Here is a 57,671-nt window from a genome sequence, read left to right as displayed (position 1 = left end):
TCGGACGAGCACCATGGTCACCACGACTGCGAGCGCGGTGAGCGGCCAGCCCATCCCGATCCGAGCGACGGCCAGCCAACCGGTGTCGCCGCTGTCGTAGAGCGACGATTGTGCGAGATAGCGTCCCGCGAACACGAGTGCCCAGAATGCCGTGGCGACGTCATAGGCGATCAAAGTCCCGCGGTCGTGACGCCACTGCGTTCCGGTGCCGTTGACGTAATTCCAGGCCACGCCGATCAGCGGCCATCGAAGCAGGATCGAAGCGACCAGGACACCCGCGTACACCAGCGATGTCCAGATGCCGAACAGAAAGTACCCTTTCGCGTCGCCGACGCGATGGGCGATGAACGCGCAGATCGCCACGCCGAGAAAGCCGGAGATCGCCGGTGCGAGTCCGTCGTGACGGAACAGACGGACGGCCGCGACCGATACCGCCGTAGCGAGCGCCGCGATGATCGCAGCCGTCAGGCCGAATGCGGCGTTGACGGCCACGAATACAATGACGGGGATCGTCGACGAGATCAGGCCGGATACTCCGCCGAGCTGCTCGAGAACCGTCGGCGTCGGCCGTTCGCCCACCTGAGCTGCGTCGATATCCGACGCGGCGTCGGTACTGTCAGTCTTCTCCGTCGCCATGCAATTCGTAATCGGGGTTGTAGATCACCTTGGTGCCATTGTGTTCGCCGAGACGCCCACTCACGGTGATCTTCCGACCCGGCTCGATACCCGGTATGCGGTTACGGCCCATCCATTTCAGAAAGACGACGTCGCTTCCGTCGAAGAACTCCGCCTTGACCCCACTCTTGGCGGTGCGTGAACAGGTCTCGACCGCGCGCAACTCGCCATGCATCGTGACCTCGTCACCGCGCGAACACTCCACCGCGCGCTGGGCGCCGGTGGCCGCCGACTCCGCCGCGATCTTCTCCGCGTCGGCTTCTCCGAGATCTTCGGTGAGCCGCCTGGTCAGTCGCTTGAGATAACCGGCTGTGGGCATCACAACCTCCAAATAGCGATGTGGGCACGATCAGTGTTTCGGGCGCGGCTTATCGGGCTGAACCAACCGAGCCGCACTCGGTCAGCCTAGACCCCTGCGCTCAGCAGTTACAACGCACGGCATCATCGGTTCATGCCCTCGGCTGACACCGCGCCCCCACCAGCACCGACCGCGTTGATCGTCATGCCCGGCACAGGTTCGGACGACGACTACGTTCGACGAGCATTCGGGGCGGCTGCACGACTTCTCGACGTCGAGCTCATCGCTGTGAAACCGACCGCCGACCTCATCCCCGGATTCATCCGCGCACTCGACGCCGCGGCGCGCGAGCATGCGGTCGTCCTGGTCGGCGGCGTGTCCATCGGCGCGGTGACCGCACTGCGGTGGGCGCTGGACCGACAGTCCGCACACACCGGAACCTGTGCCGGCGTCCTGGCTGCGCTACCGCCGTGGAGCGGCGAACCGTCGGGATCGCTTGCCGCGGCGAGCGCCCGCCTGACCGCCGACTCCATCGAACGCGACGGACTCGACGCAACGATCGCGACGATGGTCTCGACGAGTCCCGAGTGGCTCGGCGTCGAGCTGAGTCGGTCGTGGCGCGCGCAGTCCCGCGACCTCGTCGCACAACTGCGCGCTGCGGCGGAGTGCGTGGCACCGACCCCGGACGACATCTCCGAACTCACTGTGCCACTTGCGATTACCGCTGCGGTCGACGATCCGCTACATCCCCGCGCAATCGCCGAGGACTGGTCGGCCGCTGCACCGCGCGCGGAGGTCGTCGACGTCGGATTGACCCAGTGGGGCATCGACCCCTCGGTGCTCGGGACGTCGTGCGCGCGCGCCTGGCTGCGCCTGAGTGCGGCGCCGGAGTCGGAGCCTGCCCGGCACCTATGAGAGGGAGGTCAGCGGCGTCGTCGAAAACGCTGCATGGCCGAGCCCGCCGAGCGGGGCTGATCGTCGGATGAGTCGACATCCCCACCGGCCGTGAACTCGGCGTCGGCGGTGGCAACACCCGTGTCCGTGCCACTCGTCTGCTGTGCCGTCAGATCGTCACCCGAGCCTGCAATGGCTCCGTCGGGTACGACGACGCCGGGCGGGACATCGCCACCCTCGGCCGACGCGCCCTCGAACATTTGCTGTTGTGCTGCGGCGACCTGCTCGGCCAACACCGGCGGCAGCACAAGCGGCAGCATCTCGCGGGGAGGTGCGGGCTCGGTGCCTCGACGCACCACCGACTCCGCGAGCACGGCACGGGACAGCTGGGACAGTTCGGACGCGGTGTCGTTCGGACCGCTCGCCACCAGCCGAACCATCCAGCGCGGGCCGTCGACTCCGATGAAACGATGACTGCCGCCCGGAACCTCTGCGACGATTTCGCGGCCCCAATGACCGTCTTCGATGCTCGTGGTCGCTCCGTCGTTCTTCAGTGAGTCGACGAGTTCACCTACCACCTCGCGCCACAGTCCCGGCGACTTCGGCGCCGCGAAAGCAGCGACGGTGATCCGGCCGTAGGGAGTCACCAGGTAGACGGCCTCTGGTTGATGGTCGGCGGTCATCTCGACGGTCACCTGGCCGCCTTCGACAACGGGCACCAGCACGGCGCCGAGGTCGAGGTGCGATTTCTCGAGATCCTCTGCCGGGGTGTCGAGTTCGGTGATGTCGTAGGGTCCGCGCGCCTGCCCGATGAGCAGCTGCTGGTCGGCAGTGTCCGACGCCGACTCGGGGTCTCGTGCCATCACGTGGGGTTCTCCTCGTTCGCGTTGTCGCCTGCGGTATCCGAGCCGTTGGCCGGGTCGACGATGCCCGGATCGACGGATCCCCCATCCGTCAGTATGGCGTGTCCGCCGCTCGATCCGTAGCCGCCCTCGCCGCGAGCTGTCTCGTCGAGCTCGTCGACCTCGGTGAAGTCGACCAGTTCGATCCGCTGGATCAGCAACTGCGCGATGCGATCCCCGCGCACGATGCTGATCGTCTCCGACGGATCGAGGTTGATCAGACACACCTTGATCTCCCCGCGGTACCCGGCGTCGATGGTTCCGGGCGCGTTGACGATCGACAATCCGGCGCGTGCGGCGAGTCCCGACCGTGGGTGGATCAGCCCGACCGTTCCGAATGGCAGCGCGACGGCGATCCCCGTTCCGACGAGCTGTCGACGGCCTGGCGGCAGTTCGACATCGATGGTGGAACAGAGGTCGACACCCGCATCGCCGGCATGAGCCCGAGTCGGCAGTGGAATGTCGGGATCGAGTCGCTTCACCGGGATCTGACCGATCGGTGCGGCGCCAGGGGTGGATTCTACGGTCACGAACGCAGACTACGCTGAGCTTTGTGAGTTCATCCGAACGCCCCGAGGAGACCGGGGCCCAGTCGCCAGGACCGACTGATCCGGCAGCAGACCGCTACAGCGAACGGCTGCGTGTGCCCCTGTGGTGGTGGCCTGCCGCGGCAGTGGTGACCGCGGTCGCCGGATACGAGATAGAGCTCTCGGCGCATCGCTCGTCGTGGAGTTTCGTCGGATACATCGCCGTCGGGCTGCTGTGTGCATTCCTGCTGTGGTCGATGGGCCGTACCCAGATCAGGGTCAGCGCAGACGGAGTCTTGCATGCGGGCAAGGCGCAATTGCCGAATTCTGTCATCGCGCGCGGGGCGAGTATCCCTGCGTCGGCCAAGAGCGCGGCGCTCGGTCGGCAGCTCGATCCGGCTGCGTTCCTCATGCACCACGCGTGGATCAAGACAATGGTGTTGTTGGTGTTGGACGATCCCGATGACCCGACGCCCTACTGGCTGGTGTCAACGCGCCATCCCGACAAGGTGCTCGCCGCACTGGGTATTCCCGATGCCAGCACGACGCACGCGGTGAGTCCTGAGCACTCGGACCGCGACCAGAGCTGAGGCGACCAGAGCTGGGGCCCGCGGTAGTCCGAGACTCACGAGCAGACGCAAGCGGCGCAGCGGTGCCGGATACCGGCACGCTGCGCGCCGCTCAGGCGCAGTCGACGCAGATGAGCGAGCTGCCATTCTCCCGAGCCAATCGGCTGCGGTGGTATACGAGGAAGCAGCTGCTGCAGGTGAATTCGTCGGCCTGCTTGGGGATCACACGGACGGAGAGCTCTTCTCCGGAGAGATCAGCGCCGGGCAGCTCGAATGACTCGGCCGTGTCGGTCTCATCGACATCAACCGCAGACGACTGGGCTTCGCTGCGACGAGCCTTCAACTCTTCGAGCGAATCCTCATTCAGGTCTTCGGTCTCCGTACGCCGTGGCGCGTCGTAATCAGTAGCCATTGTGTGCCTTACTTGGTTGGAGTTGGAGCCGTGGAGGACTGGCTTGTGGCCGGTCGACCAATTGAGCACGATGCCTGTCGGGGGGTTGGATTTCACCGACGTCACAACAACTCGTGGCGCCTGCAATTCGTTACCCCCAACCAAACAGATTTATGTGATGTGCATCACATATTCCGTAGGCTGGTCCGTCCCTGTCTAGGACGGGGCGCCCGAACTGTAGTGCATCGCTTGTCTGCGGTCAACATCACGCGTACGCCGATTCATTCCCGAGCGTCGGTCGGCTCAGACGGACACGCGGAGTGAACCGGGACTCATCACACAGGGACCGACTCGCACGCACGGTGCTTGACCCACACCCGCGCACGAACCCTCTACAGTGAACCTCGTCCTGCTCGCTGGGCTCCCGGCGTCGGCAGGCGCAGGTATGCGTGGATGCGAGAAGGAGCAGGGTTCAACGGTGGTCTCGAGGATTACGGTCGGTTATCCCACCGATGACAAGGGACGCCCTTATCGACGTCGGCGTGCGCGGCCCGCCATCATCGTCGCGGTCATTCTGCTCGTCGTAGGTGTGATCGCATGGGCTGTCGCACTTTCCAAATCGACAGCCGACGCAACGCCCACGAGTTGCAACCAGCCCACACCGGCCAGTTCATCGGTGGCGGCACCCCCGGTCGCCAATGCCCCCGCGGCCGCGTCGGCGAAGACACCGAAACTGACCGTCGTCAGTCGTGACGACATGCTGAAGGTCGCACCCGCCGCGCTGTCGACATTCCAGGTGCGCGTGCTGAACGCGTCGACTCAGCGCGGCGAAGCCCAGACCGTCTCAGACGATCTGACCGCGCAGGGATTCAATCCCGTTCCCGACGGCGCATATGCCGACGACGCCCTCTACCCCAACCACGACCTCGACTGCGTGGCGCAGATCCGCTTCGGGCCCGCGGGAAAGGCTGCCGCAGCGTCGGTCTGGGTCGCGATCCCGTGCGCAGAACTGGTCGACGACGGGCGCACCGGAACCTCAGTCGACGTCGCGCTCGGCGAGTACTACAAGGCACGTGAGCAGTCGCAGGACACGCAGGCCGCGCTCGAGGCCCTTCGCTCGGCGGACCCGCACAACCCCAAGACCGGGGCCGACCCGGGAGTGGTGCGGGCGGTTCACGCCCAAACCTGTTGATCGACAGGCTGATCGATCATTCAGGAGATCGGCGACAGCGCGCCGATCTCATCGAGCAACGCGAAGAACTCATCAGCGATACCCGGCGCGACGGCGACCGTTGCATCGCCGTCGGCTGAGCGCGAATCCGGTGGCGGAGTCCGCACAATCGCACCCGCCTCTGCTGCGACGAGGCCACCGGCCGCCCAGTCCCAGGGACTCAATCCGTGCTCGATATGCGCATCAACCGCGCCGGAGGCGACCATGCACAGGTCGAGCGCCGCGGCACCTACTCGACGTAGATCCCGAACCCGGGGAAGAAGCCGGGACATCAGCTCGCCCTGCACGCGTCGGCGCTCGACGTCGTAGCCGAAGCCGGTCGCGACCAGTGCGAGGTCGACGCGCGAGATCGGGTTGGCACGAAGCCTCGTACGCACACCGTCGCGCACTTCATGTGCGCCACCCGACAGCGTCGCGGTGTAGACGACGTCGCGCGCGACGTCGACGACAGCACCGGCAACCGACCTGCCGTCGACCTGGGCGGCCACGGAGACCGCATACGCGGGGATGCCGTAGAGGAAGTTGACGGTCCCATCGATGGGATCGATCACCCAGCGCACACCGGACGGAACCTCGACGGTGCCGCCCTCCTCTTCACCGAGGACGGCATCGTCTGGACGCAGGCGCTTGAGCAGCCCGCGGATGAGTTCCTCGGATTCGGTGTCGGCGAGCGTCACAGGGTCGGTCGGCGTCGATTTCGTCGACACGGCCGACGGGGCAACGTCATTGCCTGTTCCCGGTGCCGTTCCGGTGTGACCGAACAGCTCCGGCCGCCGCCTGCGGACATGGCGAGCCGCTTCGGTGGCCACCTCGAATGCCACCTCACCGAGCCGCTCCACATCGACGCCGGCGATAGTCGGAGCCGTATCGACCTTCTCGCGGGGGATGTTCACCAGACCATCATGTCAGTTGACCTTCGCCCGACCCTCTCGGTGACCTCTACTCGACCTGTGGGCGGCACGCAGTCAGCCGACGGTTACGTGATCGTCACCGTGCGACACGTTTTCCGACAAGGTCCGCCCGTTGCACGTCACGCCTCGATAGCCTGAATATCGCACGGTCGCGGACACTGCGATCACCGAGAGAGGAAGCCGCCATGACCGACTCATCCACCTCTGCGAACGATTCCGCCGGACCCCGCGCGTTCGGCGTCGACGTCGGGGGGTCGGGGATCAAGGGCGGAATCGTGGACCTCACGACTGGCAAGCTGGTCGGCGAACGCTACAAGGTGCTCACCCCCAAACCCGCGACACCCGAAGCGGTCTCGCGGGGCGTTGCCGAGGTCGTCGGCCACTTCAACTGGGATGGGCCCGTTGGCATCACACTTCCCGGAGTCATCACCGACGGAACCATGCGCACCGCGGCGAACATCGACAAGGGCTGGATCGGCACGAATACCTACGAGCTCTTCGCCAAGGATCTCGGGGGGCGTGCTCTGTCGGTCGTCAACGACGCGGACGCAGCCGGAATGGCCGAGGACGCGCACGGCGCCGGACGTGGCGTCGACGGGGTGGTCATGCTCCTGACGTTCGGCACCGGCATCGGATCGGCGATCCTGGTGAATGGCACGCTCGTACCGAACACCGAGCTCGGCCACCTCATCGTCGGAAAGAAGGAAGCCGAGCATCAGGCATCCTCGCGCGTGAAGGAAGAAAAGGGCTGGTCGTACGAGAAATGGTCCAAGAAGGTCAGCAAGGTCCTCGATGAGTACGAGGCGCTGTTCTGGCCGTCGTTGTTCATCGCGGGCGGCGGCATCAGCCGCAAGGCCGACAAGTGGATTCCGTACCTCACGAACGAGACCAAAGTGGTTCCGGCGGCCCTGCAGAACACGGCCGGAATCGTGGGGGCCGCGATGGCCGTCGATCAGGGTCTCAAGCCCTGATTCCGCCGACGTCTGAGCGATCTCGTAGCGCGCGCCGTCTGCGATCCCCGGGCGTCGTCGACGGCGCGCTACCGAGACTGCGACAACCGGCCTGACCTGGCATTTGTCACATTCGGGGTGATGTTGTCGTTACAATGGCTTCCACCGGTGACGATGCACCGAGAAACCAGCCCGATCCGCAGCGGTTCTCCGCTGTGAATCAGCGTGTCAGATTGTGTTCGGAAAGGTTGTACGTGGCAGCCACCCAGACCCGCCAGAGCGACGCCGAAGCCGAGGATTCGACGACGACGTCGGCCCCGGCTGCAGATAAGCCAACGGCAAAGAAGACCGCCAAGAAGGCGGCCAAGAAGGCCACAGCTCGCAAGGCCCCCGCCAAGAAGGCGGCCAAGAAAGCCGCTCCGAAGAAGGCAGCCAAGAAGGCCGCGAGTCCTGCCGACGGGGCAGAAGAAGCCAACGAAGCAGAAGAACTCGACGGCGGCTCGATCGACGACATCGACGGCCCCGACGCGGACCTCGACGAAGACGTCGAGATCGACGACGAGGATCTCGAGGTCGACGACGAGGAAGCCGAAGATTCGGCCGACGACGACGACGCCGACGAGGAGTCCGAGACTCCCGCGAAGACGACCGCCGGAGCCACTCCCCCGGTCGCGCCGCCCGCCGACAAGGCGTCGAAGGACGCCGACGCGAAGACCGCAGGAGACTTCGTCTGGGACGAGGAAGAGTCAGAGGCTCTTCGTCAGGCCCGCAAAGACGCTGAGCTCACCGCGTCCGCCGACTCGGTTCGTGCCTACCTCAAGCAGATCGGCAAGGTCGCCCTCCTCAACGCAGAAGAGGAAGTCGAACTCGCCAAGCGCATCGAAGCAGGCCTGTACGCCACCGAACGCCTGCGTCGGATCATGGAGTCGGGCGAGAAGATCTCGACCGCACAGAAGCGCGATCTGAACTGGATCTCCCGCGACGGCAACCGCGCCAAGAACCACCTTCTCGAGGCCAACCTGCGCCTCGTCGTCTCTCTCGCCAAGCGCTACACCGGCCGCGGCATGGCATTCCTGGACCTGATCCAGGAGGGCAACCTCGGTCTGATCCGCGCTGTCGAGAAGTTCGACTACACCAAGGGTTACAAGTTCTCGACGTATGCCACCTGGTGGATCCGTCAGGCGATCACCCGCGCGATGGCCGATCAGGCCCGCACCATCCGTATCCCGGTGCACATGGTCGAGGTCATCAACAAGCTCGGCCGCATTCAGCGTGAGCTGCTCCAGGACCTCGGCCGTGAGCCGACTCCCGAAGAGCTCGCGAAGGAAATGGACATCACGCCCGAGAAGGTGCTGGAGATCCAGCAGTACGCTCGTGAGCCCATCTCGTTGGACCAGACGATCGGCGACGAGGGCGACAGCCAGCTCGGCGACTTCATCGAGGACTCCGAGGCCGTGGTCGCGGTCGACGCGGTCAGTTTCACGCTACTCCAGGATCAGCTGCAGTCGGTGCTCGAGACGCTGTCCGAGCGCGAAGCGGGCGTCGTCCGACTCCGCTTCGGACTCACCGACGGTCAGCCGCGCACACTCGACGAGATCGGCCAGGTCTACGGCGTGACGCGTGAGCGCATCCGTCAGATCGAGTCGAAGACCATGTCGAAGCTTCGGCACCCGAGCCGCTCGCAGGTTCTGCGCGACTACCTCGACTGACCGTCGTTAGGACCGCGCTCTAGGTACCTGATTCGTCGAACGGCGCGAACGTGCCGTCCGCTTGCCGCAGGTATGGCGTGACGTCGACCACCGCAGCCAGCGGTAGCGGGCCGTACAGGTGCGGGAACAGCATCGATTTCGGATCGTCTGCGACGCCGGGCTCCCAACGGATCTCGGCGTCGAGTCGTGTCGGCTCGATGTGCAACGCAAGCAGGTCGTACTCACCGGAATAGAACCGATTGGCCGGCAGATGCACCTGCTGCGGAGTCGAGAGGTGGATGAACCCGACGTCGGCGAGCGACGACGGCCGCAGCTCCGATTCGTGTCGGGCCGCCTCCCAGTCCGCACTCGACATCAGATGAATGAGGCGTTCGACGGTCCGCCCGTCGGTTGGTGACGTCACTGCAGCACCATAGTCATCAGAGGTCTCAGAACCATCGAAATGTGAGCTAGATCGCCTCTCGCGTAACGGGATCGTGTAGTTGTGTTGCACCTCGGGGAACCGATGTAAACGGTGAGTGACGACACACCCGGGAAACCGGCGGAACAATACGAGCCCCCGAAACGTCTGACACAGTGAGGTTGACGCATCGTCCGGATGCGTTGGCTCTGAAGGGAAGGCGACCACACCGGCGCCGGACCGGGACGGAGGAATATGTCTGACATCGCCACCACAACCCCGATCTCCATACCGCTCACCGCTGCCGATCGCTGTGATCGCTGTGGCGCAGCCGCAAAGGTTCGTGCCGTCCTACCCAAGGGCGGCGAGCTTCTCTTCTGCCGCCACCACTTCAACGAGCACGAGGCCCGACTCGTCGAGCTCAGTGCCACCGTCGAAGAGTCTGCGGGAGAGCTGGTCTAGAGACCGATACACGTAGCGAACGCCCCGACCACTCGGATGTGGCCGGGGCGTTCTGCTATTCAGATCTCGTGCGCCCGCGTCACCGCCACGCGCGCAGTGCCTTGATGCGCTCGCGGAGTTGGTCGGCCGTGGCCATCGCCGTCGGCGGGCCGCCGAGTTTGCTGCGTAGTTCGTTGTGCACCATGCCGTGCGGCTTACCGGTGCGATGGTGGTGCATCGCGACCAGCCCGTTGAGTTCTTTTCGTAGCGCGTGGAGGTTCTCGCCCGTCGCCTGCTGCGCCGGCACCTTGTCTGCCGCCGGAACGATCTGCGTCACCGCCGATCGCTGCGCAACCTGGTCGGCCTGCTTCTTGCGCAGCAGTGCGCGCACCTGGTCGGCGTCGAGCAGTCCTGGAAGCCCCAAGTAGTCCGATTCTTCGTCGCTGCCCGCAAACGTCGCGGTACCGAACGACGAACCGTCGAAGATCACCTGGTCGAGCTCGGCGTCGGCATGCAGTGATTGGAAGCTCTTTTCCTCCTCTCCCGCCTCGTCCTTCTGCTTGTTGGCATCGATCAGCAGCGCGTCGTCGAGGCCGTCGCTGTCGCGATGAGGTTTGCCGAGCACGTGGTCGCGCTCTGCTTCCATCTGGCTCGCCAGATTCAGGAGCACCGGGACGGAGGGCAAGAACACGCTCGCGGTCTCGCCCGGGCGCCTCGAGCGCACGAAACGCCCGATTGCCTGTGCAAAGAACAGCGGCGTCGACGCACTCGTCGCGTACACACCGACCGCCAGACGCGGAACGTCGACGCCCTCGGACACCATGCGGACCGCGATCATCCATTCGTCGTCGGATTCGGCGAACTGCGAGATGCGCGACGTCGACTTCGGGTCGTCGGAGAGGACGAGGACCGGTTTGCGGCCGGTGATCGACTCGAGGAGTTCTGCGTAGTCGCGGGCAACGGTCTGATCGGTGGCGATGACCAGTCCGCCTGCGTCGGGAACACCAGCCGCACGTAACTGGCCGAGCCGCGTGTGCGCGGCCTGGAGCACGGACGGAATCCAGTCACCGTGCGCGTCGAGCGCGGTTCGCCAGGCTCGTGCGGTCTGCTCGGCGGACAGTGGCTCTCCCAGTCGGGCGGTGTACTCCTCCCCCGCCGACGTACGCCAACTCGCCTGTCCCGAGTACGCGAGGAACACGACGGGCCGCACGACGCCGTCGGAGAGCGCGTCGGCGTAGCCGTAGGTGTGGTCGGCCCGCGATCGCAGCACGCCACCCTCTTCCGGCTCGTACGTGACGAACGGAATGGGTGAGTCGTCGGAGCGGAACGGTGTTCCTGTCAGCGACAACCTCCGCACGGCGTCGGAAAACGCCTCACGGATCGCGTCGCCCCACGATTTCGCGTCGCCACCGTGATGGATCTCATCGAGGATCACGAGTGTTCGACGATTCTCGGTGCGCACCCGGTGCCGCGATGGGTGCGCGGCCACCTGCGCGTAGGTCAGCGCGACACCGTTGTAGTCGGAGCTGGTCTGACCGTCGGAGTTGCGAAACCGGGAGTCCAGAGCGATGCCGACGCGCGCGGCGGCCTGCGCCCACTGATGCTTGAGATGTTCGGTCGGGGTGACGACGGTGACCTGTTCGACCGTGCGGTCGTCGAGCAGTTCCCGCGCGACCCGAAGTCCGAACGTCGTCTTTCCCGCACCCGGCGTTGCGACCGCGAGAAAGTCTGTCGGCCTGGTCGCGAGGTACTTCGTGAGCGCTCGTCGCTGCCAGGCGCGTAGCGGCGGACCGGCGGGCGTTGCGGGCGATTGGGCAGAAGTCACGTAATCAAAGCTCCCGACGGCGCGAAGGCAAGAAACAACCCCTCGGCCAGATGGACCGTGCCGGAACACATTCACTCATCCGAGGGGACTCCTCGATCTTAGCGGCTTGCGCCGACACCGCTTTCGCCAGACACGGGTGATCGACGCGAGCGCCGCAATGGGGTCGGTGACACGCGGCAAGGGGTGTGTCGCACGCAACCTGCGCCGATCAGGGATGCTGGACCCATAGCCACGACACGCCGCAACCCTGTTCCGATGACCGACGACGCCACCCCGTCGCCGGTTCTCGGAGAACGCGCGCGCAGACCTCCGCGCCGGCCGGCACCCGTGTCGATGGACCTTCCGATGGGAAACGACGGTCGGCCGTTCGATTCCCCAACACTCGACACTCCTGGCCTCGATGCCGCTGGGGCCCCGCGTCGCTCTCCGCCGATACGCGACACCGACGACGCCGCGTCGGAAGGAACCGACGATCCGCAAGCGCACCAGCCGTCTGCTCCCGGACCGCCTGTGCTGCCGAACATCCATCGGGTTGTCTGGCGCACGATCAAGAAGGCATGGGACGACGGAATCGTCGGTTGGGCCGCGCAGGCCGCGTTCTGGCAGGCGTTGTCGCTGCCTCCGCTGCTTCTCGGACTCCTCGGCAGCGTCGGCTATGTCGCCGGGTGGTTCGGTCCCGACACCGTCGAAGTGATCTCGTCGCGGATCATCAGCTTCGCGGAACGCACGTTCTCGACGAGCGTTGTCAACGATCTCATCACCCCGACCGTCGACAACGTCCTCGGTCGCGGACGCGTCGGGGTAATTTCGGTTGGCTTCATCCTGTCGCTGTGGGCCGGGTCGTCGGCCGTGTCGTGTTTCGTCGCGTCGATCGTTCGGGCACACGACCAGCACGAGGTGCGCAATCCCGTGTGGCAGCGAATCTTCGCGCTCCTGCTGTACGTGTGCTTCCTTCTCGTGTCGGTGTTCCTGCTGCCACTGGTAGCACTCGGCCCGAACTACCTGCACGAGATCGTGCCCGACTCGTGGGACCGAGGAGTGAGCGCGCTGATCGACTACGGATACTTCCCGTTCGTCGCGCTGCTGCTCCTCGGGGTCCTCACGACGCTCTATCACCTGGCGCTGCCGAATCCGTTGCCCTGGCATCGGCTCGTCGGCGGCGCGGTGGTCGCCGGGATCTTCTTCTGGATCGCCAGCTACGTATTGCGTATCTACCTCGCCGCGATCACACGCGCCGGATACACCTACGGCGCACTGGCGACGCCGATCGCCTTTTTGCTGTTCACATTCTTCCTCGGCTTCGCGATCGTGATCGGCGCCGAGTTCAATGCCGCGGTGCAATCACTGTGGCCGGCCAAACCCCCTGCCACCGCGCACGTCCGACACTGGGTACACGAGCAGACCTCCGACATCACCGGCCACATCAAGTCGATTCCCGAGCGACTGGCCACCGGGCCGATCCGCAAGTCCCCTCAGCAGCCCGACGACGCAATGCGCGACTCGGACTCCGATGCCGACACGGACGTCCACACGTATGACACGCAGCCCCGGGGCACGCAGACTCCCCGGGACCGGTCCTCACCTCAACGGCAACCGCCGCCCGGCAAACGTCGTTAGCGGGCGGCGGTGGCTGCAGCAGGAAGCGTCACTCCTTGCGCATCCGGTTGTAGATCTTCTTGCACTTGGGGCAGACGGGCGATCCCGGCTTGGCCGAGCGCGTCACCGGGAACGTCTCGCCGCACAGCGCCACCACGTGATTGCCCATGACAGCGCTCTCGGCGATCTTGTTTTTCTTGACGTAGTGGAAGAACTTGGGTCTGTCGTCGTCTCCCCGATCCGTCGCGTCGGCGTCGGGCCGCTCGTCGGTCTTGGTGTCCGACCATTCGTCGAGGTCGGGACGCTCGATAGTTTCGGTAGCCATGCGCTCTATTGTGCTCCTCACTGCCCGATTCCGACACGGTGACCCACGACGCGCGACGACCAGTGCCACCGGCGCGGCCTCGGACACGCCCGAGCGCGTCACACGACGGTCGCCCCGTCGGTGCAATCAGGAACTGAAAGTGGAACAGTGGAGACATGGGATTCGACGGAACGAAGCGCAGTCATGGTGGGTGCTGAGGGGCCACGCCGCGATCATGTGTCGCCAGAGGCCTTTCTCATCACCGACGCGCAGGACTCCCTCGACGAGCAGCACAGGGCGCGCGTACGCAAATATCTGACGCTGATGTCGTTTCGTGTTCCCGCGCTGATCATCGCGGGCATCGTCTACAGCATGACCGGATCGGGCTGGTGGGCGCTCGGCATCGTCGCACTGTCGATACCGCTCCCCTGGGTCGCGGTCCTGATCGCCAACGACCGACCACCTCGCAAGCGAGGAGAGGTGGCCCATTACAAATACGGCCCCGACCACCACGTCGTCGGCCCACAGGCTCTCGGCGGCGAGTCGAACGTCATCGACTCCACCGTCTCCGAAGACCGACATCGAAACTGAGCGCAGTTACGCCGGTTTGAGTGGACCCAGTTGCGTCTACTGGACCAGATCTCAGCCGATTCTCAGTCGCCCCGTCCTACTAGATCGAGCGTTCATGCAGGTCAGGTGTCAGTAGCCCGAATCAGCCCCCGGGGAACTTTCACGGAGTGCATGTCGTTGCACCCTATGAACGCACTCGATTAGGAGGCCAGATGTCACGCTCCACCGTCACACGCTCCACATCCACCGTCGCTTCTGGCGACACCACCCCTTCACGTCCGGCGATGACGGAACAAGATCTCGACGCACAGTCACCTGCGGCAGATCTGGTCCGCGTCTACCTCAACGGCATCGGCCGCACGGCGCTGCTCAACGCGGAGCAGGAGGTCGAGCTCGCCAAGCAGATCGAAGCGGGCCTCTACGCCAAGCACGTTCTGGCGACCCGCAAGCGGCTGTCCGCAGCCAAGAAGCGTGATCTCTCGATCGTCGTTCACGAAGGCGAGGTCGCACGATCGCACCTACTCGAGGCCAACCTCCGCCTCGTCGTCTCGCTCGCCAAGCGCTACACCGGCCGCGGAATGCCACTCCTCGACCTCATCCAGGAGGGCAATCTCGGCCTGATCCGCGCGATGGAGAAGTTCGACTACGCAAAGGGCTTCAAGTTCTCGACGTACGCGACCTGGTGGATTCGCCAGGCCATCACGCGAGGCATGGCAGACCAGAGCCGCACCATCCGTCTTCCTGTCCACCTCGTCGAGCAGGTCAACAAGCTGGCCCGCATCAAGCGTGAGCTGCATCAGCAACTCGGCCGCGAGGCCACCGACGATGAGCTCGCCAACGAATCGGGTATCCCGGCGGAGAAGATCGCAGATCTGCTCGACCACAGCCGCGACCCGGTGAGCCTCGACATGCCGGTGGGCAGCGACGAGGAGGCACCGCTCGGCGACTTCATCGAAGACGCCGAGGCGACCTCTGCGGAGAGCGCCGTCATCGCCGGACTCATGCACACCGACGTCCGCGCGGTGCTCGCCACGCTCGACGAGCGTGAGCAGCAGGTGATCCGGATGCGCTACGGCCTCGACGACGGACAGCCACGCACACTCGATCAGATCGGCCGCATGTTCGGGCTCTCGCGCGAACGCGTCCGTCAGATCGAGCGTGAGGTGATGGGCAAGCTCCGCCAGGGCGAGCGCGCCGAGCGCCTGCGCGCCTACGCGAGCTGACTCGCTACCGCTAACTCAATCGTCTCGGTCCGGTGTCCGCCTTGGTGGGCACCGGGCCGATTCGTATGCGGGCGTTGAGGATTGCTGCGCCCTCCGGCGAACACAGCACGGGGTCGACAAAGATCTCGCGGATCTCCGGGATGTCGTCGGCCATCGTCGAGATGCGGATGAGCAGGTCGACCAGCGCTTCTCGATCGACCGGGGCCTCTCCCCGATAGCCGTAGAGGAGCGGGGCCGATCGTGGCTCGTCGATCAGTTCGTCGGCGTCGAGGGCGGTGATCGGGATCGCGCGATACCCGTGGTCGCCGAGGAGCTCGAACGTCCTGCCCGACAAGCCGAACGAGATCAGTGGCCCGAACGACGGGTCATCGCGCATGCGCACCATGGTGCCGACGCCCTTGGGCGCCATCTTCTGCACGTGGAGCACCTTGTCACCGGTCAGCTCCGAGATCTCGGCGAACGCGGTCACCACCGCGGTGGCGTCGGGAAGGTCGAGTCGTGCGCCCTCACGGTCGAGTCGGCCGCGCCACGACGGAGACGTTGCTTTGACGGCCACAGGAAATCCCAGGTCACGCGCCGCGGCGGACGCCTCGTGCATCGTCGAGACCTCGCGGAAGGGAACCACCCGGACTCCGTACCACTCCAGCAGGCGCGCCGAGTCGACGTCGCCGAGGACCGTCACCTCATCGGCGCCTGCGGCCGTCGAGCCACTTGACTCATCCGACTCAGCCTCGGAAGGCCCGCACATGGCTTCGCGCACCCATGTCCGCGCAGCCTCGGGGTCGATGCCGTCGGGCCTTTCGACGGAAACCTCCGGTCGCGCGCACCATCGCGCGTACTGCCACGCGCGTGCCAGAGCGGCCGCTGCCCGTTCCGGAGAGGAATACGACGGAATCGAGCCGCGGGCAGGTAACCCCGACGGCCCGGGCTTCATCAGGCCCGGTGGGATGCCCTCGACGGCGAGGAAGGTGGTCACGATCGGTTTGTCGGCATCGGCATCCGGTGTGTTCGCGCCCGCGATCAGTGCGCGGGCATGCCAGCCGAGGTCGACGGCGACAGGTGGCACGAAGACGACGATCACGCTGTCGACCCCCGGATCGGCCATCGCCTGCGCGACGGCGCCCTCGAAATCATCCTCCGAGGCTCCTGCGCCGAGGTCGATGGTCGACTCCACTTCCAGACCACCCGAGCGCGCGGTGTCAGCGGCGAGGCTGCCGAGCACCGACGAGTTGCCGATGATGCGGGTCCTGGGGCCGCGAGGTAGGGGTTGGTACGCGAAAAGGGATGCGCAGTCGAACAATTCTGGAATGGTATCGACCTGGATGACGCCTGCTTGCTCGAGCATCATCTGCGCGATGCGATCGTCGAGGCTCGCCGCAGCGGTCCGTGCGGCACGCACCGGGCTCATCGCCCCCTTACCGGACTTCACCGCGACGATCGGCTTCGATCGCGACACCCTGCGGGCAATGCGCGAGAACTTGCGCGGGTTACCGAAACTCTCCAGGTACAGCAGCACGACGTCGGTGGCGGTATCGGAATCCCAGTACTGCAGCAGGTCATTGCCCGAGACGTCGGCGCGGTTGCCCGCCGAGACGAATGTCGACAGTCCGATCTGTCGATGTGCGGCCGTGTCGAGGATCGCGATGCCGAGCGCACCGGACTGACAGAAGAATCCGACGCGGCCCAGCGGCGGGATACGGGGCGCGAGCGTGGCATTCAGCGCGATCGACGGGTCATTGTTCGCGACGCCGAGGGCGTTGGGCCCCACCAGGCGCATGCCGTGCTCGCGGACCTGCTGAACGAGGCGATGTTCACTCTCCAGGCCCGCCTCACCGCTCTCCCCGAAGCCGGACGACACGATCACCAGGGCACGCACACCCTTGACCATGCAGTCGTCGAGCACCTCGTCGACGCTCGCCGCGGGCACCGCGACCACGGCAAGATCGACCGGGTCGGGGATGTCGCGCACCGTCGGGTACGCGCGGATTCCCCTCACCGATGGCGGCCGCACGCGGGGCGCACGCGCCGGGCCGCGATGACGTCGCTGTGGTGGGCGCGTGACCCCGGCACGCGCCACGTCGTGGGCCGATTCGCCCTGCTCGTCGTCGGGTTCACCGTCACGGTCGGGACCATTCACCGGGAACACCGGTCCGGTGAATCCGGCCGCAATGATGTTGGCCAGCAGCGCGTTTCCCACCTTCTTGGGATCGGTCGACGCACCGATCACGGCGACGGACGCCGGTCGCAACAAGTTGGCGACGCTGCGCGCCTCGGACGCACGCTCACGGTCGTTGCGCACCGAAAGCATCGCCTCGGTGGGATCGATCGTGAACTCGACATGGACCGTCGAGCCGTCGAATGCGCGCGAGATCTGGTAGCCGGCGTCACGGAAGACGGCGACCATGTTGGGATTCTCGCTGAGCACCTCGGCCTCGAAGCGGGTGAATCCGTTCTCGGCAGCGGCTCCGGCGAGATGTTCGAGGAGAATGGGTCCGAGTCCTCGGCCCTGGTGTTCGTCGGCGACGACGAAGGCGACCTCTGCGGATTCGGGCTTACCGTCGGCGGCGAGTCCCTCATAGATGCCGATCGCGATGATCTCCCCGCCGAGCACTGCGACGATCGCAACCCGGTTGTGGTGGTCGACTGTGGTCATGCGTGCGACCTCCCGTGGCGGAAGAGTCGGCGTCGGACCGAAGTAGCGCATGTACCTGGTGCGTTCGGACAAACCCGAGTGGAATCGGACGACGCGGTCGGCGTCGTCGGGGACGATCGGACGCAGATGCACCACGCCGCCGTCGGACGCGAGGACGTCGGCGATCCAGTGGCGGGGGTAATCCCACGGACCGCGCGGGCGCTCGCCCTGTGCGTGGTCGTCCCGGTGACCTGCCTGAACGGTTGAATCAGTCGACGGGCTTTCAGTCGCTGGCGTATCAGTTTTCCCGGTCGAATCAGTCACGGGGGAATCAGTCACGGGGGTCCTCCGGGTCGAGTCCGTGTAGCGGATACACCGCACGGCGAGTGGCCATGATGGCGCGATCGGTTTGTCGTTGGGCGCTCTCGTCGATGCCGGGCGGCGGTTGTTGGCCCGTGTCGCCATCCCACTCGACGAAGTCGACGTCGCCGCCGTCGCCCATGACATGCACGGGCGCCTGCGAGTACTCCGAGTGCACCTGCGTGGCGATCTGTTCTGCTGTGGCACACCATGATTCGTTGATCGGTGTCGACACATCGACGTCACGATCGAGCACAACGCCGAGTAGATGCGACCAACTGCGCGGCACGACATTCACCACGCCGTAGCCTCCTCCGCCGACAGCTATCCACCTGCCGTCGCAATACTTCTCGGCGAGGTCGCGCATCGCGATCATTGCCGCACGCTGCCCGTCGACGGTCAATGAGAGATCGGTCAACGGATCGGCGCGATGACTGTCGGCGCCGCACTGGCTGATGATGATCTGTGGCTTGAACTCGGCGATCAACGACGGAACGACAGCGTGGAATGCGCGAAGCCACAACCGATCCTGGGTGTCGGGCATCAGCGCGAGGTTGACCGCGGAGCCCTCGGCGGCATCCTGCCCGACCTCGGTCTGCCAGCCGGTTCCCGGCCACAGCGTCGCGGGATGCTGGTGCAGCGACACCGTCATCACGCGCGGGTCGGATGCGAACGCCACCTGCACGCCATCACCGTGGTGTGCGTCGATGTCGATGTAGGCGATGCGGTCGAAACCGTTCTCGAGCAGCCAGTGGATCGCGACGGCGCAGTCGTTGTAGATGCAGAATCCCGCCGCACGCGACCGCATGGCATGGTGCATTCCGCCACCGATGTTGACCGCCCGACGCACCGCTCCGGAACCGACCGCCTGCGCTGCCGCCAGCGTTCCACCGACCAGCAGCCGCGCCGCCTCGTGCATTCCGTCGAACACGGGATTGTCGGAGTCGCCGAGTCCGAACAGGCGCTCGAGAAGCGGACCGGACAACGACGCCGTTCCCGATCCGACGGCACGCACCGCGTCGATGTAGTCCTGACTGTGGACGACGGTCAGAGCATCATCGCCGATCGCGAGCGGTTCGGAGACGTCGACATCGTCGAGCACTCCGAGGCTCTGTGCGAGGGTCATCGTCAGCGCCAAGCGCACGGGATTCATCGGGTGGGTGTGTGCCCAGCGATACGAGAGGAACTCCTCGCTCCAGATCACCGCCGCGCTCATCGATGTCTCCACGCACTACGCACACAACCAAGGCTAGTGCCTCACCGCGCGGGCCGGACGCGTTCGGCATGTGACGAGGCAGTCTCGGAAGCAGGTCAAGGTACTCTTGTAAAGACGGAAGGGACTGGCTCAAGTGAACGATCTGGTTGACACCACCGAGATGTACCTCCGGACGATCTACGACCTCGAAGAAGAGGGAATCGTCCCACTGCGCGCACGCATCGCCGAACGACTCGAGCAGAGCGGACCAACCGTGTCTCAGACGGTCGCGCGTATGGAACGCGACGGATTGTTGCGCGTCGCGGGCGACAGGCACCTCGAACTGACCGACAAGGGTCGTGCCCTCGCGGTCGCCGTGATGCGCAAGCACCGTCTCGCCGAGCGGCTGCTCGTCGATGTCATCGGCATGCCCTGGGACCAGGTCCACGAGGAAGCGTGCCGCTGGGAGCATGTCATGAGCGAGAACGTGGAGCGCCGGCTCCTCACCGTGCTCGACAACCCGACGACCTCGCCATACGGCAATCCGATTCCCGGCCTGGCAGAACTCGGCGTCGAGACGACGACGTCCACAGGCGAGGCCGCTCGCCTGTCCGATCTCCCGCAGGGCGAGGCGGTCGCGGTGATCGTCCGTCGACTCTCCGAGCACGCCCAGTCCGATACCGAGCTGATCGCTGCGCTGCGCGACGCGGGCGTCGTCCCGAACGCACGCGTGACAGTGACCTGCACCCCGCAGAAGGTGGAGATCAGCACGCCCGGTCACGCCGGACTGACTCTGTCTCCCGAGATGGCCCACTCGCTCTTCGTCGAAAAGGTCTGACCGACACCGTTATCCGACGCCACTCGTCAACTCGCATCACGCAGTGTGGCGCCGGGGAGCGTCACACCGAGTTGCGCTGCCGCGTCGTACGAGTCACCGATGAGGTGCCAGAGGTTGTCCGGGCGTAGCCCGTTACGTAGCGAGTGGTCGAGGAGCTGCGCGAGTTTCCATGTGCGGTCGGCCTCGCGCGCGACGTCGAGCGCCACGCCCGCAAAGCTCCCCTCACCTGCGATGTAGTGCAGATGCGCGAGGAGCGTCGCGGCACTGGCTCGTCCGGTACCCGTCAACCGTCGGGTCAGTTCACGCCACAACACCTCGGCGCCTGCACGAAGATCGGTGACCGCGAATCCCAGCGCAGCATCGCGAACCCGAACGTCGCAGATCGCACGTTCGAGTTCGGCAACCCTCTCGCACGAGAAGCGGTCGGACTCCATCACGACCGCCTCGTAGATCGCTGCCATGAGTTCGTGCGGTGGCTCGTCGTCGACGCTGCCTGCGTCAGCCCCGGCGTGGCAGGAGCCGTCGTCGCAATGAGGCGCCGGGGCCAGCATCGATGCGATCTCAGCGCGGCTTGCCAGGAGCAACCGCCCCGAATGAACTGCATCGGACACAGCGGTCGGCGAGGTCCGCGGATCCGTGAGCACCCCGCGTTGCAGCGACGACCGTGACGTGAGTGCAGTGCTGTGCTCCCAGATCTGCATCCAGTGCTCGCCCTCGGCGAAGCGATTACACACGTAGCCGCGACCGATACCGCCGCACAGCCGCATCCGCCGATCCACTATCGACAGAATCTCCGTGTAGGTCCGGGAATCGAGGTCGAAGCGATCGTCACCGATCACGGCGATGAGGTCGGCACTGCCGTAGCCCCGCAGTATTCGCGCCAGATTGTCGACTTCGTTGAGCATCGGCCGCGCAGGGGTGTCGTCGGCGCCAAGGTCGAGATCGAGCCGTACGGACGCCTGGACCGTGCGCGCGTCCGGTGCGAGCGCCAGGAGCACAAGTGAGCGCTCCGGGATGAAGCCGAAGAAGCCAGGGATAGCGGTGAGCAGCGCCGAGACGGTCCGGATTGGCCCGCGGGGCGATTCTTTTCGAAGTGACATGTCGAACATCTTGGGTTCATCTGCGGACGACAGAACCCGCCAACTGCCCAGATGCCCCACCTTGTGCACATCCTCGGACGGATGCACAGATTCACGAACCGAATGCCGCTCGTAGCGCCCTCTCGAAGAGGGCATCGAGCTGACCACTGGCCTCGGTGCTGATGTCACCCGCTGACGGCCATCGGTACTGGCAGTACACGCGCACTGTGCCCCGCTGTCCGATATAGGTCATCGTGCGCGTCAGGAGCGGCGCCTGGTCGCCGCCGGTCTCGACCGTCCGCAGGACGGCCGCGGTGTCGACACCTGCCGGGTGTGCGGGAGCGTCGGACACCTTTGTCTGCACCGTGCTCATCGCCGTCGTGGCGTTTCCGGTGGTCGCTCGGGGACACGCTCGCGCCTGGTCGACCACCGTGCTCAACGTGTCATCGACTCCGACGACGGCGGAGGTGAAGGACGCACGGTCGGCTTCGACGATCCCCAGGTAAACAACCGCGCCATCGGAGCCGACCGCGGCGGGCTGGCAGGCAGGCGGATCGTAGGGCGAGTTCGCGGGTCGGCCGATGAGGTCACCGATGGCATATGCGACCGAGTTCTGCGGAACGCGGGTCGCACCCGACACAGGGAAATCGGCAGCGGTCACCGACCGCGAGGAGAGGTCGGAGGTGTTCTCCGTCGGATCGCCTGCGATCGAACACGACGCCACGAGAAAAGCCGCGGCCAACCCCATCACCAGACCGACGCTGCGTGCACCCACGACTTCCGACTGTGCCACCGCACGGCCAAGGCACCGGTCACGACACTCCGACCGTCTCCAGATCACCTCGGGGAATCGGGAGCCCGGCGCAGTTGTTGGAACAGCACAGAACCCAGTTGTTGGAACAACACAGAACCACTGTGAGAACAACACAGATCTGTCCCGCGCACATTCTTCAGCGACACCGATTGGTCACGAGCGGTGTGGATGCGGGACAATTCGACGAACAGGTAGGACAGGCACGTGCCGATCTTCAAGAGGAGGGACGACATGGATTCCAATCCGGACGAGGGCCGTCAGCTCTTCGAGCTCGCCTTCCCCGCTCCCCAGGTCTCCGACGCCACGGGGACGGGCCCCGTACTCATTCACGCACTCGACGGCTTCGCCGATGCGGGACATGCCGTGGCGCTCGCCGCGCAGAACCTTCGCGACTCGCTCGAGTCCGAGGTGGTCGCGACCTTCGACAACGACGAGCTGATGGACTATCGCTCGCGCCGACCGACGATCACCTTCAGCGGCGAGACCTTCACCGACGTGGAGATGCCAACCCTGACGCTGCACGCGATCCGCGACAACGCAGGTAAGCCGTTCCTGCTGCTCTCCGGCTCAGAGCCGGACCTGCGGTGGGAACAGTTCACCGAGGCCATTCGACGCCTCGCCGACCACTTCCGGGTGACCGACGTGATCGGTCTCAACGCCATCCCGATGGCCGTTCCGCACACCCGCCCGTCGTCGTTGACCGCACACGGCAACGAGCCCGAATCGTTGGGCGATCTGCCCACGTGGGGTTCGCAGATGAAGCTCCCCGCGAGTGCGTCGATGCTCCTTGAGCTGCGCCTGGGCCAGGGCGGACGACGTACCTCGGGACTGTCGGTACACGTGCCGCACTACCTCTCCCAGACCGATTACCCGGCAGCGTCAGCGCGTCTGCTCGAGGCGGTTTCGGGACTGACCGGACTCGAATTGCCCACCGGCGCACTCGAATCCGCAGCAGCTGCGGTCCGCGAGCAGGTCGACGCCGAGGTGTCGGGCAACGGTGAGATCGAATCCGTCGTCGCGGCGCTCGAGGCGCAGTACGACAGCTTCACCGAGGCACAGACGCAGCGCGCATCTCTGCTCGCCGCCGACGAACCGCTGCCCAGCGGCGACGAGCTCGGCGCTGAACTCGAGCGGTTCCTGGCGGAGCAATCGCGTGGCGACGTCGATCCGGACGGCACCGGAGACCTCCACGATGGGGATGGCAACGGCGGTTCGTCATCGCCGAACTGATCGACGAGTCCGTTTCCGGGTCAGCAACGACGCTGACCCCCGTCGCCGACGACGACATCGCATTCGACACGTTCACCCGATGGTGGGCCGACCGCGGCATCGACCTGTACCCGCACCAGGAGGAGTCGCTGCTCGAGTTGATCTCGGGTAACAACGTCATCCTGGCCACACCGACCGGGTCGGGGAAGTCACTCGTGGCGTCCGGCGCCATCTACTTCGCCCGATGTCGGGGCCAGCGCGCGTTCTACACCGCGCCGATCAAGGCATTGGTCAGCGAGAAGTTCTTCGATCTGTGCGCTCAGTTCGGGGCCGACCAGGTCGGCCTGATGACCGGCGATGCCTCGGTCAACTCCAATGCTCCGATCATCTGCGCGACCGCCGAGATCGTCGCGAACCTCGCACTTCGCGACGGTCCGAACAGCGATATCGGCGTCCTCGTCTCCGACGAGTTCCACTTCTACGGCGAGTCCGATCGCGGCTGGGCGTGGGAAGTCCCGCTGATCGAGCTTCCACATACGCAGTTCCTCCTGATGTCGGCGACGCTCGGCGACATCAGCTTCTTCGTCGACGATCTGTCGCGACGCACCGGCCGCACCACCACCGCGGTCACCGGAACCCATCGACCGGTTCCCCTCGAATACACGTATGCGATGACACCCATCCACGAGACGATCGAGGGACTCATCGACGCGGGTCGGGCACCGATCTACGTCGTGCATTTCACCCAGGCAGCGGCCGTCGAGCGCGCGCAAGCGCTCCTGTCGGCACGAATCACCACCAAGGAGGAGAAGACTCAGATCGCCGAGGCCATCGGCGACTTCCGCTTCTCCACCGGATTCGGCTCCACCCTGTCGAAGCTGCTCCGCGCGGGCATCGGCGTGCACCACGCGGGCATGCTGCCGCGCTACCGACGTCTCGTCGAACGCCTTGCACAGCAAGGACTCCTCAAGGTCATCGCGGGTACCGACACCCTCGGGGTCGGTATCAACGTGCCCATCCGTACCGTCCTGTTCGCAGGTCTGAGCAAATACGACGGCACGCGTGTACGTCGTCTGCGCGCACGCGAGTTCCACCAGATCGCCGGCCGCGCAGGGCGAGCAGGCTTCGACACCGTCGGCTACGTCGTCGCGCAGGCACCCGAGCACGACGTCGAGAACGCCCGCGCAGTCGCCAAGGCGGGCGACGACCCGAAGAAACTGCGAAAGCTGGTGCGCAAGAAGCCACCCGAGGGTTTCGTCTCCTGGGGCGAGAAGACGTTCCTGCAACTCGTCGACGCACCGGACGAGCCGTTGCGCTCGCACTTCCGCATGACGACCGCGATGTTGCTCGAAGTCCTCGGCAGGCCGGGAGATTGCTTCGCGGCGACGCGACATCTGTTGGAGGACAACCATCTTCCCCGCAATCGACAACTGGGACAGATCCGCCACACCATTCGTCTCTACCGTGACCTGCGCGACGCGGGCATCGTCGTGCAACTACCCGAACCCGACGACGAGGGCCGATACGTCGCGCTGAGCGTCGACATGCCCGAGAACTTCGCACTCACCAACCCGCTGTCAGCGTTCGCGCTCGCCGCATTCGAGCTACTCGATCCGGATTCGTCGACCTATGCGCTCGACGTCGTCTCGATTCTCGAATCCACTCTCGACGATCCCCGTCCGGTGCTGATGGCGCAGCGCAAAGAAGCGCGTGACGCAGCGATCGCCGAGATGAAAGCCGACGGCGTCGAGTACGAGGAGCGCATGGCGCGTCTCGAGGAGATCACCTGGCCGCAACCGCTCGCGGAGGAGATCGACTACGCCTTTGGTGTCTACCGACGGACCCACCCGTGGATTGCCGGGTTTCCGCCGTCGCCGAAGTCGGTTCTCCGACTCATGCTCGAGCGAGCGATGACGTTCACCGAACTGATTTCTGCCTACGGTCTCGCTCGCTGCGAAGGAGTGGTACTGCGGTACCTATCCGACTGTTATCGCGTGTTGCGCCAGGGTGTTCCGACGACCGTGCTGACCGACGAGATCGTCGAACTCACCGAACGCGTCGGCGACATGGTCCGCGACGTCGACTCCAGCCTCCTCGACGAGTGGGAAGAATTGGCCCGCACCGCCGCCGCCGACGCGCTCGCCGAGGAACACTGAGGCACCGGCCGAATCACTCTCACACGGCGACCGCTTTCTCCACGCGCACCGCGCCCGTCTGTTCGACAAGTCCAGCGATGATGGCCGCCAGGCGCCGATACGACTCACCCCTACCCGACGATTCGCGATAGACCAGCCCGATTCGACGCCCGGGCCGCGGCGTCGTGAATGTCGCGGTCGCGAGGTCGCCACCCGCCGTTTCGGCGGCAACAGCGGTACCCGGGATCAGCGTGACGCCCAGACCACCTTCGACGCACTGCACCGCAGTCGCCAACGACGCCGCTCTGGTGTGCCCGATGTCGGCGCGCACGCCCGCGAGTCGGCACACCTCGAGCGCCTGGTCGCGCAGGCAGTGACCCTCATCGAGCAGCAGGAGCGGAAGGTCGGCGAGCGAACTCGGGTCGACGCGCTTGCGTCCGGCCAGCGGATGATCGGACGGCAGCGCCAGCACGAAATCCTCGGCGTACATCGGTATCTCGGCAAGGCCGGGTACGTCGGCGGGTAGCGCGAGACATGCGGCGTCGAGTGACCCCTCACGTAACTGCGCCACCAGTCGTGCCGTCTGGTCCTCGACGACCCGCAAAGCGAGAGAGGGCAATTCGGCCGCAAGCCCGCGCAGCACGGTCGGCAGAACGTACGGCGCGACCGTCGGGATCAGGCCGAGTCGCAGAGTACCGGCAAGCGGATCGTCGGAACCCGCGGCCGCGGAGAGGAATTCGTCGACGGCATCGGTCACCGCGATCGCTTTGGGTAGGAGTGCCTCGCCTTCCGGAGTCAAGAAGACACGCCGGGTTGTACGTTCGATGAGTTGCCTACCCAGCCCGGCCTCCAGTCCGGCGAGCGCCTGCGACAGCGATGGCTGACTGACACCGAGTTCCGTTGCCGCCGAGCCGAAATGACGCTTTCGTGCCAGCGCGACGAATGCCCGCAGACCGGCGACCGACGGCTGATAACTTCTATCACTCATGCCTATCAGTCTAGTGCTAATCATCACGTTTCGTTTTCGGTGGTCTTTGGGCAGAATTGAGGAGCAACTGCAGATACGTGAGTTCGCGCGCCACCCACGAACGCCATCGACACGAAGGAGCAAAAGACACATGGCTCTTCTGACCATCGGAGATCAATTCCCCGCCTACAACCTGACGGCAGTCATCGGAGGCGACCTGAGCAAGGTGGACGCCCAGCAGCCCGATGACTACTTCACCCAGGTGTCGAGCGACGATCACCCCGGCAAGTGGCGCATTGTCTTCTTCTGGCCCAAGGACTTCACGTTCGTGTGCCCGACCGAGATCGCCGCCTTCGGAAAGCTGAACGACGAGTTCGCCGATCGCGACGCCCAGGTTCTCGGCGCGTCCGTCGACAACGAGTTCGTCCACTTCCAGTGGCGTGCACAGCATGAGGATCTCAAGACCCTCCCCTTCCCGATGCTGAGTGACCTCAAGCGTGAGCTGGCAACTGCAGCAGGCGTTCTCAACGCCGATGGTGTTGCCGATCGCGCGACGTTCATCGTCGATCCCAACAACGAGATCCAGTTCGTCTCGGTGACCGCAGGCTCCGTCGGTCGCAACGTCGACGAGGTGCTCCGCGTTCTCGACGCACTTCAGTCCGACGAGCTGTGCGCCTGCAATTGGAAGAAGGGCGACCCGACCATCGACGCCGGCGAGCTCCTCACCGCAAGCGTCTGAGAGGAATTCGTATGAGCATCGACAATCTCAAAGAAGCTCTCCCCGAGTACGCCAAGGACCTCAAGCTGAACCTGGGTTCGCTGGCTCGCTCGACCGAGCTCTCCGAGCAGCAGCTCTGGGGCACCTTCCTCGCGTCGGCCGCGGCATCGCGCAACGCGAAGGTGCTGGCCGAGGTGTCCGAGGAAGCGGCGGACAACCTGTCGGCCGACGCCTACAACGCGGCGCTTGGCGCGGCGTCGATCATGGGCATGAACAATGTCGCGTACCGCGCCAAGAGTTTTCTCGGCGACGACTACGGGCAGGTGCGCTTGGGTCTGCGGATGAACATCATCGGCAACCCCGGCGTCGACAAGACCGATTTCGAGCTGTGGAGCCTGGCCGTGTCGACCATCAACGGTTGTCACGACTGCACCGCCGCACACGCGAAGGTCGTCCGTGACGCCGGCCTCACCAAGGAACAGGTCTGGGAGGCCGTCAAGGTCGCCGCGACCGTTTCCGGTGTCGCGCAGGCCATCGCCACCACCGAGGTGCTGGCCAACGCCTGATCACCAACGGACACGAATGCCCCGGTCTCGTCAGAGGCCGGGGCATTCTGGTGTTCGGTCAGCGTCCGACGGTCCTGAACGTAGGAGCGGTGGCGGCATCGAGGCGTGCGAGCTTCTCGGCACTGCCGGTGCCTTCGACCGGCTGGTACACGACGACGCGCTGCCCTCGCGCACCGGCCACTTCGAGTGTGTCCCAATGCAGCTCGACGACGCCGACGTCGGCAAAATGCATCCGCTTCGACCCACTCGACTTGACCTGCACGTCGTTACGCGCCCAGATCTCCGCGAACAGCGGGCTGTGCAGTGAGAGTTCGCCGACGAGGTCGCGGAGGTGGGGGTGGTCGATATCCGCGCCGGTCAGCGAGCGCAGATTGGCGACGGTCTCGGCGGCAACATCCTCGAAGTCGAGGTAGATCGGTCGCGCCTGGGGATCGAGGAACAGCTTGCGCAGCATGTTGTCGCCGACCTCGAGCCCGAGGGCACCGTGGAGCACGACACCGGCGTCGTTGATGGCGAGCAGGTCCATGAACCGATTCATCACGATCGCCGGCTGCTGCCACTGCCCCATCAGTACTCGAATCGGTTCGACCACGTCGTGATCGGCGAAGTCGACATCGATGCGTACGTCGGCGAGCGCGGCGAGGTGATCGCGCTCTGAGTCGTCGAGCCCGAGGACATCGGCGAGCGAGGCCACGACTGCTGCGGACGGATTCCTGTCACGTCCGCGCTCGAGCCGCACGAGGTATTCGACGCTGATGCCGGCGAGACTCGCGACCTCTTCGCGCCGAAGTCCCGGCGTGCGACGTGGTCCGACGGTGCGCAGACCGAGCGACGTCGGGTTGACCCGTTCGCGCCGGGCGCGGAGGAACTCACCGAGAGCGGTCATGAAAAAAGTCTAGGCGGGCACCGACGATCAGCCAGGTAGTGCGAGGACCCCTCACCACGCGGCCTGGTCGGGTCGTCGTCCACGGTCGACGCTCGGAACATGACACAACACGAGAGCACTGCATTTTCAACCACCACCCTCGAGGGCCGCATCGCGGTGGTGACCGGCGGCGGAACGGGCATCGGCGCCGCGACTGCCCGCACGCTCGCGGCCCGCGGGGCCCGTGTCGCGCTCCTGGGCCGCCGAATCGACAGGATCGCACCGGTCGCCGAGCAGATCGACGGACTGGCCGTCAGGACAGACGTGAGTGATCCGGCAGCGATCGAAGCGGCTTTCGACGAGGTGACCGCGAACCTCGGTACACCGGATCTCGTCGTCGCCAACGCCGGTGCGATGCTCGCTGCCCCTTTCGCCCACGCCGACCGCACCGAGTGGCGTCGCATGCTCGACGTCAACGTGATGGGTGTGCTTGACACCGCACGTGCAGCCGTCCCGGGACTGCGAACGGCAGCGGTCGACGGACGGCCCGCCGACCTGGTCCTGATCAGTTCGATCGGCGCGCACCTGGTCTTGCCGACCTACGCGGTCTACATGGCGACGAAGGCCGCGGTCAGCCACCTCTCGCGCATCCTCCGAGCCGAGCTCGGACCCGACGGAATCCGGGTGCGGGCCGTCGAACCGGGTATGACGGAATCAGACCTAGGCCACGACATGAGTTATCCGGGCTCGAAGGAGTCCCTCGCCGACTTCGCGGTGCACACTCCTCCGATATCCGCGGCCGCGATCGCAGAGGCCGTGGCGTGGTCGGTGTCGTTACCGGCGGCGGTCAACGCCGCGTCTGTCGAGGTCTTGCCGACGACGCAGGGATGACTACTTCCGGGGTGGCGAAGCCGCTCAGCCCAACGCGGCGCCGATGCGGTCAGCGAGTTCGGCCACCTCGGAGGTTTGCATGACGAACGACGGCGACACCTGCAGCGCGCCCTGGCCCGCGGCGCGAGTGCTCACGCCGTGCTTACGCAGGGCACCGACCGCTGCGGGCGCCTGCGCCGGGTCGGCGAGTTGGACGGCCGTCACCGCACCGAGTCCGGTGCGCACCTCGGACACCGCGGCGAGGTCGGCGAGCGGGGCGAGTTTGTCTGCCAGGTCGCCCTCGAGCCTCGACGCCTCGGCCAGGAGGCCCTCCCGCTCGATGATGTCGAGGTTGGCCATCGCAGCTGCCGCGGCTCCCGCGTGTCCGCCGTAGGTGTAGCCGTGACGCCACCAGACACCACCGGCGTAGAACGGTTCGGCGACACGCGGCGCGATGAACACCGCGCCCATCGGAACGTACCCCGACGTCAGACCCTTGGCTGTGGTCATCATGTCGGGTTGGAGGTCGAAGCGTGTTGAAGCGAACCAGCTCTCGCCTCCGATACGGCCGAAGCCGGTCACCACTTCGTCGGCGACGAACAGCACGTCATTGTCGCGGCAGATCTGTCGGACCTCGGCCAGATACCCCTCGGGCGGAAGGTAGATGCCGCCTGCACCGATGATCGGCTCGCAGAAGAACGCGGCGACCTTGTCGGCGCCGACGCGTTCGATCAGACCCAGCAGGCTCTTGGCGTCGTCCCACTCGACGGTTTGCGCGTCGGGCATCAGGGTGCCGTAGCCGTCGTGGTTACCGGGGATGCCCGCGAGCGAGGTGCCCGCGACATGCATGCCGTGGTAGGCCTTGGTCCGGCCGACGATGATCGTCTTCTCCGGCTTGCCGATCTCCACCCAGTAGCGCCGTGCGAGTTTCGCCGCGGTCTCGATCGAGTCGCTTCCGCCCGAGGTGAAGAAGATCTTGCTCCCGGGAACCGGCGCGATGGTCGCAAGCCGGTCGGCAAGCGCGTCGGTGACGTCTGCGGTGAGATCTCCGAATCCCGAATAGTGCGCGAGAGTGGAGAGCTGATCTGCCACCGCCTGCGCGACCTCGGTGCGTCCGTGACCGATGTTGGTGAACCACAGACCAGCGGTGGCGTCGAGATACTCGTTGCCATCACGGTCCCACACGCGGGTGCCCTCACCCCGCGTGATCACAAATGGGCCGCTTGCGCTGACCGACCCCATATCGGCGAATCCGTGCCACAGTGAACCTGACATGTGCTCAATGATGCCCGGCGGCATCACGGTCAGAGCACTCAGGGTCGTCAGTCCGTTCACTGGTGAGAGGTCGGACTGCGTCGCGCCATGTATCGACACATATCCTTGAACGATCATGTCCGTCTCCCCCGAATCACAGCCCGGCGACTCCACCGCCGCGGCGACGCAGCCTTCTTCGACGGATCAACGCTCGCTTCGACGTCGACTCACCGACCTGCCGATCGTCGACCAACACCGCCTCCGACGCCGCGTCGACAAGCTCGGTGCGTCGCCGAACGCCGATGCGGTGGCGGCACTCTCGCGCGACATCGACGCCGCCTTACGACGCATCGAGCGTCGTCGAGCATCCGTTCCGGTGCTCGAGTTCCCACCGGAGCTGCCGGTCTCGGAGGCCCGCGACGAAATCGCTGCCGCGATCGCCGCTCACCAGGTCGTGGTGATCGCGGGCGAAACCGGATCGGGCAAGACCACCCAGCTTCCCAAGATCTGCCTGGAACTCGGCCGAGGCGTGCGCGGCGCCATCGGTCACACCCAGCCGAGGCGTATCGCCGCGAGTTCGGTGGCACGGCGTATCGCCGACGAGACGAACACCGAGATCGGCGATGCCGTGGGGTACTCGGTGAGGTTCTCCGACCGCTCCGGCGCCGACACCCTCGTCAAGGTGATGACCGACGGCATCCTCCTGCGCGAGATCGCCACCGATCCGATGCTGCGCGCCTACGACACGCTGATCATCGACGAGGCGCATGAACGAAGCCTGAACATCGATTTCATCCTCGGGTACCTGCACCGACTGCTCCCCCGTCGCCCCGACCTCAAGCTCATCATCACGTCGGCGACGATCGAACCCGACAGGTTCGCGCGGCATTTCACCACGCCCGACGCCGAGGTACCCGTCCTCGAGGTGTCGGGGCGGGCGTATCCCGTCGACGTCCGCTACCGCCCCCTCGTCTCCTCCGACGGCCCCGACACGGGTGACGAACGCGGTGGCGGCGAGCACGCTGACCTCGACCAGATCCAGGGCATTGACGCCGCCATCGACGAGTTGTGGGGACGCAGCAACGCCGGTGGCGACATCCTGGTATTTCTGCCCACCGAGCGTGACATCCGTGAGGCGGTGGACTCGCTGTCCCGACGAGTCGCGGCAGGCGCCGAAGTGGTTCCGCTGTACGCACGATTGTCGATCGCCGAACAACAGAAGGTGTTCACACCGTCACGCGGCAATCGAATCGTGTTGTCCACCAACGTCGCCGAGACGTCGCTGACGGTCCCTGGCATCCGCTACGTGATCGACACGGGTACCGCACGTATCTCGCGATACTCGGCGCGCACCAAGATCCATCGACTCCCGGTCGAACCGATCTCGCAGGCGAGCGCCCGCCAGCGCGCCGGGCGCTGCGGACGAGTCGCCCCCGGCATCTGCATCCGCCTGTACAGCGAGGCCGACTTCGACGCCCGCCCCGCCTTCACCGACCCCGAGATTCTCCGCACCGACCTCGCGTCGGTCATCTTGCAGATGGCATCGCTGCGGCTCGGCGACATCGCCGACTTCCCCTTCGTCCAACCTCCCGACGCACGCGGTATCCGCGACGGCATCGGGGTTCTCACCGAGCTCGGCGCAATCACGACGACCGACAAGACCGACACCACGCCGCGGTTGACACCTGTCGGACGCACGATGTCGCGTATCCCGGTCGAGCCGAGGGTCGCGCGCATGCTGATCGCCGCGCACGAATCCGGTTGTCTCGACGACGTTCTGGTCATCGCCGCCGCACTGTCGATTCCCGACGTTCGTGAGCGGCCCGGCGATCACCGCGAGGCTGCCGACGCCGCGCACAAACGGTTCGTCGTGCCAGGGTCCGACTTCATGGGCTACCTCGCACTGTGGCGCTCCCTGCAGGAGAAGCGACAGGAGCTGTCCGGCAACCAGTTCCGCCGCACCTGCGAGCGCGAGTTCCTCCACTACCTCCGCATCCGCGAATGGCAGGATCTGCACCGACAGCTACGGCGCATCGTCGACGATCTCGGCTGGTCGACGAAAGAATCTGGGACGTCGAAGAATTCTGCTGAGCCCGCGGAGTCACACCACACCGATGCGATCCACCAGGCGATACTGTCCGGGCTCCTGAGCAACATCGCCGCCCGCAACGCCGAGGGTCGGGAGTACACCGGCGCACGCAACACGACGCTGATGATCTTTCCCGGCTCGTCACTCTCCAAGAAGCCGCCCGCATTCCTGATGGCTGCCGAGATCCTGGAAACGTCACGACTTTTCGCGCACACCGTCGCGGGAATCGACCCGCTGTGGGCCGAGCGACTCGCAGGCGACCTGGTCAAACGCACATACAGCGAGCCGCACTGGTCGTCGAAGCGCGGTGCCACGATGGCATACGAACGTGCGACGCTCTACGGCGTCCCGTTGGTGGCCCGACGCCGCGTCGACTACGGCCCCATCGACCCCGCAGCCGCGCGTGACATGTTCATCCGGCACGCGCTCGTCGAAGGCGACTGGAAGACCAATCATCCGTTCTTCGAACGCAATCGGGCACTCCTGTCCGACGCCGCCGAAGTCGAACACCGCGCTCGACGCCGCGACGTGGTGATCACCGAAGACCAACTGTTCGACTTCTACGACCATCGCATCGGCGCCGAGGTCACCTCGGCACGCCACTTCGACACCTGGTGGAAGAAGGCGCGCCGAGCCGACCAGGCGCTGCTCGACCTCACCCCGAAGGACGTCGCCGCCGACGTCCACGTCGCCGATGCCGACTATCCCGGCGAGTGGCAACAGGGCGATACCCGCTACCGCCTGCGATACCGGTTCGAGCCCGGCGCGCCCGATGACGGTGTGTCCGTGCTCATTCCGCGTCCACTGTTGCGACACGTACGTCCTGCTGGTTTTGACTGGCTGGTCCCGGGAATGCGTAGCGAACTCGCCACCGAGTTGATCAAGACACTGCCCAAGACCATCCGCAAAACGATGGCCCCCGCCGGACGATTCGCCGATCTCGCGCTGTCTCGCCTCACCCCACGCCGAGAGCCACTCACCACCGGCCTCGCGCGTGAACTGTCGACGATCACCGGGCAGACGATTGCGGCCGACGACTTCGCTCCCGAGCGACTCCCCGCCTACCTTCGGATGAACTTCGTCGTGATCGACGAGCGAGAGGAGTCGGTCGCCACCGGCAAATCCCTCGCCGACCTCCGCCGACGTATCGAGGGTGACGCGCCTGCGCCGACGCCGCGTCGGGTGTACCCGACGTGGACGGCCGACGGAATCGGAACACTTGCCGAGTCGAGCGTCGATACGGTTGCCGGACAACAGATCACACGCTATCCATCACTCGAGGTCGTCGCTGGAGAGCGCAACCGTGGGGTGGCACGGACGCTCGCGACGTCGGACGCACAGCGACGTGTGCAACTGCACGGTGCCGTCATAGAACTGCTCGACCATGCGATCGCGCCGCTCTCGCGCAAGATCAGCGCCGGGCTCGACCCGGCCGATCGACTGGCCATGAGTCAGAGTCCCTACGCGTCGCCCGACGCGCTGTATTCCGACTGCACCCGCAGGGCGATTCGCGACATCGCGCCCGCAGCAGTCGATCTGGGCTCGATCCGCACGCCGTCGGCCTTCGACGAACTCGTCTCGACACTGCGACCGCGCGTATCGGCAGCGGCGCCGGAGTACTTCGCACTCGCCGTCGAGGTCTTGCGCGAGGTGGCTCCCCTACGTGCCGAGATCGACCGCCATTCGGGTCAAACAGCATGCGACGACGTCGCCGAACAGTTCAACAACCTGGTCTTCGACGGATTCGTCCTGGCCACGGCGCGCGAACACCTGCAGCACGTTCCGCGATACCTGACCGCCGCACGGCAGCGTCTCGAGCAACTTCCTGCCGCGGCCCTTCGCGACCGCGATGGAATGGCCGCCATCGACAGAGTCACCGAGCGGTGGAACCAGCGCCTGACACAGCTCCCCGAATCGCGCCGAGACGCCGTCAGCGAGGAAGCGCAGTGGATTGTCGAGGAACTTCGGGTCAGCCTCTTCGCCCAGAAGCTCGGGACCGCCTATCCCATTTCGGAGAAACGCGCGCTACGAGCTCTTGACCGACTCGGTTGACACCGGACGCGGTGGAGTCGTCGCTGAGTCGACGGCGGGCGGGGTGTCGAGGTCGTCTGCGCCTTCGTGGGAACCGGTGAGGTTGCCCTGGAGGTCGTCGATCTCGCGTTGAAAGTCTTCGAGCGAATCGAACGAGCGATAGACCGAGGCGAAACGTAGATATGCCACCTCGTCGAGGTCGCGCAGCGGGCCGAGAATGGCCAGACCGACCTCGTTGCTGGGGATCTCAGCCGAACCCGACGACCTGACAGCGTCTTCGACCTGCTGAGCCAACTGTGCGAGATCGTCTTCGTTCACGTGACGTCCCTGGCATGCGCGGCGCACCCCGCGCATCACCTTTTCTCTGCTGAACGGCTCGGTCACTCCGTTTCGCTTCACGACTGCCAGAACAGCACTCTCGACCGTGGAGAAACGTCGCCCACATTCGCTGCACGCGCGACGTCGGCGGATTGCCTGCCCCTCATCGGCGACACGCGAATCGACGACCTTGGTGTCTTCGTTCTTGCAAAACGGGCAGCGCATGTAGTCCTCGTGCGAATCTCGGGACGCAGCGGCTCCGTCGGTCTGGCGTGGTCCGATCGTCTGACGACCGGCGGAAGCGAGACCGCAGCGGTGACCGTGTCGGTTTCCGACTGGACCCTGTGACATCGAGAATACCGCCAGCGCTTAGCGGTACGCGGGTGTGACAAGCGGTTGGCCAACGCGCAGCCCGCTCGACGGCAGATCGTTGAGGTCGATGATCTCGTCGATCACGGTTTGACGCGGCATATCGGGCGCGACCCGCGCCGCGATCGAGCTCAGCGATTCGCCGGAACGCACATGGACCACCTGCGTAGAGGTCGAAGCCGGCATGCTCGCCCGCTGGTAGTCGGCACCGATGGTCCCGACCACCCACACGGTCAGTGCCAAACCGATTCCCGCGAGCACCGCCAATATCGCAGCCCGTCGTCGACGGGCCGCCACCAGCTCGCCGACGCCACCGGCGCATCGCGTGCCTGCGGGACGCGTAGAGGTGCCGTGATCGAACGTGATCCGATGTCGACGCTGCGGCGAGACGTCTGCGCCGGCTGCCCGTCGGACCTCACTTGTTCGAACACGTCCCGCCACACGCAGCTCTTCGCTACGGACGGCATTCGACGGCGCGCGTCCACTGACCACCGTGGCGCGGTGAACCCGGGAACGAGGCGTTTGTTCAGGTCGAGGGGGTGCAGATCGGGCGGTCGGCGGTGTTGCCACGGATGCACTCGACGTGCTGGGAACCGAGCGGGTCACCGGGTTTGTCATCAGGCTGGTCATCGCTACCTCCAATGGTCGATCAAGCGTTCGATGAACTGATGTTCGAGTTCTACCAGAGGGGTCCGACAAAGTCCTGCGACACGTCGAACAAATGTTTGATGTTGTCCGTGGCCTCCGCTACTGTCGGCGCCAGACGATGGAAGAAAGACGCACCCACCCCGCTTCACAACAGCAGCCAGTTCACAACAGCAGCCGCTTCAAGATCAGGAAGGACGGAACCGATGACAGAGAAGTCACGACGCAGCCCGTCGTCGCCCAAGGGCAACGGTCGCAGCGTCGAGGGAAAGAAGAGCGAAGGCGGCGAGGAGGCACCGATCCATCCGGCCGTCGCCGAGGCCACACTCACCGGTCGCCAGCGTGACGTCCTCGATGTGATCCGAAAGTCGGTACGCGAGCGTGGATATCCGCCGAGCATTCGAGAGATCGGCGACGCCGTCGGCCTCACCTCCACCTCATCGGTCGCTCACCAGTTGCGCACCCTCGAGCGCAAGGGCCTGCTGAAACGGGACGCCAACCGTCCGCGAGCGGTCAACGTCTCCGAGGCTCCCGACGCACCGCACTCCGATGCCATCAACGGAGATCTCCCGACGCCCACGTTCGTTCCGGTACTCGGCCGTATCGCGGCGGGCGGTCCGATTCTCGCGGAGGAGGCGGTCGAAGACGTCTTTCCGCTCCCGCGTGAGCTCGTCGGTGAGGGCTCGTTGTTCCTGCTCCGCGTCGTCGGCGAATCGATGATCGACGCCGCGATCTGCGACGGCGACTGGGTCGTCGTACGTCAGCAGAACGTCGCCGACAACGGCGACATCGTCGCAGCGATGATCGACGGCGAGGCGACGGTGAAGACCTTCAAACGCAAAGACGGCCACGTCTGGCTGATGCCGCACAACCCGCTCTTCGATCCGATCCCCGGAGACGACGCCGCCATCCTCGGCAAGGTCGTGACGGTCATGCGTCGGGTGTGATGCACTGAACCTGGCCCCGCAGGTCACTGACCAGCGGGGCCTATATCAGTGGTCGAGTTTTTCGGCAGCGGCACGTCGGGCGAGTGCCGGACTCGAGGTCGCAAGCGCGGCAGCTGCCGCGGTCCGGCACTGCTCCATGGTTACCGTCGACAGCTTCGCCCCGACTGCTGCTGTCGCGGCCGGAGCCGCCGACAGCGAGGTGACTCCCAGTCCGACGAGCACACACGCGAGCGACGGGTCGGCCGCGGCCTCACCACAGACGCCGACGGGCTTGCCCTGCTGGGCGCCGGCCGTCGCGACCTGAGAGATGAGTGCGAGCACCGCGGGTTGCCACGGGTCGGTCAGTTCGGCGAGTTCTGCCGACATCCGGTCGGCCGCCATCGTGTACTGCGTGAGGTCGTTGGTTCCGATCGACACGAAGTCGACCTCAGCCAGAATCGCCGGCGCCAGGATCGCCGCAGCCGGGATCTCGATCATCACTCCAGCCGTCAGACCACGCTGACGGACGAGATCGGCGAACTGTGCGGCCTCCGCGGCCGTGGCGATCATCGGTGCCATGACCCACGGCGTCGTACCGGATTCTTCTGCCGCGCGCGCGATCGCGTCGAGCTGAGTTCGCACGATTTCGGGGTGGTCATCGCCGATTCGGTTACCGCGTACGCCGAGTGCGGGGTTCGCCTCGTCCGGGTGCTCGATGAAGGCCAGCGGCTTGTCCGAACCGGCGTCGAGCGTTCTGATGACGACTTTCTGGCCCGCGAACGCTTCGAACACGTCGCGGTACAGACGTGTCTGCTCGTCGACATCGGGTTCCTCTGCCCGGTCGAGAAATGCCAACTCGGTGCGGAACAGCCCGATCCCCTCGACCGGCGCATCGGCCGCGCGACGCGCCGACACACCATCGGCGACATTCGCCAGGATGGCGACGTCGGTGCCGTCAGCAGTCCGGCCAGGGCCACGCCACGCAGCAACAAGCGCTGCCTCCGCAACACTGCGCTCGACGAGTTCGCGCGCCTCGGACTCCTCCGGTTCGACGGTGATCGACCCCGCACCGCCGTCGAGCAAAACCATTGTGCCGCTGGTGATCTCACTCAATCGAGCCACGGCGACCACGCACGGGATGCCCAATTGACGCGCGATGATGGCGGTATGACTGGTCGGTCCGCCGAGACGCGTGGCCAGCCCGACGATCACAGCGGGATCGAGCCCCGCGGTATCCGCGGGAGCGAGGTCGTCCGCGAAGAGGATCGACGGTTGGCTCGGCGTCGGAATTCCCGGCTCCGGCCGGCCGAGCAACTCGGCGACCACCCGGTCACGCACGTCGTTGAGGTCGGTGATCCGCTCTGCCATCAACCCGCCGAGTTTGGCGAACATCTCGGAGAACTGCGCCGTGGCCGCGACTGCGGCAGCAGGTGCCGACGCCCCCTTCGAGACACGGGACTTTGCCGCACCGATCCATCCCCGATCCTCGGCCAACCCGGCGGTCGCGGCAAGAACCTCGGCCGCAGCTCCCGACGCGTGTGATGCGCGATCACGCAGTCTGCCCGCGACGACTGCCGCGGCGGCGACGAGACGTTCCGACTCCGTGTCCCGCTCGCCCTCGGCGAGGACGCGATCAGTGCCGAGTGACGTCTCGTCGTACTCGACGCGCCCACCCGGCCACAACACCGGCCCGTAGGCAAACCCCGCGACGACGGGTGTTCCCGTCAACTCTCCCTGACCGTTCATGGTGACCCGATTCTCCGTTACCAGGTGATTCTCCATTGCGTCTGCTGCCTTCCGGGTCGATCGGCCGGGTGCGGTGATCTGTGAGGAATACCCGGCGTCGTGAATTTCTGTGATCAAAGTTACTCGAAACGCTTGACTTGTCAACACACACGGGCGTAAACACAGATATATCAACATCGAATCCCACACAGAACCAATCACGCGGTGATCCACAGAACACAGATCCGCAGAAGCCAGATCCACAGAACACAGACCCCACAGATGGTTCGCCGGAAGGTGAGCCACACACCACAGATCGGAGTCGACAGGTGTACGCCGAAGAGCGACAGCGAGCAATAGCCGATCAGGTGCGCGCGCACGGTCGCGCATCCGTGACAGCTCTCGCCGACAGGTTCGACGTGACGAGTGAAACCGTGCGCCGCGACCTCGCAGTGCTCGAGCGCAGCGGTAGCGTGCAGCGCGTCCACGGCGGAGCAGTCAAGGCCGGGACGGTCGAGGTAGTCAACGAGCTGGGACTCGCCCAACGCGAGTCCTCCCACACCGCAGAGAAGGCAGCGATCGCCCGCGGTGCGATTCGGTTTCTGCCCTCGGACGGTGGATCGGTCATCTTCGATGCCGGAACCACCACCTACCAGGCCGCCAAGCTGCTGCCCGCCGATCGCAGGCTCACGGTGATCTCGACGAGCCTCCAGCTCGGGCAGGCCCTCACCGCACACGAACGGGCCACCCTGCTCATGGTCGGCGGTCGGGTCCGTGGGCTCACGCAGGCTGCGGTCGGCGCCGAGACCGTCGCAGCACTCGGAAAGATGCGGGCATCTGTTGCCTTCGTCGGCACGAATGGGATCAGTGAGGGCCACGGCCTGTCCACCCCCGACGCGGAAGAAGCCTCGGTCAAGTCGGCCATCGTGGCTGCCGCGCAGCGCGTCGTGGTGCTGGCCGACTCGTCGAAGATGGGTCGCGAGGACTTCAGCTCGTTCGCTCCGCTCGACGAGGTGGACGTCCTGATCACCGACGACGGCATCGACCCCGAGTTCTCGGCGGCGCTCTCGGCACACGGCATCGAGGTCGTGATCGCATGATCCTCACAGTCACAGCCAACCCGAGTCTCGACCGCACCCTGGAGATCACAGGACCGTTGATGCGGGGCGAGGTGCAACGCAGTACCTCCACCCGGGTCGAGCCCGGCGGCAAGGGCGTCAACGTGTCCCGCGTCGTCGCGGAAGCCGGCATCCCCACCGTCGCGGTACTACCCGCGCACGCCGACGACCCGCTGCTCACGGCCCTCGACGCCGTCGCACTGCCGTACCGCACGGTCGACATCGACGGTCAGATCCGAACCAATATCACGGTGGCCGAGAACGACGGGACGACCACGAAGATCAATGCGCCCGGTCACACCCTCACGCCTGCAGAACTCGACGAACTGACAGCGCTCGTACTCGAGGGCGTCGAGGACGCGTCGTGGGTGGCGCTGTGTGGCTCGATTCCGCCGGGAGTTCCCGACGACTGGTATCGCCGCATCTCCGACCGCCTCGTCGACAGCGGACGCCGCGTGGCGATCGACACGTCGGGCGCACCCCTGGGCGCGGCGATGTCGGGTCCCGTCGACCTGATCAAACCCAACGACGAAGAACTCGCCGAGGTCAGTGGTATCGACCCTGCCGAACTGGCCGCTGCCGTCGCCTCGGGCGACTACCTGCCGGTCGTGACGGCATCGCGAACGCTGATCGCCACCACGCAGGGAGCGGTACTCGCGACCCTCGGTGCGGCGGGTGCGGTACTCACGACCGCTGAGGGTAGCTGGCTGGCCACTCCCCCGCCGATCGTGCCGCGCAGCACCGTCGGAGCAGGCGACGCATCGCTGGCCGGGTACCTCATCGCGTACACGGCGGGCGCCTCCGAACCCGATCGTCTCCGCACGGCAGTCGCCTACGGCTCGGCGGCCGCCGGGCTGGCAGGGACGCAGCCGCCACTTCCGGCACAGGTCGACGTCGACTCGGTCGATGTCGTCGAACTCTCAGGAGCCGCCCCGATCACGTGACCCCCACAGCCTCCAGTTCCTGTACACGAATCGCCACGACGCTCACCGACCAGAACCGGAACACTCGCTCTCCGGACCACACAGAAATCGAAGGAAAACCCATGTCCGACAACATCATCACCGCAGCGACGGTGCATCTCGATGTCGACGCAGGCAGTGATCCCGCCGCCGTCATCACCTATCTCGCCGAGAATCTCGGCGAGGCCGGGCGCACGACCGATCCGTCCGAACTGAGCCGCGCCGCACTGGCCCGCGAGGCGAAGTCGGCAACCGGGCTACCCGGTGGGATCGCGATTCCTCACGCACGCGCCGCATCGGTCACCACCGCCAGCCTTGCCTTCGCGCGGCTGTCGAACAAGGTCGACTTCGGCGCACCCGACGGCCCGGCCGACCTGGTGTTCCTCATCGCGGCACCCGAGGGCGCTGCCTCCGACCACATGAAGCTGCTGAGCTCGCTCGCGCGAGCGCTCGTGCGTCCCGACTTCGTCGCCGCCCTCCGCGAGGCGCCGAGTGACGAGCGCGTCGTCGAACTGGTGGATGAAGCCATCAACCCTGCGCCGGCAGGCTCCACGTCGACATCCGCCGCGCCTGCTGCGGGCGCGGCCGCCGCTGCCGCAGTCCCGGCAGCAGGCACGAAGACCGCGAAGACACTAGGTGGTTCCGATTCGCAGAAGCGCCCCTCGATCGTCGCGATCACCGCGTGCCCCACCGGCATCGCACACACCTACATGGCAGCGGACGCGCTCAAGTACGCCGCGGAGCGGGCAGGCGTCGACTTCCATGTCGAGCCGCAGGGCTCGTCGGGCACCACGCCGTTCACCCCCGACGTCATCGCAGGCGCCGACGCCGTCATCTTCGCCACCGACGTCGGTGTGAAGGGCAAGAGTCGCTTCAGCGGAAAGCCGGTCATCGAGTCCGGGGTCAAGCGCGCGATCAACGAACCCGACAAGATGATCGCAGAGGCTGTGGAGGCGTCGCGTAGTCCGCATGCCGCACGCGTCGACGGGTCGGCGGACGACGGTGCCGGTGCAGCGGAGGGATCGGCGTCGAGCCTGTCATTCGGCAAAAAGATCCAACAGGCACTCATGACCGGTGTCAGCTACATGATCCCGTTCGTCGCGGCAGGCGGACTGCTGATCGCGTTGGGCTTCCTGCTCGCCGGGTACCAGATCGCCAACAAGACACTCGATTCATCCAAGACGCTGTCCGACGGCGCCTACATCGCGCTGCACAACAGCCTCTGGGATCTGCCCGCTGGCGGTCTCGGCCAGTACCTCGGCGGTGTCAGTTTCGCGATCGGCGCGCTCGCCATGAGCATGCTGGTACCTGTCCTCGCGGGTTACATCTCGTTCGCGATAGCCGACCGTCCCGGTATCGCACCCGGCTTCGTCGCAGGCCTGGTCTCGGTTGCCGTGGGCGCGAGCTTCATCGGTGGTCTGATCGGCGGCCTCATCGCGGGCGCCGTGTGCCTGGCGATCTCGCGACTTCCGTTGCCGCAGTGGGCACGCGGGCTACAGCCGGTCATCATCATCCCGCTGTTCGGGAGTCTGATTGTCGGCGGTCTGATGTTCATGTTGCTCGGCAAGCCGCTCGCCTGGGTCACCACCCAGCTCACCGACGGTCTCAACAGCATGAGCGGCAGCTCCAAGATCGTCCTCGGCGTGGTCCTCGGACTCATGATGTGCTTCGACCTCGGCGGACCGGTCAACAAGGCCGCGTACCTCTTCGCCACCACCGGCCTCGCCATCGGCGACACACCCCAGCTCGAAATCATGGCAGCGGTCATGTGCGCAGGCATGGTTCCGCCGCTCGCGATGGCACTCGCCACCGTCATCCGCCCCGGACTGTTCACCGAGCCCGAGCGTGAAAACGGTAAGGCTGCTTGGTTCCTCGGCGCCGCATTCATCTCCGAGGGTGCAATCCCGTTCGCCGCAAAAGACCCGGTGCGCGTGATTCCGTCGATGATGGCGGGCGGCGCACTCGCCGGTGCACTGATCATGGCCTTCGGGGTCACGCAGCGCGCTCCGCACGGCGGCATCTTCGTCTTCTTCACGATGAACCACTGGCTGCTCTTCCTCGCAGCGCTTGCGGCGGGTACGGTCCTCGGCACGGTGTGCGTCGTCGCGGCCAAGCAGTTCGGTCGCTCGTCGAGCCGACAGACTTCGGCACCCGAGCTGGAGACCATCCCCGCCTGAGATCTCACGTCCCGACATAACCCATCTGCAAAGGAGCAACCCATGCCAAGCACCACCGTCGAGGTCGGATCAGCCGTCGGATTGCACGCGCGACCCGCAACGATCATCGCCGAGGCAGTCGCCGACGCCGGCACACCCGTGACGATCTCGGTCGTCGGAGGCGAACCGGTCGACGCGGGATCGGCATTGCTGATCATGACGCTCGGCGCCGAGAAGGGCACCGCGGTCGTCGTCGAATCCGACGATCAGGCAACGCTCGACGCCATCGCGAAGCTCGTCGCCGCCGACCTCGACGCCGAGTAGGCCTGCTACTGGGCCAACGAGGCCAGTTCTCCCGCCAGCGCCGAGGGCACACGGACACGCATCCGGGTGCCCTCGGTGCTGTGGTCTGTGGCGAGTACCTCGCCCTCGCGGTGAATCCGTGACACCAGGTCGCCTCGCGTGAACGGGATGTCGACGGTGAGCTCCACGTCGTCGCGACCCACGAACTCACGGACCGCCTCGAACAGCTCAGGCAGTCCCTCACCGGTGCGCGCCGAGACGTACACGACGCCCGCTGAGTTGGGTCCGTGCGTACTACCGCCCGCGCCGAGCATGCCGCGCAATTCGGTGAGCCTGGACGCATCGATGGCATCGATCTTGTTGATCACCAACAACTCCGGAGGCGGCGCGACTCCCTCTTCTGCCACGACGTCGTTGATGACCCGTCGGACCGCCGTGATCTGTTCCGCGGGGAACGGGTCGCTGCCGTCGACGACGTGCAGTACGAGATCAGCGTCGACGACCTCCTCCAGCGTCGACCGGAATGCCTCGACGAGTTGCGTGGGGAGGTGGCGGACGAAGCCGACGGTGTCGGTGAAGACCAGTTCGCGACCGTCCTCGAGAGTCGCACGGCGCGTCGTCGGATCGAGGGTCGCGAACAGCGCATCCTGCACGAGCACACCAGAACCCGTCATCGCGTTGACCAGACTCGACTTACCCGCGTTCGTGTATCCCGCGACGGCGATGCGCGGCACAGCACCCCGCAGTCGTGCGGACCGCTTCGTGGTGCGGGCCGTGCGCATTTCGCGAATCTCGCGGCGCAGCTTGGCCATTCGCTCGCGGATGCGCCGGCGATCGGTCTCGATCTTCGTCTCACCCGGTCCGCGCAGGCCGACGCCGCCGTTGCTACCCGCGCGGCCACCGGCCTGACGGGACATCGATTCACCCCAACCACGCAGACGCGGGAGCATGTACTCCATCTGCGCGAGGGCCACCTGCGCCTTGCCCTCACGCGAACTCGCATGCTGGGCGAAGATGTCGAGGATGAGGGCCGTCCGGTCGATCACCTTGACCTTGACGACCTTCTCCAACGCGGTCAACTGCGCTGGCGTCAACTCGCCGTCGCAGATGACGGTGTCGGCGCCGGTGTCGGCGACGACGTCGCGCAACTCCTGGGCCTTGCCCGAACCGATGAAGGTCGCGGGGTCGGGTGAGGATCGTCGCTGGATCACCGCTTCGAGAACCACGGAACCCGCGGTCTCTGCGAGCGCTGCCAGCTCCTCCATGTTCGCCTTCGCTGCGGCCGCGGTGCCCTCGGTCCAGACGCCGACGAGCACCACGCGCTCGAGGCGCAGTTGTCGGTATTCGACCTCGGTGACGTCGGTGAGCTCTGTCGAAAGCCCCGCGACGCGCTGCAGCGAGGCGCGATCGGAGAGCGCGAGCTCGCCGGTCGTCGGCGTGTGGGCACGGTCGCGGGAATCGTCGTGATCGCCGAAATCTGCGGGGTCGACGAGATCGTCGGGATCGATCAGATCGCGGGAAAGGTCGATCGCGGGTGCGTTCGCGTCGACGGGACGGGTGTCGTGCAGGTCATGTACCTGTGGTGATGTTTCGGTCATACACCATCCATGGTGACACGCCGACGGCCCGTCGAGCACGTGGATATCTGCCGAGCCGCCATGCAGCGTGCCCGCGGCACGTCAGTCGACGCGATACCAACCTGCCCGGAATCGGCCGTCGGCCACCAGTGCGGACGGTCCTCGCAGCGTCGCGTGACCGTCGGCAACCGTGACCGTCACCCTTCCGCCTGGCACGTCGATGACCATCTCGCCCGCGTCGCGGCCGAGGGTCTGCAGGCCCGCTGCTGCCGCCGCGACCAGCCCCGTTCCGCAACTCCTGGTCTCTCCGACACCGCGCTCGAAGACACGCATCGTGGCGTGCAGACCACCACGCGGTCCGTCCTCGGGGGAGGTCAGCAGTTCGACGTTGGCGCCGTGCGGAAAGACGCCGTCGGGTAGGACGACGCCGGTCGAGAAGTCGATCGCGGCGAGGTCGGACGTCGACATGTCGGGCACCACGCACGCCAGGTGTGGGTTGCCGACGTCGACCGCGACACCCGGGTAGAGGTCGTCGCCGATCCGCACGGTCGCGTCCTCGCCGAGCAACACCCGACCCATCCGCACACTGACGTCGGCGCAGAGGTCGTCGAACGAGTGCACCACCACGGGACGTCCGCCTGCGCGCGAACCCACCGTGAACTCGTCGGACTCGGTCAGCCCGGTGGCCCGCAGGTAGTGGGCGAAGACGCGGACTCCGTTGCCACACATCTCGGCGATGGAGCCGTCGGCGTTGCGATAGTCCATGAACCAGTCGTCGGGCTCGACGCCGTCGGGCAGCTCATCGAGGACGCCCGCGCGCACCAGGGCCACCGCCCGCGCGACGCGGAGCATGCCGTCTGCGCCGATACCGCGTTGACGATCGCAGACCGCCGCCACGAAGTCGGTGGTCAGGTCGAGTTCGACCGCCGGGTCGGTGAGCACGACGAAGTCGTTCTGGGTGCCGTGCCCCTTGACGTAGGTCACTGCCTCGCTGATCGTCGTCACCCGTCCAGACTACGTGCGGGTCGTCCTCAGACCTCCGCCGCGGCGAGCGTGGCGTCGAGGAGGGCGGGAGTCGCGGCGTCGAGCCAGTGAATGCGGTGATCGCGGCGGAACCACGAACGCTGCCTGCGGACGTACCTGCGGGTGCCGATGAAGGTCAGTTCTTCTGCTGTCGCAAGGTCGTACTCGCCGTCCAGCGCGGCAAGTGTCTGCGCGTATCCGATGGCTCGACGAGCAGTGACGCCCTCGCGCAGACCTGCGTCGACGAGCCCGTGCACCTCGTCGACGAGCCGGTTCGCGAACATCAGCCGAGTCCGCAGCGCGATGCGTTCGTCCAGTTCTGCGGTGTCGCGGTCCAGTGCGAGAATCTTTGTCCCCCAACGTGGTTCACCGATCTTCGGCGCCGACGCCGCGAATGGCTCCCCGGTCAGTTCGACCACCTCGAGCGCGCGCACGATGCGTCGTGCATCGGTAGCGAGGATCGACGCCGCCGCAGCCGGGTCGACGGATGCGAGATGTCGATGCAGCGCCACGACACCGATCTCGTCGAGCATCGCCTCGTACCGTGCGCGCACCGCGGGGTCGGTTGCCGGGAACCGCCAGTTGTCGAGCAGACCTTGGATGTACATCATCGAGCCGCCGACGATCACCGGCGTGCGGCCGGCGGCGAGCAGCGAGTCGATGTCGGCCGACGCGGCTTCCTGATAGCGCGCGACGGTGGCCGTCTCGGTGACGTCGAGCACGTCGAGTTGATGGTGGGCGATGCCTCGCCGCTCCCGTGGGGGCAGCTTGGCCGTGCCGATGTCCATGCCGCGGTACTGCTGCATGGCGTCGATGTTGACGATGTCGCCGTCGAGTCGTTCCGCGAGGTCGAGCGCGAGGTCGGATTTCCCGGTGGCGGTCGGACCGACGACGGCGATCGGGGTCACGTCCACGGCTCCGACACTCCTTGGCCCGACATTCCTTGGCCCGACACTCACGGCGTGTCCCCTGGCGTCCACGCCGCGACGACGTAGCCGACACCGAACGGGGCGTCGGAGTAGAGCACCTTGGCAGTCATCGGGCTGTCGCCGACGAGCCCAGCGACGACCTGCCATGCCGCCCGCCCGGCCACTCCCTCGGCATCGCACGTGGCAACGTCGAGTCCGCGAAGTACGTCGACATCCGCTGCCGCGATTCCGTCGACGATGCGCTGCTGGAGTTCGACGGCGCTGTCACGTCGGCCGCCACCGGGCGCCTTCGGGGTGAGTGCCGTCGCGCCGTCGGCCACGACCAGTACCCCGATCGGCTCGGGATCGGAGGAGATCTCGGCCGACAGTGCTCTCCCGAGCTCGCAGGCGACTTCGGGCCGTACGTCGGGGTCGACGACGACCGGACGCACCGACTCGGCGTCGACCTGTCCGCGTAGCCACCCGGCGATCAACATCGACAGTGGCAGGCGTCCGGGGGGTCGCTCACCGCCCACGCGTTCCAGGGAGACCGGCACGTCGACGCCGAACCTGCCGAAACCGCCCACCGTCGGAATTGACCGTGACGCCAGGGGATCACCCGCGGCGGCGTCGTCGCCGGATCTCACAGGGGCGATGTAGTCGTCGGATCTCACAGGGGCGATGAAGTCGTCGGCCCCCACCGCCACCCAGCGCGTGGCGTGTCGGGCGAGCAGCACGCCCGCATCGCGGACAGCAGAACGGGCCTCGAGGGTGTCCACCGCGTCCGGACCCGCGAGTTCGGGAACCAACAGCGGTGCGCTCGGGACGAAAACAACGCATGCCAGCACACCGTCGACGCTAGCCGACGTCATGCCCGACGCCGCCGGGAGCACCGACACACCCGCCCTCGTGTCAGCGATGTCGCGCAGGCCGCACATCGAGAACCCTGACCTGCTTGAATAGGTGAAGTCCTGGCGTCAACCGCTCAGGACTATGTGAAAGGCAGCCGTGACGCGCGGCACCACTGACGCTGTGAGGGGACCACACCATGACGAGCGAAGACACCAGCGGACCGGCCACACCCGCATCCGGGTCCACCCCCGGCCCCCGGCCAGGCCCGCCGAAGCCGGGTCCCAAACCCGGCCCTCGACCCGGTCCCGGACCGAAGCCTGCCGCGCAGGCACCGACCCCCGTTCCTGCGGTCGTCGTCGCCAAACACGCATCGTTCGATCCCCGCGAGTTCGGGCGTATCGATGAGCAGGGCGTCGTCTGGCTCATCACCCCGAACGGCGAGCGTGAGATCGGGTCGTGGCAGGCGGGCACCATCGACGAGGGCCTCGCCCATTTCGCGCGTCGATACTCCGACCTCGAGACCGAGGTGGAGATTCTCGAAGAGCGCCTCGCCGCACGCACCGGCGATCCGCGCAAGTCACAGGCTGCAGCCAAACACCTCCTCGACACCCTCCCCGAGGCCAGCGTTATCGGCGATGTCTCGGCCATTGAACAGCGGCTGACCGTCATCGTCGGAAGCGCCGACGACGTCGCCGACTCGCTGAAGGCCGAGCGTGAAGAGGCTTGCGCCGCCGTGATTGCACGCAAAGAGGAGCTCGCTACCGAGGCCGAGGCCATCGGAGCCGAATCCACCCAGTGGAAGACCGCAGGCGATCGACTGCGCGCGATCCTCGACGAGTGGAAGACCATCAAAGGCATCGACCGTAAGACCGACGACGCGCTGTGGAAGCGATACTCGAAGGCGCGCGACGCGTTCAATCGCCGACGCGGCGCCCACTTCGCCGATCTAGATCGGGAACGCGCGGGTGCCAAGGCGCGTAAAGAGGAGCTGATCGCACGGGCCGAGGCGTTGTCGTCGTCGACCGATTGGGGTCCGACCGCGGGCGCCTTCCGCGAACTCCTCGCCGAATGGAAGGCATCCGGTCGGGCACCGCGCGACGCCGACGAGGCACTGTGGCAACGGTTCAAAGCCGCCCAGGACGTCTTCTTCGCCGCCCGCAACGCGGCATCGTCCGAGCGCGACGCCGAGTTCAACGCGAACGCGACGGCGAAGATCGCTCTGCTCGACGCCGCGGAGAAATCCATCGATCCCGCATCCGACCTCGACGGTGCGCGCCGCGAGTTCCGGACGTTCCGGGAGAAGTGGGACGAGCTCGGCAAGGTGCCGCGCGAACAGATGCACAGCCTCGAGGGCCGTGCGCGCGCGTTGGAGAAGCGGATTCGCGACGCCGAGGATGCTCAGTGGCAGCGCACCGACCCCGAGGCGCTCGCGCGCGCCGCGCAATTCGCCGACCGCGCAGCACAACTCGAGGACCAGGCGGCCAAAGCTGCCGAGCGCGGCAAGAACCGAGACGCGGAGAAACTGCGCGAGCAGGCAGCACAGTGGCGCGAGTGGGCGCAGGCCGCACAGAGCGCCATCGCCGACCGCTAGCGGGGCAGAGCCCGCTCGGACCTTCAGTGCTCGCCGGGGCGCTGCTGCAGTTTGCGTGCGGCCTCCTCGCGTGCCACCGCTTCCCGACGACGCTCCTCTTCGAGCGCGAGGTGGTAGGTGCTGCGGGCCCACACGACGCGTGACCAGTGGAAGGTGAGCACGAGCAGGGCCAACCAGCCGATGACAAGCCCCGCGCCGACACCCGACGGCGGTGCCACTCCCCCGACGCCAGGGGTGTTCCGCGACCACCACGCGAGCATGCCTGCCACGCAGCCGATCGCGCACCCGCACAACGCAATCCACGCGATCACCCATCGTCGGGTGACCAGCGCGAGCATCGACCCGAAGATTCCGAACACCACCAGGAACCAGACGAACACCTTCGAGACCACTGCGACACGTTCGGTCGCGGCAGCCGCGGACGACGTCAGCACGTCGAATCCGTTCGCCGAACCGGTGTGCGGCAGTAGCAGCGACCCCATCGCCACGAGCACCGCGACAGCGACCACGACCGCGCGGGCACCCGGATCGATCTCACCCGCGACCTTGCGTTCGGCCTTGCGGAGATCGTCTGCGTACTGCGCGAACTCGGCGTCGTCACTTCCAGCGCCCTGCGCGGTCCTGCCGCTTGCGGCGTCTTCCGCGGGTATGCCACCAGTGGCCCGTTGGGCCGTCGGCATCCGGTCGTCGGTGTTGTCCTCGCGCGGCTCGTCGCTCATCTCGCGCCTCTCATCTCTCGTCGCTCGCTGGTGCTTGGCAGTTCATGTGGTTCGGCAGTTCACGGAGCCCGGCAGATCACGGATGCCCGGCGGGTCATACCGATGGTTCATCAACCGCAGGCGCCCGAAGAACACCCGGTGGAGACGGCCGTAGGCATCGGCGACGGTCCCACCCCCGGCATACCGAGTCCGACGCCGACCGGCGCCGTCGTCGGGGTGGCGTCGAGTTCGTGTGCGTCACCTGCACGGGTTCTGCGATGCGACGCGATGGTCCCGTCGGCGATGAGGTGATGCGGCGCGGCGTCGGTGACGGTGGTGACCACGACGTCGCCGGGTCGCACGGCGTCGGCCGCGTCGCCGGCACGGAAGTGCACCAGTCGCCCGTCGCGCGCACGGCCTGTCAGCCGCCCCGTGTCAGCGGATTTGCGCCCGGAATCCGCCGCGACCAGCAGCTCGACCTCGGTGCCGATGAGGTTCCGGTTCTCGGTGAGGCAGATGCGCTCTTGCAGCGCGATCAATCGTTGGTAGCGCTCGCTGACGACCTCCGGCGGCACCTGATCGGGCATTGTTGCCGCAGGTGTACCCGGCCGAGGCGAGTACTGGAAAGTGAACGCACTCGAGAACCGCGCACGCTCGACCACGTCGAGCGTCGCGGCGAAGTCCTCTTCGGTCTCGCCGGGGAATCCGACGATGATGTCGGTGGTGATCGCGGCGCGCGGCATCGCGTCGCGCACCTTGTCGAGGATGCCGAGGAATTTGGTCGTGCGATAGCTGCGTCGCATGGCCCGCAGGATGCGATCCGAACCCGACTGCAGCGGCATGTGAAGCTGCGGGCAGACGTTGGGTGTCTGCGCCATGGCATCGATGACGTCGTCGGTGAACTCTGCCGGATGCGGCGAGGTGAATCGGACGCGTTCAAGGCCGTCGATGTCGCCGCAGGCGCGCAGCAGGTCGGCGAACGCGCCGCGATTGCGGGGTAGTTCGGGATCGGCGAACGACATCCCGTAGGCGTTGACGTTCTGCCCGAGCAACGTCACCTCGAGCACGCCCTGATCGACGAGCGCTTTCACCTCGGCGAGCACGTCGCCGGGGCGTCGATCAACCTCTTTGCCGCGCAACGACGGAACGATGCAGAAAGTGCACGTGTTGTTGCAACCGACGGACACCGACACCCACCCGGAGTAGGCCGAGTCACGTTTGGCCGGCAGCGTCGACGGGAAGGCTTCGAGTGAATCGAGGATCTCGACCTGCGCCTCCTCGTTGTGTCGGGCGCGGTCGAGCAGTGCGGGCAGCGAACCGATGTTGTGCGTACCGAAGACGACGTCGACCCACGGCGCCTTGCGCAACACCGTGTCCTTGTCCTTCTGCGCGAGACATCCGCCGACCGCGATCTGCATGCCGGGTCGTCGTGTCTTCACCGGCGCGAGGTGCGACAGGTTGCCGTACAGCTTGTTGTCGGCGTTCTCACGGATCGCGCACGTGTTGAACACGACGAGATCGGCATCGCCGTCCTCGTCGGCGCGCACGTAACCGGCATCCTCGAGAAGACCCGCGATGCGCTCGGAATCATGCACGTTCATCTGGCAGCCATAGGTACGCACCTGATAGCTGCGCCCCGATTGCGGCAGCTCATGCCGCTCCGACAACTCCGTACTCACTGGATCCAGGGTACGGTGCCGGTGCAAATCGCCGTCACGGTCACCACGCGCGCAACGCCGAGGTTCTCATTCACCGCGCCTGTAAGGGTTTCCGGCATTAGTGTCGACGGTTATGACCGATTCACCGACAGGGGGTTCGGCGGTCGGACCCGCGACCCCGGCTCCCGCATCCGGAACCAACATGATCGTGCTCAAGAATGTGCAAAAGCACTTCGGCGAGCTGCACGTCCTCAAGGACATCGACCTCGAGGTCCCCGCCGGACAGGTGGTCGTGGTGCTCGGCCCATCAGGCTCGGGCAAGTCGACGCTGTGCCGCACGATCAACCGGCTCGAACCCATCGACTCCGGTGAGATCTTCGTCGAGGGACGGCCACTCCCCGAGGAAGGCCGCGACCTGGCCACTCTGCGCGCCGACGTCGGAATGGTCTTCCAGTCGTTCAACCTGTTCGCGCACAAGACAATTCTGCAGAACGTCACACTCGCGCCGACCAAGGTCCGCAAGAAGAACAAGGCCGACGCCGAGAAGCGCGCACTCGAACTCCTCGAACGCGTCGGCATCGCCAGTCAGAAGGACAAGTACCCCGCGCAACTCTCCGGCGGCCAGCAACAGCGCGTCGCGATCGCACGCGCACTCGCCATGGACCCGAAGGTGATGTTGTTCGACGAGCCGACGTCGGCTCTCGACCCCGAGATGGTCAACGAGGTGCTCGACGTGATGGTCTCGCTGGCCAAGGAGGGCATGACCATGCTCGTGGTCACCCACGAGATGGGCTTCGCCCGCAAGGCCGCCGACCGAGTGATCTTCATGGCCGACGGCGCGATCGTCGAGGACACCGATCCGGACAGCTTCTTCGACAGTCCGCAGTCCGAACGCGCGAGGGACTTCCTCGGCAAGATCCTGGGCCACTGACATGGCCGACACGTCGCCGACGACGCGTCGGCATGCCTCCGGGCACCCGCCTGTAGACACCACTGCCCTACGGAAACGGCCTGGCCGCCGAACCATCGCACTCGCGGTATTTCTCCCCGTGTGTGCGCTCTTTGTCTCGCTACTCGCCGGCTGTGGGAGCACCGAGCCGAAGAACCTGCTCGACTCGATCCGCAGCGGAGAGGTCGTGCTCGGCACCAAGTTCGACCAGCCGGGGCTGGGAATCTACAACCCGGACAAGTCCATGAGCGGTTTCGACCCGGCCGTCTCCACCTACGTCGTCAATCACATCGCCGACTCGCTCGGAGTGGCCCACCCGAAGATCTCGTGGCGCGAGACTCCGTCGGCTCGACGCGAGGCCATGATCGAGCACGGTGAGGTCGACATGATCGCCGCCACGTACTCGATCAACGAGAACCGCGCGAAGAAGGTCGACTTCGGTGGCCCCTACCTGATCACGTATCAGGGGCTGATGGTGCGCAAGTCCGACGAGTCGATCCAGAATCTGCCCGATCTCGGCAAGGGCAAGAAACTGTGCTCGGTCACCGGCTCGACGTCGGCACAGAACGTCAAGGCACAACTGCCCAATATCGAACTGCAGGAATATGATTCGTACTCCGCGTGCGTCGAGGCGCTACGTCGGGGCAAGGTCGACGCACTGACCACCGACGAATCGATCCTCGCGGGCTACTCCAACTTCTGGAAGGGCGAGTTCCGTCTGGTGGAGATGACCTACCTCAAGGACGCATGCGTCAAGAAGGCTCTGAAGGCGGCGGGGACCCCGTTCTCCACTGAGCGCTACGGGATCGGTTTGGCCAAGGGCGACTCGGAGTCGGTCACCAAGGTGAACGAAGCCCTCGACTCCATGCTGAAGCCGAGCGCCGACAACGGTCCGTCACCGTGGATCAGCGCACTGCGCAAGAGCCTCGGCGACGACTACGTCAACGAGATCCAGCAGCGCGCGGATAAGCCCGGATCAAAGTTCGCGTTCACGCCGAAGCCCGGAGACCTCGCATTCCTCGAATCGAAGTCCACACCGTGCCCAGCGGGCCTGAAGTGAGGAGGTGACCAGTCGTGAGTGAACTCTGGGAAGATATGGGGCCGCAGTTGTGGCCCGCGTTCTGGGTGACGATCCAATTGACGTTCTGGTCGGCGATCGGTTCCCTGATCTGGGGCACCATCCTGGCCGGGATGCGGGTCTCCCCCGTGCCCGTGATGCGTGGCTTCGGTACGACGTACGTCAATATCGTGCGCAACACACCACTGACCCTGATCGTGCTGTTCGCGGCGATCGGGCTGTATCAGAATCTCGGCCTGACATTCTCGTCGACCATCAAGACCAATAACTTCTGGCTCGCTGTCCTCGCGTTCATCGTCTATACGTCGACATTCGTCTGTGAGACGCTGCGCGCGGGTTTCAACACCGTTCCACTGGGGCAGGCCGAAGCCGCGCGATCGCTCGGGCTCTCCTTCACCCAGGTGTTCGGCATCATCGTGCTCCCGCAGGCAACTCGAGCGACGATCGGCCCGATGGGCAGCGTGCTCATCGCACTGACCAAGAACACCACTATCGCCTCGGTGATCGGCGTCGCCGAAGCCGCGGCACTGATGAAAACGGAGATCGAGTCGTTTGCCGACCAACTACTGGTCATCTTCGCGGTGATCGCTGTCGGATTCATGATCATCACGCTCAGCGAGGGCGCCGTCTTCGGTTGGCTCGCAAAGCGATGGGCGGTCAAGCGATGAGCGACAAGGCAACCGTCCTCTACGACGCTCCCGGCCCCCGGGCGCGCGTCCGCAACGCGATCGTGGCCGTCGTCTTCATCGCAATCCTCGTCGCGATCTTCGCGTACGTGATCGCGGTGTTCGCGGGCAACGACCAGTTCACCGCCGAGAAGTGGAAGCCATTCGTCACGTGGAGCACCTGGACCGGATACATCTTCCCCGGTCTGTGGCGCACCCTTGCCGCGGCAGCGCTCTCGATTGTGCTCGCGCTGATACTCGGTTCCATCCTGGGCATCGGACGGCTGTCGGATCACGCCTGGGTACGCGGGCTGTGCACCGTGCTGGTCGAGGTGTTCCGCGCGATTCCCGTGCTGATCCTGATGCTGTTCCTGTGGTTCTTCTTCGCCCAATACGGAGTGGTGCCATCGTCACAGTTGGCCTTCGCGGCTGTGGTCTGCGGCTTGACGCTCTACAACGGCTCGGTGATGGCCGAGATCCTGCGCTCGGGCATCAAGTCGCTGCCCACCGGGCAGACCGAGGCAGCCAAGGCGCTCGGCATGCGCAAGACACAGATGATGCTGTCGGTTCTGCTCCCGCAGGCCGTCACGGCGATGATGCCCGCGATCATTTCGCAGATGGTCGTTGCCCTCAAGGACACCGCGCTCGGCTATGTCATCGGATACTCCGAGATCATTCACATGGCACAGCTGTCGGCGGCCCGGTACGGCAACTACATCCCGGTTCTCATCGTGATCGCCATCATCCTGATCATCATCAACTTCGCGCTGTCGTCGTTGGCGACGTACATCGAGCGGAGACTGCGGCAGGGTCGCGGCGGTAACACCGACGACGTGCCCCACGCCGATCAGGTCGACCAGGCGGCCATGGAGAACATGCCGATGCCCTCGCCCAAGCCACGGGCCTGACGTCAGTCGGCGGAGGTGATCTCGTCGATCGCCCCGCCGACGACGTCGATCGCCGTGGCCTGCGGGTAGCCGCGTCGGACGAGCATGCCGACCAGGCGTCGAAAGTGCTTGTCGCGCACTGATCTGTCGTTGTCCTCGGCGGCGCGGACAAGCTGCTCGGTCACAGTCGGCGTGAGCTTCCGGTCGACCAGGTTGCGAGCCGCGGCGCGTTCGTCCTCGGGGTCGATCTCATCGAGCGCTCGCTGCACGATCGCGACGTCGACTCCCTTGGCGGCGAGTTCGTGCCGCAACGCGACGCGGCCTCGCCCCGAGTAGGCGTGGCGTGACTGCACCCACTCGGCGGCGAACTCCTCGTCGTCGAGCAGCTTGTGGGCGTCGAGCCGAGTGATCACCTCGTCGACGGTGTCGGCGTCGAATCCTCGGCGCGTCAGACGCTGGGCCATCTCGGAACGGCTACGTGCACGAACCCCGAGGAGCCGGAGTGCAACATCCCACGCGGACGGACCTTTCCGTTCCGTCGTGGACTCACTCGGCTCCCCGGGGTCATGGGGTGAACTCATCGGCGATGCGCGCAGATCAGAATTCCACCGGCGCGGGTGCGATGTCGTCGGCGTCGACGACCGCACCGATACCCAGCTTCTCCTTGATCTTCTTCTCGACCTCGTCGCGGATGTCGGTGTTCTCCAACAAGAACTTTCGGGCGTTCTCCTTGCCCTGGCCGAGCTGGTCGCCCTCGTAGGTGAACCACGAGCCGGACTTGCGGATGAATCCCTCGGCCACACCCATGTCGATGAGTGAGCCCTCCTTGGAGATGCCCTGGCCGTAGAGGATGTCGAACTCGGCCTGCTTGAACGGCGGTGCGACCTTGTTCTTGACCACCTTGACGCGAGTTCGGTTACCCACGGCGTCGGTGCCGTCCTTGAGGGTTTCGATACGACGTACGTCGAGTCGCACCGACGAGTAGAACTTCAGCGCCTTGCCGCCCGTGGTGGTCTCGGGTGACCCGAACATCACGCCGATCTTCTCGCGGAGCTGGTTGATGAAGATCGCGGTGGTCTTGGAACTGCTCAACGCCGACGTCATCTTGCGCAGCGCCTGGCTCATCAGGCGTGCCTGCAGACCGACGTGGCTGTCGCCCATCTCGCCCTCGATCTCGGCGCGAGGCACCAGCGCGGCCACCGAGTCGATGACCAGGATGTCGAGCGCGCCGGAACGGATCAGCATGTCGGCGATCTCCAGAGCCTGCTCACCGGTGTCGGGCTGGGAGACCAACAGTGCATCGGTGTCGACACCGAGCTTGGCCGCATAGTCGGGATCGAGGGCGTGCTCTGCGTCGATGAATGCGGCGATACCACCCGCAGCCTGGGCGTTGGCCACCGCGTGGAGTGCGACGGTGGTCTTACCCGACGACTCCGGGCCGTAGATCTCGACGACACGACCACGAGGCAGACCGCCGATACCGAGCGCGACGTCGAGTGCGATGGAACCGGTCGGAATCACCTCGATCGGCTGCCTGCTCTCCTCACCGAGGCGCATCACCGAGCCCTTGCCGAAGTTCTTGTCGATCTGGGCCAGCGCGAGGTCGAGAGCCTTCTCGCGGTCCTGGGGAGCTGCAGCCATGGAATCTCTCCTTGTTCGGGATGGTTGAGGTTTGTCTGTGCCGTCCTGCGTGCTACGCGCTGAACGTGCTGTCTTCGAGGCCGTTGTTCGTTTCATGTTGCGTTGGACGCTAGTCGGTAGGTCTGACAAAACCGGATCTGGCGAGTCCGGGTCTGGCAAAAACCGGTCTGGCAGAATCTCTGACGCATCCGGGGTCGCTGTGGTTCCACTGAATACAGCATTGCGCGAACACGTGTTCGACGGCAAGTGTGACACGCGGGCGAAGGTCGATTCGCCACCACCCAGTGGCGCCTCCATCCGACAGCAGCGACGTTCGGCCGAAATATCGCATTGACGATCTTTCGTCGAAGAAACAACTAGGGTCGTCGACGTGGGCGGCCGGGGTGACCACGAGCCGAGTACTCGTCGCCGGCTGGCACGCGCAGCGTGCGGAGCGGCGTCGGACGCAGGAACCAACTGTGATGTGTACCCAGGGGTTGCCCCTGGGACGGATCTCTCGATCCACTCTCACCCCGGCCGCCCACGTCGACGACCCTAGTTGTTTCTTCGACGAAAGATCGTCAATGCGATATTTCGGCCGAACG

At 65.9% G+C, this 57,671-nt stretch carries 52 protein-coding genes and 1 pseudogene (1 of these 53 running past the window's edge); 26 read left to right on the top strand and 27 right to left on the bottom strand.

Annotated features, from left to right (window positions below):
- Together A5777_RS13220 and A5777_RS13215 are read right to left on the bottom strand one after the other, a co-directional pair.
- Positions 1-636 carry the 5' portion of a DUF3159 domain-containing protein gene (locus A5777_RS13220; protein ID WP_064862978.1) on the bottom strand. 51 nt of this gene lie to the left of the window's left edge, so the window shows 636 of its 687 coding nt (coding positions 1-636); the start codon lies at positions 634-636; its stop codon lies beyond the left edge, outside the window.
- Entirely contained in the window at positions 617-994 is a 378-nt protein-coding gene (locus tag A5777_RS13215; RefSeq protein ID WP_005201887.1) for an OB-fold nucleic acid binding domain-containing protein, read from the bottom strand. Before A5777_RS13215 ends, A5777_RS13220 begins: the two co-directional genes overlap by 20 nt.
- 132 nt (positions 995-1,126) lie before the next feature.
- Here A5777_RS13215 and A5777_RS13210 point away from each other — a divergent pair, with 132 nt between their 5' ends.
- On the top strand, positions 1,127-1,888 hold the full coding sequence (locus tag A5777_RS13210) for a hypothetical protein (RefSeq protein ID WP_064862977.1): 762 nt from the start codon (positions 1,127-1,129) through the stop codon (positions 1,886-1,888).
- An 8-nt stretch (positions 1,889-1,896) separates the two neighbouring features.
- Here A5777_RS13210 and A5777_RS13205 read toward each other — a convergent pair whose 3' ends face one another.
- Entirely contained in the window at positions 1,897-2,730 is an 834-nt protein-coding gene (locus tag A5777_RS13205) for a DUF3710 domain-containing protein (protein WP_064862976.1), read from the bottom strand.
- Positions 2,731-2,822: 92 nt separating this feature from the next.
- Positions 2,823-3,299, bottom strand: a pseudogene (dut, locus tag A5777_RS13200) (dUTP diphosphatase); the annotation flags it as partial.
- Positions 3,300-3,322: 23 nt separating this feature from the next.
- Between dut and A5777_RS13195 the strand changes: the two are divergent.
- A complete protein-coding gene (locus A5777_RS13195) occupies positions 3,323-3,886 on the top strand; it encodes a DUF3093 domain-containing protein (RefSeq protein WP_064862974.1) in 564 nt (187 codons plus the stop codon).
- Positions 3,887-3,977: 91 nt separating this feature from the next.
- Here the strand turns inward: A5777_RS13195 and A5777_RS13190 are convergent, their stop codons facing one another.
- Positions 3,978-4,277, bottom strand: coding sequence for a DUF4193 domain-containing protein (locus tag A5777_RS13190; protein ID WP_005173015.1), 300 nt, complete (start codon positions 4,275-4,277; stop codon positions 3,978-3,980).
- A 457-nt stretch (positions 4,278-4,734) separates the two neighbouring features.
- Between A5777_RS13190 and cei the strand changes: the two genes are divergently transcribed.
- Positions 4,735-5,448 carry an envelope integrity protein Cei gene (gene cei / locus A5777_RS13185; RefSeq protein ID WP_064863007.1) on the top strand — a complete coding sequence of 238 codons (714 nt, stop codon included), beginning with the start codon at positions 4,735-4,737 and terminating at the stop codon, positions 5,446-5,448.
- Between the two features lie 20 nt (positions 5,449-5,468).
- Here cei and A5777_RS13180 read toward each other — a convergent pair whose 3' ends face one another.
- On the bottom strand, positions 5,469-6,380 hold the full coding sequence (locus A5777_RS13180; RefSeq protein ID WP_064862973.1) for an inositol monophosphatase family protein: 912 nt from the start codon (positions 6,378-6,380) through the stop codon (positions 5,469-5,471).
- Positions 6,381-6,583: 203 nt separating this feature from the next.
- Between A5777_RS13180 and ppgK the strand changes: the two genes are divergently transcribed.
- Positions 6,584-7,369, top strand: a complete 786-nt coding sequence (gene ppgK / locus A5777_RS13175; RefSeq protein WP_064862972.1) for a polyphosphate--glucose phosphotransferase — start codon at positions 6,584-6,586, stop codon at positions 7,367-7,369.
- Positions 7,370-7,602: 233 nt separating this feature from the next.
- Entirely contained in the window at positions 7,603-9,057 is a 1,455-nt protein-coding gene (locus tag A5777_RS13170; protein WP_064863006.1) for an RNA polymerase sigma factor, read from the top strand.
- A 19-nt stretch (positions 9,058-9,076) separates the two neighbouring features.
- Here A5777_RS13170 and A5777_RS13165 read toward each other — a convergent pair whose 3' ends face one another.
- Positions 9,077-9,412 (bottom strand): DUF952 domain-containing protein, encoded by a 336-nt coding sequence (locus tag A5777_RS13165; RefSeq protein WP_064863005.1) that lies wholly within the window; start codon positions 9,410-9,412, stop codon positions 9,077-9,079.
- A 300-nt stretch (positions 9,413-9,712) separates the two neighbouring features.
- Between A5777_RS13165 and A5777_RS13160 the strand changes: the two genes are divergently transcribed.
- A complete protein-coding gene (locus A5777_RS13160; RefSeq protein ID WP_005173003.1) occupies positions 9,713-9,919 on the top strand; it encodes a DUF7455 domain-containing protein in 207 nt (68 codons plus the stop codon).
- Between the two features lie 79 nt (positions 9,920-9,998).
- Here the strand turns inward: A5777_RS13160 and A5777_RS13155 are convergent, their stop codons facing one another.
- Positions 9,999-11,723, bottom strand: a complete 1,725-nt coding sequence (locus A5777_RS13155; RefSeq protein WP_064862971.1) for a DEAD/DEAH box helicase — start codon at positions 11,721-11,723, stop codon at positions 9,999-10,001.
- 333 nt (positions 11,724-12,056) lie between these two features.
- Here A5777_RS13155 and A5777_RS13150 point away from each other — a divergent pair, with 333 nt between their 5' ends.
- Positions 12,057-13,340: a YihY/virulence factor BrkB family protein gene (locus A5777_RS13150; RefSeq protein WP_064863004.1), complete on the top strand. Its 1,284-nt coding sequence runs from the start codon at positions 12,057-12,059 to the stop codon at positions 13,338-13,340.
- Between the two features lie 28 nt (positions 13,341-13,368).
- Here the strand turns inward: A5777_RS13150 and A5777_RS13145 are convergent, their stop codons facing one another.
- Positions 13,369-13,644 carry a DUF3039 domain-containing protein gene (locus A5777_RS13145; RefSeq protein ID WP_064862970.1) on the bottom strand — a complete coding sequence of 92 codons (276 nt, stop codon included), beginning with the start codon at positions 13,642-13,644 and terminating at the stop codon, positions 13,369-13,371.
- Between the two features lie 183 nt (positions 13,645-13,827).
- Between A5777_RS13145 and A5777_RS13140 the strand changes: the two genes are divergently transcribed.
- Complete coding sequence (locus tag A5777_RS13140) at positions 13,828-14,214, top strand: DUF3099 domain-containing protein (RefSeq protein ID WP_064862969.1); 387 nt, start codon at positions 13,828-13,830, stop codon at positions 14,212-14,214.
- Between the two features lie 191 nt (positions 14,215-14,405).
- The gene (locus A5777_RS13135) at positions 14,406-15,416 is read left to right on the top strand and encodes a sigma-70 family RNA polymerase sigma factor (protein ID WP_064862968.1); all 1,011 of its coding nucleotides are present in this window, start codon (positions 14,406-14,408) and stop codon (positions 15,414-15,416) included.
- 10 nt (positions 15,417-15,426) lie between these two features.
- On the opposite strand, the gene A5777_RS13130 is transcribed toward A5777_RS13135, so the two are convergent.
- The gene (locus A5777_RS13130) at positions 15,427-18,387 is read right to left on the bottom strand and encodes a bifunctional acetate--CoA ligase family protein/GNAT family N-acetyltransferase (protein ID WP_064862967.1); all 2,961 of its coding nucleotides are present in this window, start codon (positions 18,385-18,387) and stop codon (positions 15,427-15,429) included.
- Positions 18,380-19,624 (bottom strand): acetoin utilization protein AcuC, encoded by a 1,245-nt coding sequence (locus A5777_RS13125; protein WP_064863003.1) that lies wholly within the window; start codon positions 19,622-19,624, stop codon positions 18,380-18,382. Before A5777_RS13125 ends, A5777_RS13130 begins: the two co-directional genes overlap by 8 nt.
- A gap of 133 nt (positions 19,625-19,757) precedes the next feature.
- On the opposite strand from A5777_RS13125, the gene A5777_RS13120 reads away from it, so the two are divergent.
- Positions 19,758-20,441, top strand: coding sequence for a metal-dependent transcriptional regulator (locus tag A5777_RS13120; protein ID WP_064862966.1), 684 nt, complete (start codon positions 19,758-19,760; stop codon positions 20,439-20,441).
- A gap of 26 nt (positions 20,442-20,467) precedes the next feature.
- On the opposite strand, the gene A5777_RS13115 is transcribed toward A5777_RS13120, so the two are convergent.
- Positions 20,468-21,541 carry a DUF4192 domain-containing protein gene (locus A5777_RS13115; RefSeq protein ID WP_231895054.1) on the bottom strand — a complete coding sequence of 358 codons (1,074 nt, stop codon included), beginning with the start codon at positions 21,539-21,541 and terminating at the stop codon, positions 20,468-20,470.
- 91 nt (positions 21,542-21,632) lie between these two features.
- On the bottom strand, positions 21,633-22,295 hold the full coding sequence (locus A5777_RS13110) for a hypothetical protein (protein WP_197502377.1): 663 nt from the start codon (positions 22,293-22,295) through the stop codon (positions 21,633-21,635).
- Between the two features lie 270 nt (positions 22,296-22,565).
- On the opposite strand from A5777_RS13110, the gene A5777_RS13105 reads away from it, so the two are divergent.
- Together A5777_RS13105 and A5777_RS13100 are read left to right on the top strand one after the other, a co-directional pair.
- Positions 22,566-23,564 (top strand): PAC2 family protein, encoded by a 999-nt coding sequence (locus tag A5777_RS13105; RefSeq protein WP_064863001.1) that lies wholly within the window; start codon positions 22,566-22,568, stop codon positions 23,562-23,564.
- A complete protein-coding gene (locus tag A5777_RS13100; protein ID WP_064862964.1) occupies positions 23,561-25,699 on the top strand; it encodes a DEAD/DEAH box helicase in 2,139 nt (712 codons plus the stop codon). Before A5777_RS13105 ends, A5777_RS13100 begins: the two co-directional genes overlap by 4 nt.
- 19 nt (positions 25,700-25,718) lie before the next feature.
- Here A5777_RS13100 and A5777_RS13095 read toward each other — a convergent pair whose 3' ends face one another.
- Positions 25,719-26,690: a hydrogen peroxide-inducible genes activator gene (locus A5777_RS13095; RefSeq protein ID WP_197502376.1), complete on the bottom strand. Its 972-nt coding sequence runs from the start codon at positions 26,688-26,690 to the stop codon at positions 25,719-25,721.
- A 106-nt stretch (positions 26,691-26,796) separates the two neighbouring features.
- Between A5777_RS13095 and A5777_RS13090 the strand changes: the two genes are divergently transcribed.
- Entirely contained in the window at positions 26,797-27,384 is a 588-nt protein-coding gene (locus A5777_RS13090) for a peroxiredoxin (RefSeq protein WP_064862962.1), read from the top strand.
- A gap of 11 nt (positions 27,385-27,395) precedes the next feature.
- Positions 27,396-27,929, top strand: a complete 534-nt coding sequence (locus A5777_RS13085; RefSeq protein ID WP_064862961.1) for a carboxymuconolactone decarboxylase family protein — start codon at positions 27,396-27,398, stop codon at positions 27,927-27,929.
- A 58-nt stretch (positions 27,930-27,987) separates the two neighbouring features.
- Here A5777_RS13085 and A5777_RS13080 read toward each other — a convergent pair whose 3' ends face one another.
- Entirely contained in the window at positions 27,988-28,815 is an 828-nt protein-coding gene (locus tag A5777_RS13080) for a helix-turn-helix transcriptional regulator (protein WP_064862960.1), read from the bottom strand.
- A 99-nt stretch (positions 28,816-28,914) separates the two neighbouring features.
- Here A5777_RS13080 and A5777_RS13075 point away from each other — a divergent pair, with 99 nt between their 5' ends.
- Positions 28,915-29,685 (top strand): SDR family oxidoreductase, encoded by a 771-nt coding sequence (locus A5777_RS13075; RefSeq protein WP_064862959.1) that lies wholly within the window; start codon positions 28,915-28,917, stop codon positions 29,683-29,685.
- A 24-nt stretch (positions 29,686-29,709) separates the two neighbouring features.
- Here the strand turns inward: A5777_RS13075 and A5777_RS13070 are convergent, their stop codons facing one another.
- Entirely contained in the window at positions 29,710-30,939 is a 1,230-nt protein-coding gene (locus A5777_RS13070) for an aminotransferase family protein (protein ID WP_064863000.1), read from the bottom strand.
- Between the two features lie 115 nt (positions 30,940-31,054).
- On the opposite strand from A5777_RS13070, the gene hrpA reads away from it, so the two are divergent.
- Entirely contained in the window at positions 31,055-35,059 is a 4,005-nt protein-coding gene (gene hrpA / locus A5777_RS13065; RefSeq protein WP_064862958.1) for an ATP-dependent RNA helicase HrpA, read from the top strand.
- Here hrpA and nrdR read toward each other — a convergent pair.
- The gene (nrdR, locus tag A5777_RS13060) at positions 35,033-35,581 is read right to left on the bottom strand and encodes a transcriptional regulator NrdR (RefSeq protein ID WP_082933662.1); all 549 of its coding nucleotides are present in this window, start codon (positions 35,579-35,581) and stop codon (positions 35,033-35,035) included. The genes hrpA and nrdR overlap by 27 nt on opposite strands.
- 144 nt (positions 35,582-35,725) lie before the next feature.
- Positions 35,726-36,166 carry a LysM peptidoglycan-binding domain-containing protein gene (locus tag A5777_RS13055; RefSeq protein ID WP_231895053.1) on the bottom strand — a complete coding sequence of 147 codons (441 nt, stop codon included), beginning with the start codon at positions 36,164-36,166 and terminating at the stop codon, positions 35,726-35,728.
- Between the two features lie 410 nt (positions 36,167-36,576).
- Here A5777_RS13055 and lexA point away from each other — a divergent pair, with 410 nt between their 5' ends.
- On the top strand, positions 36,577-37,317 hold the full coding sequence (gene lexA / locus A5777_RS13050) for a transcriptional repressor LexA (RefSeq protein ID WP_064862998.1): 741 nt from the start codon (positions 36,577-36,579) through the stop codon (positions 37,315-37,317).
- A 45-nt stretch (positions 37,318-37,362) separates the two neighbouring features.
- On the opposite strand, the gene ptsP is transcribed toward lexA, so the two are convergent.
- A complete protein-coding gene (gene ptsP, locus A5777_RS13045; RefSeq protein WP_082933661.1) occupies positions 37,363-39,078 on the bottom strand; it encodes a phosphoenolpyruvate--protein phosphotransferase in 1,716 nt (571 codons plus the stop codon).
- A 272-nt stretch (positions 39,079-39,350) separates the two neighbouring features.
- Between ptsP and A5777_RS13040 the strand changes: the two genes are divergently transcribed.
- The 4 genes from A5777_RS13040 to A5777_RS13025 all read left to right on the top strand — a co-directional run bounded on the left by A5777_RS13040 (position 39,351) and on the right by A5777_RS13025 (position 43,581).
- Positions 39,351-40,121: a DeoR/GlpR family DNA-binding transcription regulator gene (locus tag A5777_RS13040; protein WP_064862956.1), complete on the top strand. Its 771-nt coding sequence runs from the start codon at positions 39,351-39,353 to the stop codon at positions 40,119-40,121.
- On the top strand, positions 40,118-41,083 hold the full coding sequence (locus A5777_RS13035; protein WP_064862955.1) for a 1-phosphofructokinase family hexose kinase: 966 nt from the start codon (positions 40,118-40,120) through the stop codon (positions 41,081-41,083). The genes A5777_RS13040 and A5777_RS13035 overlap by 4 nt, the downstream gene beginning before the upstream one ends.
- Positions 41,084-41,184: 101 nt before the next feature.
- Positions 41,185-43,278 carry a PTS fructose transporter subunit IIABC gene (locus A5777_RS13030; protein WP_064862954.1) on the top strand — a complete coding sequence of 698 codons (2,094 nt, stop codon included), beginning with the start codon at positions 41,185-41,187 and terminating at the stop codon, positions 43,276-43,278.
- Between the two features lie 42 nt (positions 43,279-43,320).
- On the top strand, positions 43,321-43,581 hold the full coding sequence (locus tag A5777_RS13025; protein ID WP_005204573.1) for an HPr family phosphocarrier protein: 261 nt from the start codon (positions 43,321-43,323) through the stop codon (positions 43,579-43,581).
- A 5-nt stretch (positions 43,582-43,586) separates the two neighbouring features.
- On the opposite strand, the gene hflX is transcribed toward A5777_RS13025, so the two are convergent.
- From hflX to A5777_RS13005, 4 genes are all read right to left on the bottom strand, one after another.
- On the bottom strand, positions 43,587-45,158 hold the full coding sequence (hflX, locus tag A5777_RS13020; RefSeq protein WP_005204565.1) for a GTPase HflX: 1,572 nt from the start codon (positions 45,156-45,158) through the stop codon (positions 43,587-43,589).
- An 81-nt stretch (positions 45,159-45,239) separates the two neighbouring features.
- The gene (dapF, locus tag A5777_RS13015) at positions 45,240-46,142 is read right to left on the bottom strand and encodes a diaminopimelate epimerase (protein WP_005204564.1); all 903 of its coding nucleotides are present in this window, start codon (positions 46,140-46,142) and stop codon (positions 45,240-45,242) included.
- A 26-nt stretch (positions 46,143-46,168) separates the two neighbouring features.
- On the bottom strand, positions 46,169-47,074 hold the full coding sequence (gene miaA, locus A5777_RS13010; RefSeq protein ID WP_005204563.1) for a tRNA (adenosine(37)-N6)-dimethylallyltransferase MiaA: 906 nt from the start codon (positions 47,072-47,074) through the stop codon (positions 46,169-46,171).
- 41 nt (positions 47,075-47,115) lie between these two features.
- Positions 47,116-47,967, bottom strand: coding sequence for a hypothetical protein (locus A5777_RS13005; RefSeq protein WP_331710596.1), 852 nt, complete (start codon positions 47,965-47,967; stop codon positions 47,116-47,118).
- Positions 47,968-48,116: 149 nt separating this feature from the next.
- Between A5777_RS13005 and A5777_RS13000 the strand changes: the two genes are divergently transcribed.
- Complete coding sequence (locus A5777_RS13000) at positions 48,117-49,511, top strand: DUF349 domain-containing protein (protein WP_064862953.1); 1,395 nt, start codon at positions 48,117-48,119, stop codon at positions 49,509-49,511.
- A gap of 23 nt (positions 49,512-49,534) precedes the next feature.
- On the opposite strand, the gene A5777_RS12995 is transcribed toward A5777_RS13000, so the two are convergent.
- Both A5777_RS12995 and miaB read right to left on the bottom strand, forming a co-directional pair.
- Complete coding sequence (locus A5777_RS12995; RefSeq protein WP_005204560.1) at positions 49,535-50,230, bottom strand: Rv2732c family membrane protein; 696 nt, start codon at positions 50,228-50,230, stop codon at positions 49,535-49,537.
- A gap of 110 nt (positions 50,231-50,340) precedes the next feature.
- Positions 50,341-51,888, bottom strand: coding sequence for a tRNA (N6-isopentenyl adenosine(37)-C2)-methylthiotransferase MiaB (gene miaB / locus A5777_RS12990; RefSeq protein ID WP_231895052.1), 1,548 nt, complete (start codon positions 51,886-51,888; stop codon positions 50,341-50,343).
- Positions 51,889-52,069: 181 nt separating this feature from the next.
- Between miaB and A5777_RS12985 the strand changes: the two genes are divergently transcribed.
- The 4 genes from A5777_RS12985 to A5777_RS12970 all read left to right on the top strand — a co-directional run bounded on the left by A5777_RS12985 (position 52,070) and on the right by A5777_RS12970 (position 55,467).
- Positions 52,070-52,798, top strand: coding sequence for an amino acid ABC transporter ATP-binding protein (locus A5777_RS12985; RefSeq protein WP_064862994.1), 729 nt, complete (start codon positions 52,070-52,072; stop codon positions 52,796-52,798).
- 118 nt (positions 52,799-52,916) lie between these two features.
- Positions 52,917-53,876: a glutamate ABC transporter substrate-binding protein gene (locus A5777_RS12980; RefSeq protein WP_197500824.1), complete on the top strand. Its 960-nt coding sequence runs from the start codon at positions 52,917-52,919 to the stop codon at positions 53,874-53,876.
- Between the two features lie 14 nt (positions 53,877-53,890).
- Positions 53,891-54,562 (top strand): amino acid ABC transporter permease, encoded by a 672-nt coding sequence (locus A5777_RS12975; RefSeq protein WP_005204550.1) that lies wholly within the window; start codon positions 53,891-53,893, stop codon positions 54,560-54,562.
- A complete protein-coding gene (locus tag A5777_RS12970) occupies positions 54,559-55,467 on the top strand; it encodes an amino acid ABC transporter permease (RefSeq protein ID WP_064862952.1) in 909 nt (302 codons plus the stop codon). Before A5777_RS12975 ends, A5777_RS12970 begins: the two co-directional genes overlap by 4 nt.
- Before the next feature lie 2 nt (positions 55,468-55,469).
- On the opposite strand, the gene A5777_RS12965 is transcribed toward A5777_RS12970, so the two are convergent.
- Positions 55,470-56,027 carry a regulatory protein RecX gene (locus A5777_RS12965; RefSeq protein ID WP_064862992.1) on the bottom strand — a complete coding sequence of 186 codons (558 nt, stop codon included), beginning with the start codon at positions 56,025-56,027 and terminating at the stop codon, positions 55,470-55,472.
- Between the two features lie 16 nt (positions 56,028-56,043).
- A complete protein-coding gene (gene recA / locus A5777_RS12960; protein ID WP_005204544.1) occupies positions 56,044-57,087 on the bottom strand; it encodes a recombinase RecA in 1,044 nt (347 codons plus the stop codon).
- Between the last annotated feature and the right edge of the window lie 584 nt (positions 57,088-57,671).

The organism is Gordonia sp. 852002-10350_SCH5691597 (assembly GCF_001665715.1).
Taxonomy (GTDB): domain Bacteria; phylum Actinomycetota; class Actinomycetes; order Mycobacteriales; family Mycobacteriaceae; genus Gordonia; species Gordonia sputi.
The sequence above is the reverse complement of the archived record's forward strand: the minus strand, read 5'-3'. Positions and strand labels throughout refer to the sequence as shown.

Coding starts and splice junctions, on each gene's coding strand:
- A5777_RS13215 (WP_005201887.1), bottom strand. CDS start 994: ATGCCCACAGCCGGTTATCTCAAGCGACTGACCAGGCGGCTCACCGAA.
- A5777_RS13210 (WP_064862977.1), top strand. CDS start 1,127: ATGCCCTCGGCTGACACCGCGCCCCCACCAGCACCGACCGCGTTGATC.
- A5777_RS13205 (WP_064862976.1), bottom strand. CDS start 2,730: ATGGCACGAGACCCCGAGTCGGCGTCGGACACTGCCGACCAGCAGCTG.
- A5777_RS13190 (WP_005173015.1), bottom strand. CDS start 4,277: ATGGCTACTGATTACGACGCGCCACGGCGTACGGAGACCGAAGACCTG.
- ppgK (WP_064862972.1), top strand. CDS start 6,584: ATGACCGACTCATCCACCTCTGCGAACGATTCCGCCGGACCCCGCGCG.
- A5777_RS13165 (WP_064863005.1), bottom strand. CDS start 9,412: ATGTCGAGTGCGGACTGGGAGGCGGCCCGACACGAATCGGAGCTGCGG.
- A5777_RS13160 (WP_005173003.1), top strand. CDS start 9,713: ATGTCTGACATCGCCACCACAACCCCGATCTCCATACCGCTCACCGCT.
- A5777_RS13150 (WP_064863004.1), top strand. CDS start 12,057: ATGGACCTTCCGATGGGAAACGACGGTCGGCCGTTCGATTCCCCAACA.
- A5777_RS13145 (WP_064862970.1), bottom strand. CDS start 13,644: ATGGCTACCGAAACTATCGAGCGTCCCGACCTCGACGAATGGTCGGAC.
- A5777_RS13140 (WP_064862969.1), top strand. CDS start 13,828: ATGGTGGGTGCTGAGGGGCCACGCCGCGATCATGTGTCGCCAGAGGCC.
- A5777_RS13135 (WP_064862968.1), top strand. CDS start 14,406: ATGTCACGCTCCACCGTCACACGCTCCACATCCACCGTCGCTTCTGGC.
- A5777_RS13125 (WP_064863003.1), bottom strand. CDS start 19,624: ATGAGCGCGGCGGTGATCTGGAGCGAGGAGTTCCTCTCGTATCGCTGG.
- A5777_RS13115 (WP_231895054.1), bottom strand. CDS start 21,541: ATGTCACTTCGAAAAGAATCGCCCCGCGGGCCAATCCGGACCGTCTCG.
- A5777_RS13105 (WP_064863001.1), top strand. CDS start 22,566: ATGGATTCCAATCCGGACGAGGGCCGTCAGCTCTTCGAGCTCGCCTTC.
- A5777_RS13095 (WP_197502376.1), bottom strand. CDS start 26,690: ATGATTAGCACTAGACTGATAGGCATGAGTGATAGAAGTTATCAGCCG.
- A5777_RS13090 (WP_064862962.1), top strand. CDS start 26,797: ATGGCTCTTCTGACCATCGGAGATCAATTCCCCGCCTACAACCTGACG.
- A5777_RS13085 (WP_064862961.1), top strand. CDS start 27,396: ATGAGCATCGACAATCTCAAAGAAGCTCTCCCCGAGTACGCCAAGGAC.
- A5777_RS13080 (WP_064862960.1), bottom strand. CDS start 28,815: ATGACCGCTCTCGGTGAGTTCCTCCGCGCCCGGCGCGAACGGGTCAAC.
- A5777_RS13075 (WP_064862959.1), top strand. CDS start 28,915: ATGACACAACACGAGAGCACTGCATTTTCAACCACCACCCTCGAGGGC.
- A5777_RS13070 (WP_064863000.1), bottom strand. CDS start 30,939: ATGTCAGGTTCACTGTGGCACGGATTCGCCGATATGGGGTCGGTCAGC.
- hrpA (WP_064862958.1), top strand. CDS start 31,055: ATGTCCGTCTCCCCCGAATCACAGCCCGGCGACTCCACCGCCGCGGCG.
- nrdR (WP_082933662.1), bottom strand. CDS start 35,581: ATGCGCTGCCCGTTTTGCAAGAACGAAGACACCAAGGTCGTCGATTCG.
- lexA (WP_064862998.1), top strand. CDS start 36,577: ATGACAGAGAAGTCACGACGCAGCCCGTCGTCGCCCAAGGGCAACGGT.
- ptsP (WP_082933661.1), bottom strand. CDS start 39,078: ATGGAGAATCACCTGGTAACGGAGAATCGGGTCACCATGAACGGTCAG.
- A5777_RS13035 (WP_064862955.1), top strand. CDS start 40,118: ATGATCCTCACAGTCACAGCCAACCCGAGTCTCGACCGCACCCTGGAG.
- A5777_RS13030 (WP_064862954.1), top strand. CDS start 41,185: ATGTCCGACAACATCATCACCGCAGCGACGGTGCATCTCGATGTCGAC.
- A5777_RS13025 (WP_005204573.1), top strand. CDS start 43,321: ATGCCAAGCACCACCGTCGAGGTCGGATCAGCCGTCGGATTGCACGCG.
- hflX (WP_005204565.1), bottom strand. CDS start 45,158: ATGACCGAAACATCACCACAGGTACATGACCTGCACGACACCCGTCCC.
- A5777_RS13000 (WP_064862953.1), top strand. CDS start 48,117: ATGACGAGCGAAGACACCAGCGGACCGGCCACACCCGCATCCGGGTCC.
- A5777_RS12995 (WP_005204560.1), bottom strand. CDS start 50,230: ATGAGCGACGAGCCGCGCGAGGACAACACCGACGACCGGATGCCGACG.
- A5777_RS12985 (WP_064862994.1), top strand. CDS start 52,070: ATGATCGTGCTCAAGAATGTGCAAAAGCACTTCGGCGAGCTGCACGTC.
- A5777_RS12970 (WP_064862952.1), top strand. CDS start 54,559: ATGAGCGACAAGGCAACCGTCCTCTACGACGCTCCCGGCCCCCGGGCG.
- A5777_RS12965 (WP_064862992.1), bottom strand. CDS start 56,027: ATGAGTTCACCCCATGACCCCGGGGAGCCGAGTGAGTCCACGACGGAA.
- recA (WP_005204544.1), bottom strand. CDS start 57,087: ATGGCTGCAGCTCCCCAGGACCGCGAGAAGGCTCTCGACCTCGCGCTG.